Annotated in this window: 45 protein-coding genes, 2 pseudogenes and 1 riboswitch (1 of these 48 only partly in view); of the genes and pseudogenes, 12 read left to right on the top strand and 35 right to left on the bottom strand. The window is 52.3% G+C overall.

All coding sequences use genetic code 11. The features are described 5' to 3' along the window. Positions 1 to 55: 55 nt before the first annotated feature. The 6 genes from B5F07_RS03410 to B5F07_RS03385 all read left to right on the top strand — a co-directional run bounded on the left by B5F07_RS03410 (position 56) and on the right by B5F07_RS03385 (position 7390). Entirely contained in the window at positions 56 to 1366 is a 1311-nt protein-coding gene (locus tag B5F07_RS03410; RefSeq protein WP_087159870.1) for a YgeY family selenium metabolism-linked hydrolase, read from the top strand. Positions 1367 to 1533: 167 nt separating this feature from the next. Then, positions 1534 to 2727 carry a knotted carbamoyltransferase YgeW gene (gene ygeW / locus B5F07_RS03405; protein ID WP_087159869.1) on the top strand — a complete coding sequence of 398 codons (1194 nt, stop codon included), beginning with the start codon at positions 1534 to 1536 and terminating at the stop codon, positions 2725 to 2727. 183 nt (positions 2728 to 2910) lie between these two features. Further along, positions 2911 to 3294, top strand: a complete 384-nt coding sequence (locus B5F07_RS03400) for a RidA family protein (RefSeq protein WP_087159868.1) — start codon at positions 2911 to 2913, stop codon at positions 3292 to 3294. Between the two features lie 16 nt (positions 3295 to 3310). Next, positions 3311 to 4255 carry a carbamate kinase gene (arcC, locus tag B5F07_RS03395; RefSeq protein ID WP_087159867.1) on the top strand — a complete coding sequence of 315 codons (945 nt, stop codon included), beginning with the start codon at positions 3311 to 3313 and terminating at the stop codon, positions 4253 to 4255. 252 nt (positions 4256 to 4507) lie between these two features. After that, complete coding sequence (locus B5F07_RS03390; RefSeq protein ID WP_087159866.1) at positions 4508 to 4822, top strand: metal-sensing transcriptional repressor; 315 nt, start codon at positions 4508 to 4510, stop codon at positions 4820 to 4822. Positions 4823 to 4855: 33 nt separating this feature from the next. Further along, positions 4856 to 7390 (top strand): heavy metal translocating P-type ATPase, encoded by a 2535-nt coding sequence (locus tag B5F07_RS03385; RefSeq protein ID WP_087159865.1) that lies wholly within the window; start codon positions 4856 to 4858, stop codon positions 7388 to 7390. Between the two features lie 114 nt (positions 7391 to 7504). On the opposite strand, the gene B5F07_RS03380 is transcribed toward B5F07_RS03385, so the two are convergent. The 16 genes and pseudogenes from B5F07_RS03380 to B5F07_RS03305 form a co-directional block, all read right to left on the bottom strand. Continuing rightward, positions 7505 to 8977, bottom strand: coding sequence for an FGGY-family carbohydrate kinase (locus B5F07_RS03380; protein WP_087159864.1), 1473 nt, complete (start codon positions 8975 to 8977; stop codon positions 7505 to 7507). Positions 8978 to 8992: 15 nt separating this feature from the next. After that, on the bottom strand, positions 8993 to 10738 hold the full coding sequence (locus B5F07_RS03375; RefSeq protein WP_087159863.1) for a glycoside hydrolase family 3 protein: 1746 nt from the start codon (positions 10736 to 10738) through the stop codon (positions 8993 to 8995). A gap of 28 nt (positions 10739 to 10766) precedes the next feature. Further along, positions 10767 to 13184 (bottom strand): glycoside hydrolase family 3 N-terminal domain-containing protein, encoded by a 2418-nt coding sequence (locus B5F07_RS03370; RefSeq protein ID WP_087159862.1) that lies wholly within the window; start codon positions 13182 to 13184, stop codon positions 10767 to 10769. 13 nt (positions 13185 to 13197) lie between these two features. Beyond that, complete coding sequence (locus tag B5F07_RS03365) at positions 13198 to 14040, bottom strand: carbohydrate ABC transporter permease (RefSeq protein WP_087159861.1); 843 nt, start codon at positions 14038 to 14040, stop codon at positions 13198 to 13200. 34 nt (positions 14041 to 14074) lie between these two features. Further along, on the bottom strand, positions 14075 to 14992 hold the full coding sequence (locus tag B5F07_RS03360) for a carbohydrate ABC transporter permease (RefSeq protein WP_242972419.1): 918 nt from the start codon (positions 14990 to 14992) through the stop codon (positions 14075 to 14077). A 190-nt stretch (positions 14993 to 15182) separates the two neighbouring features. Continuing rightward, positions 15183 to 16469: an ABC transporter substrate-binding protein gene (locus B5F07_RS03355; RefSeq protein WP_087159860.1), complete on the bottom strand. Its 1287-nt coding sequence runs from the start codon at positions 16467 to 16469 to the stop codon at positions 15183 to 15185. Positions 16470 to 16565: 96 nt separating this feature from the next. Next, positions 16566 to 17549, bottom strand: coding sequence for a sugar-binding transcriptional regulator (locus B5F07_RS03350; protein WP_242972418.1), 984 nt, complete (start codon positions 17547 to 17549; stop codon positions 16566 to 16568). A 34-nt stretch (positions 17550 to 17583) separates the two neighbouring features. After that, positions 17584 to 18687 carry an L-ascorbate 6-phosphate lactonase gene (ulaG, locus tag B5F07_RS03345; protein WP_087159859.1) on the bottom strand — a complete coding sequence of 368 codons (1104 nt, stop codon included), beginning with the start codon at positions 18685 to 18687 and terminating at the stop codon, positions 17584 to 17586. A 14-nt stretch (positions 18688 to 18701) separates the two neighbouring features. Further along, on the bottom strand, positions 18702 to 19394 hold the full coding sequence (locus tag B5F07_RS03340) for an L-ribulose-5-phosphate 4-epimerase (protein WP_087159858.1): 693 nt from the start codon (positions 19392 to 19394) through the stop codon (positions 18702 to 18704). 12 nt (positions 19395 to 19406) lie between these two features. Next, positions 19407 to 20444: a hypothetical protein gene (locus B5F07_RS03335; RefSeq protein WP_087159857.1), complete on the bottom strand. Its 1038-nt coding sequence runs from the start codon at positions 20442 to 20444 to the stop codon at positions 19407 to 19409. A gap of 10 nt (positions 20445 to 20454) precedes the next feature. Beyond that, complete coding sequence (locus tag B5F07_RS03330) at positions 20455 to 21321, bottom strand: L-ribulose-5-phosphate 3-epimerase (RefSeq protein WP_087160019.1); 867 nt, start codon at positions 21319 to 21321, stop codon at positions 20455 to 20457. A gap of 202 nt (positions 21322 to 21523) precedes the next feature. Then, entirely contained in the window at positions 21524 to 22024 is a 501-nt protein-coding gene (gene xdhC, locus B5F07_RS23525; protein ID WP_334293366.1) for a xanthine dehydrogenase subunit XdhC, read from the bottom strand. 105 nt (positions 22025 to 22129) lie between these two features. Beyond that, positions 22130 to 23005, bottom strand: a pseudogene (gene xdhB / locus B5F07_RS23520) (xanthine dehydrogenase subunit XdhB); the annotation flags it as partial. Continuing rightward, the gene (xdhA, locus tag B5F07_RS03315; RefSeq protein WP_204248808.1) at positions 22998 to 25319 is read right to left on the bottom strand and encodes a xanthine dehydrogenase subunit XdhA; all 2322 of its coding nucleotides are present in this window, start codon (positions 25317 to 25319) and stop codon (positions 22998 to 23000) included. The pseudogene xdhB and the gene xdhA, both read right to left, overlap by 8 nt. Positions 25320 to 25347: 28 nt before the next feature. Next, complete coding sequence (locus B5F07_RS03310; RefSeq protein ID WP_087160017.1) at positions 25348 to 26631, bottom strand: amidohydrolase family protein; 1284 nt, start codon at positions 26629 to 26631, stop codon at positions 25348 to 25350. A gap of 43 nt (positions 26632 to 26674) precedes the next feature. Next, a riboswitch (purine riboswitch) is annotated at positions 26675 to 26770 on the bottom strand. A 46-nt stretch (positions 26771 to 26816) separates the two neighbouring features. Beyond that, positions 26817 to 27863, bottom strand: a complete 1047-nt coding sequence (locus tag B5F07_RS03305; protein WP_087159855.1) for an XdhC family protein — start codon at positions 27861 to 27863, stop codon at positions 26817 to 26819. 349 nt (positions 27864 to 28212) lie between these two features. On the opposite strand from B5F07_RS03305, the pseudogene B5F07_RS03300 reads away from it, so the two are divergent. After that, a pseudogene (locus tag B5F07_RS03300) lies at positions 28213 to 28338 on the top strand (Uma2 family endonuclease); the annotation flags it as partial. 138 nt (positions 28339 to 28476) lie between these two features. On the opposite strand, the gene B5F07_RS03295 reads toward B5F07_RS03300, so the two are convergent. From B5F07_RS03295 to B5F07_RS03280, 4 genes are read right to left on the bottom strand one after another with little or no spacing between them, the layout of a single operon-like run. Further along, on the bottom strand, positions 28477 to 29493 hold the full coding sequence (locus B5F07_RS03295) for a molybdopterin-binding protein (RefSeq protein ID WP_087159854.1): 1017 nt from the start codon (positions 29491 to 29493) through the stop codon (positions 28477 to 28479). A 19-nt stretch (positions 29494 to 29512) separates the two neighbouring features. Then, positions 29513 to 31438, bottom strand: a complete 1926-nt coding sequence (locus tag B5F07_RS03290) for an NAD(+) synthase (RefSeq protein ID WP_087159853.1) — start codon at positions 31436 to 31438, stop codon at positions 29513 to 29515. 19 nt (positions 31439 to 31457) lie between these two features. Continuing rightward, positions 31458 to 32333: an Hsp33 family molecular chaperone HslO gene (gene hslO / locus B5F07_RS03285; protein WP_087159852.1), complete on the bottom strand. Its 876-nt coding sequence runs from the start codon at positions 32331 to 32333 to the stop codon at positions 31458 to 31460. A gap of 51 nt (positions 32334 to 32384) precedes the next feature. Further along, the gene (locus B5F07_RS03280) at positions 32385 to 33167 is read right to left on the bottom strand and encodes a class I SAM-dependent DNA methyltransferase (RefSeq protein ID WP_087159851.1); all 783 of its coding nucleotides are present in this window, start codon (positions 33165 to 33167) and stop codon (positions 32385 to 32387) included. A gap of 224 nt (positions 33168 to 33391) precedes the next feature. Here B5F07_RS03280 and B5F07_RS03275 point away from each other — a divergent pair, with 224 nt between their 5' ends. Then, entirely contained in the window at positions 33392 to 33547 is a 156-nt protein-coding gene (locus B5F07_RS03275; protein WP_191403767.1) for a DUF4430 domain-containing protein, read from the top strand. Further along, entirely contained in the window at positions 33547 to 33945 is a 399-nt protein-coding gene (locus B5F07_RS03270; RefSeq protein ID WP_087159849.1) for a hypothetical protein, read from the top strand. The genes B5F07_RS03275 and B5F07_RS03270 overlap by 1 nt, the downstream gene beginning before the upstream one ends. On the opposite strand, the gene B5F07_RS03265 is transcribed toward B5F07_RS03270, so the two are convergent. The 7 genes from B5F07_RS03265 to B5F07_RS03225 all read right to left on the bottom strand — a co-directional run bounded on the left by B5F07_RS03265 (position 33872) and on the right by B5F07_RS03225 (position 43844). Next, positions 33872 to 35224 (bottom strand): ATP-binding protein, encoded by a 1353-nt coding sequence (locus tag B5F07_RS03265; protein WP_087159848.1) that lies wholly within the window; start codon positions 35222 to 35224, stop codon positions 33872 to 33874. The genes B5F07_RS03270 and B5F07_RS03265 overlap by 74 nt on opposite strands. 173 nt (positions 35225 to 35397) lie before the next feature. Then, a complete protein-coding gene (locus B5F07_RS03260; protein ID WP_087159847.1) occupies positions 35398 to 36213 on the bottom strand; it encodes an arginase in 816 nt (271 codons plus the stop codon). 4 nt (positions 36214 to 36217) lie between these two features. Beyond that, positions 36218 to 37555, bottom strand: a complete 1338-nt coding sequence (locus tag B5F07_RS03255) for an MATE family efflux transporter (protein WP_087160016.1) — start codon at positions 37553 to 37555, stop codon at positions 36218 to 36220. Between the two features lie 261 nt (positions 37556 to 37816). Continuing rightward, positions 37817 to 38176: a heavy-metal-associated domain-containing protein gene (locus tag B5F07_RS03245; protein ID WP_087159845.1), complete on the bottom strand. Its 360-nt coding sequence runs from the start codon at positions 38174 to 38176 to the stop codon at positions 37817 to 37819. A gap of 236 nt (positions 38177 to 38412) precedes the next feature. Next, the gene (locus B5F07_RS22980; RefSeq protein ID WP_140397977.1) at positions 38413 to 40311 is read right to left on the bottom strand and encodes a hypothetical protein; all 1899 of its coding nucleotides are present in this window, start codon (positions 40309 to 40311) and stop codon (positions 38413 to 38415) included. A gap of 230 nt (positions 40312 to 40541) precedes the next feature. Beyond that, on the bottom strand, positions 40542 to 42575 hold the full coding sequence (locus B5F07_RS03235) for a protein kinase domain-containing protein (protein ID WP_087159844.1): 2034 nt from the start codon (positions 42573 to 42575) through the stop codon (positions 40542 to 40544). A gap of 147 nt (positions 42576 to 42722) precedes the next feature. After that, positions 42723 to 43844, bottom strand: coding sequence for a hypothetical protein (locus B5F07_RS03225; RefSeq protein ID WP_087159842.1), 1122 nt, complete (start codon positions 43842 to 43844; stop codon positions 42723 to 42725). A gap of 189 nt (positions 43845 to 44033) precedes the next feature. Here B5F07_RS03225 and B5F07_RS03220 point away from each other — a divergent pair, with 189 nt between their 5' ends. After that, entirely contained in the window at positions 44034 to 44624 is a 591-nt protein-coding gene (locus B5F07_RS03220) for an AAA family ATPase (RefSeq protein ID WP_087159841.1), read from the top strand. 257 nt (positions 44625 to 44881) lie between these two features. On the opposite strand, the gene B5F07_RS03215 is transcribed toward B5F07_RS03220, so the two are convergent. The 6 genes from B5F07_RS03215 to B5F07_RS03190 are packed head-to-tail and all read right to left on the bottom strand — an operon-like array spanning position 44882 to position 53587. Then, positions 44882 to 46249, bottom strand: coding sequence for a glycoside hydrolase family 30 protein (locus B5F07_RS03215; protein WP_242972417.1), 1368 nt, complete (start codon positions 46247 to 46249; stop codon positions 44882 to 44884). Then, on the bottom strand, positions 46246 to 47892 hold the full coding sequence (locus B5F07_RS03210) for an MFS transporter (protein WP_140397976.1): 1647 nt from the start codon (positions 47890 to 47892) through the stop codon (positions 46246 to 46248). Before B5F07_RS03210 ends, B5F07_RS03215 begins: the two co-directional genes overlap by 4 nt. A 4-nt stretch (positions 47893 to 47896) precedes the next feature. Then, positions 47897 to 49036, bottom strand: a complete 1140-nt coding sequence (locus tag B5F07_RS03205; RefSeq protein ID WP_087159839.1) for a glycoside hydrolase family 5 protein — start codon at positions 49034 to 49036, stop codon at positions 47897 to 47899. A gap of 41 nt (positions 49037 to 49077) precedes the next feature. Further along, the gene (locus B5F07_RS03200; protein WP_087159838.1) at positions 49078 to 49542 is read right to left on the bottom strand and encodes a hypothetical protein; all 465 of its coding nucleotides are present in this window, start codon (positions 49540 to 49542) and stop codon (positions 49078 to 49080) included. 6 nt (positions 49543 to 49548) lie between these two features. Then, positions 49549 to 52605 (bottom strand): glycoside hydrolase family 3 protein, encoded by a 3057-nt coding sequence (locus B5F07_RS03195; protein WP_087159837.1) that lies wholly within the window; start codon positions 52603 to 52605, stop codon positions 49549 to 49551. A gap of 19 nt (positions 52606 to 52624) precedes the next feature. Then, entirely contained in the window at positions 52625 to 53587 is a 963-nt protein-coding gene (locus B5F07_RS03190; protein ID WP_087159836.1) for a hypothetical protein, read from the bottom strand. A gap of 301 nt (positions 53588 to 53888) precedes the next feature. On the opposite strand from B5F07_RS03190, the gene B5F07_RS03185 reads away from it, so the two are divergent. Continuing rightward, on the top strand, positions 53889 to 55148 hold the full coding sequence (locus tag B5F07_RS03185) for a glycoside hydrolase family 5 protein (protein ID WP_242972416.1): 1260 nt from the start codon (positions 53889 to 53891) through the stop codon (positions 55146 to 55148). Here the strand turns inward: B5F07_RS03185 and B5F07_RS23655 are convergent. Together B5F07_RS23655 and B5F07_RS03175 are read right to left on the bottom strand one after the other, a co-directional pair. Then, positions 55093 to 55431, bottom strand: coding sequence for an ATP-binding protein (locus tag B5F07_RS23655; protein WP_442911407.1), 339 nt, complete (start codon positions 55429 to 55431; stop codon positions 55093 to 55095). The genes B5F07_RS03185 and B5F07_RS23655 overlap by 56 nt on opposite strands. A gap of 1075 nt (positions 55432 to 56506) precedes the next feature. Further along, positions 56507 to 57034 (bottom strand): LytR/AlgR family response regulator transcription factor, encoded by a 528-nt coding sequence (locus tag B5F07_RS03175; protein ID WP_087159834.1) that lies wholly within the window; start codon positions 57032 to 57034, stop codon positions 56507 to 56509. A gap of 219 nt (positions 57035 to 57253) precedes the next feature. On the opposite strand from B5F07_RS03175, the gene B5F07_RS03170 reads away from it, so the two are divergent. Beyond that, positions 57254 to 57671, top strand: partial view of an OPT family oligopeptide transporter gene (locus tag B5F07_RS03170; protein ID WP_087159833.1) — the 5' portion only. 1475 nt of this gene lie beyond the right edge of the window; only the first 418 of its 1893 coding nucleotides appear in the window; it begins with the start codon at positions 57254 to 57256; its stop codon lies beyond the right edge, outside the window.

Genomic DNA, 57671 nt, shown 5'->3' with positions numbered 1-57671 from the left:
GCCCGTGTGCGGGAACTTTTCACGTACAGAATACATAAAAGGAGAGAGAAAAACTATGGACTTGAACAAAATCAAAGAGGCCGCTCAGGGCTACGAAAAAGACATGACCGCATTTCTTCGCGCTATCGTAAAGAATCCCGGTGAAAGCTGCGACGAGAAAGCTCACATCGACACCATTGCAGCAGAGATGAAAAAGCTCGACTTCGACGAGGTCGTTATCGATCCCCAGGGAAATGTCATCGGCTACATGGGAACCGGGGACCGGATCATCGCCTACGACGCGCATATCGATACCGTGGGAATCGGAAACATCGACAACTGGACCTTCGATCCCTATGAAGGTTATGAAAACGACACCGAGATCGGCGGGCGCGGCGTGTCCGACCAGTGCGGCGGTCTGGTTTCCGCTGTATACGGCGCAAGGATCATGAAAGATCTGGACCTGATCCCGGAAGGATGCAAAATCATGGTGGTCGGAACAGTTCAGGAGGAAGACTGCGACGGCCTGTGCTGGCAGTACATTATCAACGAGGACAAGATCCGCCCGGAATTCGTCGTATCCACAGAGCCCACAGACGGCGGCATCTACCGCGGCCAGAGGGGACGTATGGAGATCCGCATCGACGTAAAGGGCGTCTCCTGCCACGGCTCCGCACCGGAGCGCGGCGACAACGCGATCTACAAGATGGCGGATATTCTTCAGGACGTCCGCGCCCTCAATGAAAACGACGACGCAGACGGGACCGAGATCAAAGGTCTTGTAAAAATGCTCAACCCGAAATACAACCCGGACTGGGAGGAGGCACGTTTCCTCGGACGCGGCACCGTAACCGTATCCCAGATCTTCTACACCTCCCCGAGCCGCTGTGCGGTAGCGGACTCCTGCGCGGTTTCCCTTGACCGCCGCATGACCTTCGGCGAGACATGGGAGAGCTGCCTGGACGAGATCCGCGCCCTTCCGAGCGTAAAGAAATACGGCGACGATGTGGTTGTCTCCATGTACAACTACGACCGTCCCTCCTACACAGGATGCGTCTACGAGATCGAGTGCTACTTCCCGACCTGGGCGATCCCGAAAGACCACAAAGTTACAAAGGCTCTGGAGAAAGCCTACACCTCTCTCTACGGAGACAAACGGATCGGCGCTGCGGAGACGCTTGAGATGCGCCAGAGCCGCCCGCTGACAGACAAGTGGACCTTCTCCACCAACGGCGTATCCATCATGGGAAGAAACGGCATCCCCTGCATCGGCTTCGGGCCGGGCGCAGAGGCGCAGGCACATGCACCGAATGAGAAGACCTGGAAGCAGGATCTCGTGACCTGTGCGGCAGTCTATGCGGCGCTCCCCGAATGTTACTGGGGATAGATAGGCCGAGCGGAGGCGCTCTCGCCGCTCGGGTCCGCGGACTTAGAGATAAGTGCATTAGCTGAGGTAGAGCGGAGCCTCGGAATGAATGACACAGAAACCAATTTACGTCTGCTTCTGACAACTCGAAAAATTTAATATCACAAATCCAAGGAGGATAAACAATCATGAAAACTTTACAGGATTATATCGACAAGCTGAATTCCCTGAACTTCAAGGACATGTACAACGGTGACTTTTTCCTGACATGGGAGAAGACGGACGACGAGCTTGAGGCGGTCTTTACGGTTGCGGACGCGCTCCGCTACATGCGTGAGAACAACATCTCCACGAAGGTGTTTGAGAGCGGCCTGGGCATCTCCCTTTTCCGCGACAACTCCACCCGCACCCGCTTCTCTTTCGCCTCTGCGTGCAACCTTTTGGGTCTGGAAGTGCAGGATCTGGACGAGGGCAAATCCCAGGTTGCTCACGGCGAGACGGTCCGCGAGACAGCCAACATGATCTCCTTTATGGCGGACGTCATCGGAATCCGCGACGATATGTACATCGGCAAGGGAAACGCCTACATGCATGAAGTTGTGGATGCAGTGACCCAGGGAAAGAAAGACGGCATCCTGGAGCAGAAACCGACTCTTGTGAACCTTCAGTGCGACATTGACCATCCGACCCAGGCGATGGCGGACATGCTCCACATCATCCACGAGTTCGGCGGAGTTGAGAACCTGAAAGGCAAGAAGATCGCCATGTCCTGGGCTTACTCTCCGTCCTACGGAAAACCGCTCTCCGTTCCCCAGGGAATCATCGGACTGATGACCCGTTTCGGAATGGACGTGGTTCTTGCACATCCGGAAGGATACGAGGTGTTCCCGGAGGTTGAGGCCGTTGCAGAAGAGAACGCAAAGAAATCCGGCGGTTCCTTCACAAAGACAAACAGCATGGCGGAAGCATTCAAGGATGCCGACATCGTATATCCGAAGAGCTGGGCTCCGTTCGCAGCCATGGAAAAACGTACCGAGCTGTATGGAAACGGCGACTTTGAGGGGATCAAAGAACTGGAGAAAGAACTTCTGGCACAGAACGCACAGCACAAAGACTGGGCTTGCACCGAGGAACTGATGGCTACCACAAAGAACGGCAAAGCGCTCTACATGCACTGCCTGCCGGCTGATATCTCCGGAGTAAGCTGCGAGGAAGGCGAGGTTGACGCAAGCGTATTCGACCGCTACAGAGATCCGCTGTACAAGGAGGCGAGCTACAAGCCGTACATCATTGCAGCCATGATCTTCCTGGCTAAATTCGCAGATCCGGCTGATATTCTCAGAAAACTTGAGGAGAAAGGCACTCCGAGGATCTTCAAATAAGATCTGTCCGCAGACGGCACTTGAAAATGTACGGAAAAATGTACTTTGAATTTTTCAGATAAGGATTTTCATTCTGCCGGATTTATAATAAAATAAAATCTGGCAGGACCGGGGCGCAGCATGATTTCCTAGCCTGCGTCCCGGGGATATGTTTTCACATTTTATCATCAGGAGGTAGATAATATGCTTAAATATGTAGATACAAAGAACGCACCTGCAGCAATCGGACCGTATTCCCAGGGAATCGTATTAAACGGAATCGCTTTCTTTTCCGGACAGATTCCGCTTTCCCCGGAGACCGGCGAAGTAGTCGGTACAACGATTGAGGAGCAGGCAGAACAGGTAATGAAGAATGTACAGGCTCTTCTTGAGAGCCAGGGCGCATCATTTACAGATGTCGTAAAGACCACATGCTTCCTTGCAGACATGGCTGATTTTGCCGCATTCAACGAAGTATATGCAAAATATTTCACAGGGAAACCGGCACGCTCCTGCGTGGCTGTAAAAGCTCTTCCGAAGGGAGTGCTCTGCGAGGTTGAGGCCATCGCTGCCGTAAGCGAGGCGTAAGCAGGAGGCTCACCATATGGAGAAGAAAAAACGTATCGTTATTGCCCTGGGTGGGAACGCCCTCGGCAATACCCTGCCGGAACAGATGAAAGCGGTTAAAATTACCTCCCGTGCTATCGTGGATCTGATTCAGGAAGGGTGTGAGGTTGTCGTTGCCCACGGCAACGGCCCCCAGGTGGGAATGGTGAATAACGCCATGATCGCACTCACCCACGAAGATCCCCAGCAGCCGAACACTCCGCTGTCTGTCTGTGTCGCCATGAGCCAGGCGTACATCGGATACGATCTGCAGAACGCCCTGCGGGAAGAACTGCTGAACCGGGAGATCACGGATATCCCGGTGGCAACCATGATCACCCAGGTGCGCGTGGATGCGGACGATCCCGCCTTTGAATGTCCGTCCAAACCGATCGGACGTTTTATGACAAAGGAGCAGGCTGACATCATGGCGGAAAAATATGATTATATTATGAAAGAGGACGCAGGCCGCGGCTACCGGCGTGTGGTGGCGTCCCCGAAGCCCCGGGAGATCATCGAGATCGGTACGATCCGGACTATGGTGGACTCCGGCGATCTTGTCATTGCCTGCGGAGGCGGCGGCATTCCCGTCACCCGCCAGGGTAACCACTTAAAAGGCGCCAGTGCAGTGATCGACAAAGATTTCGCAAGCTGTCTTCTGGCGAAAGAACTGGATGCGGATGTTCTCATTATCCTGACCGCTGTGGAGAAAGCGGCGATCAATTACGGAAAGCCCGACCAGAAGTGGCTGGATGACATTACCGTTGAAGAGGCGAAACAGTATATAAAAGAGGGGCACTTTGCTCCCGGTTCCATGCTGCCGAAAGTACAGGCTGCCGTGGAATTTGCAGAATCCAAACCCGGCAGGCAGGCGCTGATCACACTGCTGGAGAAAGCCAGAGACGGCATTCTCGGAAAGACCGGAACAAGGATTCATCTGTAATCATTCTTTGTAAATAAAATTATTTTCATAGAAAACCTTCTGTGCCGATTATCGAGTCTGGACTACGATTCCATTCTCGCGCCGGTACAGGAGGTTTTTCTCTATTAAAAAGTGAACACTTCTTCTCTATCATCCGTATTTTTAAAAAAATTTCTTCAAAGGGGTTGCAAAATACCTCCATAGGGTATATATTATAGGCGTCGGAAATAATACCCCCACGGGGTTTAAGAATGTTATGAAAGGAGACCAGATTTGGAAGAGAAAAAAGAATGTACAGGTTGTAAACACAGGACAAAGGAATGTTCCGAAAAGGAACGGAGGGATATGCTGAACCGGTTAAGCCGGATCGAAGGCCAGGTCAGAGGGATCCGCAAGATGGTGGAGAATGATGTGTACTGTCCGGATATCCTGATCCAGGTCTCCGCCGTATCTGCCGCTCTCAACAGTTTCAATAAAGTACTGCTGGCAGAACATCTCCGATCCTGTGTGGTAGATGACATCAAGGAGGGCAAAGAAGATGAAGCGATTGATGAGCTTGTCAGAGTCCTCCAGAAACTGATGAAATAATTGGCTGAAATTTATTTACCAGGAGGAATGATCATGAAACAATATGATGTAACAGGCATGAGCTGCGCGGCATGCAGCAACCGGATTGAAAAAGCCGTCTCCAAAGTGCCGGGAGTCACTTCCTGCTCCGTCAGCCTGCTGACGAATTCTATGGGAGTGGAAGGCACCGCCTCTCCGGAGGATGTGATCGCCGCTGTTGAAAAAGCCGGGTACGGAGCTTCGGAAAAAGGAGCTCATACGGATCAGGCACATGGAAAAGGCGTCTCGATAGCTGCCGAGGAGGAATCCCTGAAAGACAAAGAGACCCCGAAGATGAAGCGGAGGCTGATCGCCTCCCTGTGTTTCTGGATCCCGCTGATGTATATTTCCATGGGACACATGATGTGGAACTGGCCTCTGCCGTCAGTCCTGGCTGAGAACCACATGGCCATCGGACTGGTGGAGCTTCTGCTGACAACGGCCATTATGGTGATCAACCAGAAATTCTTTGTCAGCGGATTTACCAGCCTGATACACGGCGGACCGAACATGGATACTCTGGTAGCCCTGGGAGCAGGAGCTTCCTACGTATACAGTCTTTACGCCCTGTTCGCCATGTCCGCTGCCCTGACCCGGGGCGATATGGCGGGAGCCATGCCCTATATGCATGAGTTCTATTTTGAATCGGCAGGTACGATCCTGACGCTGATCACAATCGGAAAACTTCTGGAGGCGGTCTCCAAGGGCCGCACCACAGACGCCCTGAAAGGTCTGATGAAGCTTGCCCCGAAGACGGCGACCGTTGTCCGGGACGGAAAGGAAGAAGTCATATCTGTAGATCAGGTACGCAAAGGTGATATCTTTGTTGTAAAACCGGGTGAAAACATCCCGGTAGACGGAATTGTTGTGGAAGGGACCAGCGCGGTCAACGAATCCGCCCTGACCGGCGAGAGCATCCCGGTAGATAAAAACGCGGGCGATGCCGTATCAGCCGCGACCCTGAACCAGTCCGGTTATCTGCGTTGCCAGGCTTCCCGTGTAGGCGAAGATACGACGCTGTCCCAGATCATCCAGATGGTCAGCGACGCGGCGGCCACAAAAGCCCCCATCGCCAAGATCGCAGACAAGGTCTCCGGTATCTTCGTACCGGCAGTAATCGGGATCGCCATCGTAACCCTGATCGTATGGCTGCTGACCGGCCAGACCATCGGATTCTCTCTGTCAAGGGCGATCTCCGTACTGGTGATCAGCTGCCCCTGCGCTCTGGGACTTGCCACACCGGTAGCTATCATGGTCGGCAACGGTATGGGCGCGAAAAACGGAATCCTTTTCAAGACCTCTGTCTCTCTGGAGGAAACGGGAAGGACACAGATCGTTGCGCTGGATAAGACCGGAACTATCACAAGCGGCGAGCCAAAAGTAACGGATATGATTCCCGCAAACGGCGTTTCCGAGCAGGAACTCTTAAGCTATGCTTACGCGCTGGAGCAGAAAAGCGAGCATCCCCTCGCCCGTGCTATCGTCGTAAAAGCTCAGGGAAACGTTTCCCTGACAAAATATAACGCAGATGGATTCCAGGCTGTCCCGGGCAACGGACTGTCCGGTAAGGTAAACGGATCCATGATCTGCGGAGGGAACCTGAAATTCATCAGCGGGAACGCTGAGATCTCAGAAGAGACACAGAAAACTGCGGACCGTCTCGCGGAAGAAGGAAAGACGCCTCTGTTCTTCAGCAGAGACGGGAAGCTGATCGGTATCATCGCTGTGGCGGACGTTGTCAAAGAAGACAGTCCGGAAGCTATCAGACAGCTTCGGAACATGGGGATCCATGTTGTCATGCTGACCGGCGACAACGAGCGCACCGCGAAAGCAATCGGCGCCCAGGCCGGTGTGGATGAAGTGATCGCAGGTGTTCTGCCTGACGGAAAAGAGAGCGTGATCCGTTCTCTGAAGAAGAAGGGCAAAGTCGCCATGGTGGGCGATGGTATCAATGACGCTCCGGCTCTTACAAGAGCCGACATAGGAATTGCCATCGGCGCAGGAACAGACATTGCCATCGACGCCGCGGACGTGGTGCTCATGAAGAGCAGACTGACCGATGTGGCGGCAGCGATCCGTCTGAGCCGTCAGACTCTGCGCAATATCCACGAGAACCTGTTCTGGGCATTCTTCTATAACGTGATCGGCATCCCGCTGGCTGCCGGCGTATGGTACCCGATCTTCGGCTGGCTGTTAAATCCCATGTTCGGAGCTGCGGCCATGAGCCTTTCCAGCTTCTGCGTGGTAAGTAATGCATTGCGTCTTAACTGGTTCAAAATGTATGACACCAGTAAAGATAGAAAAATCAAAACAAAGAAAAACAACAAGGAGGACAAAACCATGACAAAAACAATAAGTATTGAAGGTATGATGTGCGGACACTGCGAGGCTACTGTAAAGAAAGCTCTTGAAGCTCTCAATGGTGTGGAGAATGCGGAAGTCAGCCACACAGCAGGAACTGCAGTGGTAACTCTGGATGCTGACGTCAGCGACGACGCACTCAAAAAAGCTGTAGAGGATCAGGATTACAAAGTTACCAGGATAGCATAAAAAACGGTCCGGAATCTTTATGTTCCCTGCAGGAACCGCAAAGGCGGCGTTTCCTTTTTCCGAACAGGAATCAGAAAACGCCGCCTTTGCAGTTCTCTATTCGATTTTATTTTTTCATGATTTCCACATTTCCCGGTAGAGCTGATTCATCTCTCCCTGCAGTCCCCGGTAGAATTCACTGATTTCCGGACGGAATGTATAGCGCTCCTCATCCGTACCGGAACATGCCGCCCGGTAAGCTTCGTCCAGAGTACAATAGCAGCCCATCGTCCGCGCCGCCACCATCCAGGCTCCCAGTGCGGTTCCCTCTGCGTTCTCCGAACGCCGTACCGTCTTTCCGTAGACGTCCGCCTGCATCTGGTTGAAGGCCCTGCTCTTTGAAAGCCCGCCGCTGATGAGGATCTCGCTGACCGGAACATATTTTTCGAAATTCGTGATGTTGTTCCGGATCTCCATGCAGATGCTCTCCAGAAGTGCTTTGAGCATATCTTCCCGGGTGGTGTTCAGCGTCAGGTTGACAAAAGCAGCCGTTGCCAGGCTGTTCCAGTCCGGCGTGGATCTTCCCTGGAAGTACGGCAGCGCCATACAGCCGTTTGCTCCCGGCGGAAGCTCCTGAAGTGTGCGGTTCATGGTGTTGTAGAAGTCCGCATCCTCCCGGTAAAAATTATTCCGGAACCATTCCATGGCAGAGGTGCATGTCAGCATATTTGCCTCCAGGATATATACACCCGCATCGGAAGAAGCATTGCAGATCACATCCCAGGACAGATTCTCCGGCACTTTATTGCACGTAGTCAGAAGGAATCCTCCTGTTCCCAGGGTGAGGGAGACTTTTCCCTCCCCGGTCACGCCCTGTCCGAGCATGCCGCACTGCTGGTCTCCTCCGCAGGAAATCACGGGAATCCCCGCCCTCAGGCCGGTCTTCGCGGCAAATTCCTCTGTGATTCCTCCCATAATGCTGCCGGGCGCTTTCAGATCACAGAGCTTTTCCCGGTCTACTCCGAAAAGTCCCAGGAGCCGCTCATCCCACGTACAGCTTTTCAGGTCCATGAGAAGGGAACGGCTTCCGTATGTATAATCGGTGAAAAAATTTCCGGTCATATGGTAAACCATATAATCCGGGATCACAATCAGCTTCCAGGCTTTCCCGTAGAGATCCGGCTCATTTTCTTTCAGCCAGCGCATCTTCGTCCCGGAGAATACCGGATTTAAGCGGGAGCCGCTTTTTGAGAAGACTTCCTCATTGTAAACGGACATCTCCTCACAGATCGGCACGGTTCTCTTGTCCTGCCACATCTGGGCATTTGCAAGGGCATTTCCCTCACGGTCCACCGGAATCACCGAAGACCGCTGTGCCGTCAGGGCCACCGCATCGACGGATATGCCGTTTTCTTCCGCGTAAGACGCCGTTTCTGCTGATATCAAAGTCATGTCATTTAGAAAGATGAGCGGATCCTGTTCGATCCGCCCCTCTCCTACAGACAGGATATTATATTTTTTCTGTACCGTATGCAGGATTCTTCCTTCCTCCGAAAAGAGGATGCCCCGCATACTGGATGTCCCCACATCCAGTATAAGAATATTCATATAACACCGTCCTTACTAGACCCTTGTATCCCACCTGTCGCAGAATACCTGGTCTTCATAATGTCCTTCGAAAGGCTCCTCGCCCGCCACTTTCTTAAGCAGGTGCTCCAGGACTTCCTCTGTCGGCGCGTAAGCGTTGATAAATGTCTTTGCCATGGGAATGTCGATCAGATGGTTCGTGTAGTTGAGTCCCACAAAAACAGTCGGCACTTCCTGGACATACCAGGGGATTTCCGTAGAATGTTTTACGGACCACTCCAGGCGGACATTGTTCATCTGTGCATAGCCGCTGACATTGATAAATGTAAATACCACGTCATACTTGCTCTTGAACTCTTCCACGCTGCCGATCAGGACGGACTGAAGCAGTGTTTCTTTTCCAAGTCCCTGTTTCAGAGCCAGGTCATAGTAGCTGTCGTGCATGGTCACGTCATAACCGAACTCGGTAAGCTTTCTCCTCACCAGTTCCTTTGCCGGGTCCTCTTTATTGCCCCGGAAGATGGGCGGATTGCTGACCACAATGGCATAGGCTCTTTTGTGCGTCTTCGGAGAGATCGGGAGCTCGTTTCCGGTATTCTTCACCAGGGTGATGCTCTTTCTCGCCGCCTCGTCAGCCATGGCTTTATGCTCGGCGCAGTGTACGACTTTCAGCCCTTCCTTCGGCGGAATCAGTGTTCCGTTGGCTTTCTTCTCATGAAGTTTGAGTCTCGCCTTCAGGCCGAGGATACGTGTCACCGCATCGTTGAGCCTCTCATCTGTGATCACGCCGTTCTTATATCCGTTCATCATGTATCCGAAGTCTTCCTCGATATCATTGAAGAACAGGAACATATCGCATCCTGCCGCAATCGCCTCCGGCACCTGGCGGTATCTCGGCATAGCGCCGGTCATGCCTCCCATGTGGGATGCGTCGGTCACGATCAGGCCGTTAAATCCGAGTTTTCCGCGAAGCAGGTTCTTGATCAGAGTCGGGGAGAGAGTCGCCGGAAGGATCTCGCTGTCCTTGATTCCCGGGTTGAACTTTCTCTCATAGGCAGGCATCGCGATGTGTCCCACCATGACCGCCTCGATCTCAGCCTCGTCGATCAGAGCTTTGTAGACTCTGCCGAATGTGGCGTCCCATTCCTCGCAGCTTAAATTGTTGGTTCCCATCACAAGATGCTGATCCAGTTCCTCCACGCCGTCGCCCGGGAAATGCTTGGCGCTGACCGCCAGGCCGGATCTCCTCATGCCGCGGATGTAAGCCTTGGAATTCTCAATCACCTTGTCCACATCCGAGCTGTACGCCCTTGTGTTGACCACCGTGTTGCGCCAGTTGAATTTGATATCGCAGATCGGCGCAAAGTTCCAGTTTACGCCCACTGCAGCAGCCTCCACGCCGCTGACATATCCCACGTTCTCCGCGGTCTGTGTATCCGAGGTTGCCCCGCAGGCAGCCGCACTGGCAATGTAGGTTCCGTCTCCGCAGGCGCCGTTTCCGCCGCTCTCGCAGTTGCAGGCGATCAGCACCGGGATCTTCGCGCACTCCTGATAGAACTTGTTCTGCTCGTAGATCTTCTCTGCGCTCTCGTTCTCATAACGGCATCCGCCCAGATGGTAATCCTGAAGCAGATGTCTCTCATCCTCCCGGTCTTTCTTCCGGTCCAGCATGATGAAGAGCTGTCCGATCTTTTCTTCCAGTGTCATGGAGTCTCTTGTCTCCTCCACCCATCTGATATCATCATCACTTAAATAAAATGGTTTTTCTCTTAAATTTACCATACTGTATTCGTTCCTCTTTCTTTCCCTGTCATTCCCCCGTCAGATCCAGTTTTCCCAGATCCAGGCAGGCAAGCTCCCCGAAGAATGACAGAATCGCCTTTTCCTTTTCCTGAGGTTCTGCATACATATTTTCAGGCACCCGCTCCCGGATGGCTTTTCCCACCGGATAGTCCGGCGTGTAGCCCAGAAGATCGCTGTACATGCGCACCGGACATTTTTCCTCAAAATACCGGTTGTAAATCTCCAGGCATCTTTCATCTTTCCAGACCGTGGCGATGCGGGTTGATTCATTGTAGCCGTAAGGATCCGGGCATCTGATTCCGATGCGTGCCTCCGCCATAATATTCCGGCTGGAATTCCCCGCCATGATCTTATAGACTCCCGGCTCCACTGCAAACCGTTTCAGTTTCTCATCGTAGGATGCAAACGCACCTGTCTCAAGTTCAAAAGAAATCTCCGCCGATTCGCCCGGCTCGAGGCTTACTTTCCGGAATGCCTTCAGCTCCTTGTACGGTTTCTGCAGCGTCGGATTCTCATGGTGAACGTAGATCTGTACGACCTCTTTCCCCGCCATGGTTCCTGTATTTTTCACTTCCGCCGTAAACCGGACAGGTTCATTTTCAAAAATCATCTTTTCCGGTTTCAGACCGGTAATCTCAAATTCCGTGTAGGAAAGTCCGTATCCGAACGGATACTTCGGAGCGATTCCTTTCGTGTCATAGTAGCGGTATCCCACGAATATTCCCTCGCCGTACCAGACTTCCCCGTTATATCCGGGGAAATTCAGCCAGGTCGGCGTATCCTCATATTTTTCCGGGAATGTAAGGGCCAGTTTTCCCGACGGATTCACCCTGCCGTAGATAATATCCGCAAGCGCGCGGCTTCCCTGGCATCCGGGGATAAAGACGCAGAGAATGGCGTCCGCATCCTCCTCGTACTCTCTGACATCAACCGGACCGGCCACATTGAGCACCAGCACGGTCTTCTTCCCCGCAGCTTTGGCTTCCCGCAGAATCCGCGTCACTTCCCGCTGGTCCACGGGATCCAGAAGCATGGCCTCCCGGTCCACGCCCTCCTGTCCTTTTGATCTTCCGACAGCGATCACATAATCCGCCTTTTCACAGCCGGACATATCGGAATTATCCTCACCGGGCATGCAGAATCCCACATGCTCCGCTCCCCCGGTCTTCATCATGCATTCGCAGAGATCCGGGGATTTCCTGCGCAGCACTTCCGCGCTGCCGCTGCCGAACTCCAGCAGATGATGCACACCTTCCCCGGCGAGATACACCTGAGCATCTTCCGGAAGAGGCAGGACACCGTTGTTCTTCAGCAGAACCGTGCCCTCGCACACTGCTTCATAAGCCATCTTTTCCGAATATTCCCGGTCGATTGTCTGATACCTGCGTCCTTTCATGCAGGGCATCTTAAGCAGGGCATTCAGGATTCTCCGGACCGACCGGTCCAGGATCTCCATCGGGATTGCTCCGCTCTCGACCTCCCGGATGATCCCGGGAATATCCGGATTCTTCGGCATCTCCAGATCATTGCCCGCCTCCAGGGCAGACCTGGAATCGTAGACTCCGCCCCAGTCGCTGATAACAAGACCGTCGAAGCCCCACTCCCCGCGGAGCAGATCCGTGAGGAGCCAGCCATTTGCCGAACACGCCGTACCGTTCAGCTTATTGTAAGCGCTCATGACCGTCTTTGCCTTTCCACGTTTCACACAGGCCTCAAAGCCCGGGAAATAGATCTCCCGGAGCGCCCGCTGGGATACATGGACATTGATGCCTTTCCGTTCCTTCTCGTGGTTATTCGCCGAGAAGTGTTTCGGATCAGCCAGAAGGCCGGTCTCCTGAATCCCGGCGACAAACGCGCTTCCTGTCATACCGGTCAGGAAAGGATCCTCTGAAAAGCTCTCGAAAAGCCTTCCTCCCAGAGGATCTCTCTGAATGTTCACATTCGGAGTGAGAAGCACGTCCACTCCAAATGTGTCAAATTCTCTTGCCAGTGCCTCCGCACATTTTTCTGTCAATTCCGGATTCCAGGCTGCTCCCATCAGTATCCCCGCAGGGAAACTGGTCACTTCCAGAATCCGGTCCGGGTCCCCCATATGTTTCTGGATCGCCCGGTAACAGACCATTTCATCCTCATTTAACTCTTCCGGATGAATGCAGTGGTCCCGCCGCAGCTGATCAAGAATCTTTTCCCCGCGGCGGAGACTGAAAAGGATATCCTCACCCGTTTCCATGGAACAGTAGTTTGCAAAAAGCTGGCGGAAATTCATGCCCGCCATGGAATCCCCCAGTAGTGCTGCGGGGATTCCCAGTCTCTCGATGGCCTTTGTCCCATAGGGGAGTCCGCCGGTAATCAGCTCGGCCTTTTCTTCCACTGTCATCTCCCTGATTACCTGTTCCACCGTGTCGCGTGCAAGTTTAACTCCCATTGTTCTTTCCTTTCTAACCTTTGACAGCTCCGGATACAAGACCTTCCTGGAAGAAGTTCTGGAAGATACAGTAGATCACAAGGATCGGGATAACCGAGATAACGGATGCCGCCATGATCTGTCCGTACTCTGTCGTATACTGGGACGTCAGGTTTCTGAGTCCGAGCTGGATCGTATAGAGATCCGGATCGCTTAAGTAAATAAGCGGTGCAAGGAAATCGTTCCATGTGGATGTAATTGTCAGGATCGCGGATGTAATCATCGCTGATTTGGACAGCGGGAGCATGATCTTGGAATAGATTCCCCAGTCTCCCAGACCGTCGATTCTCGCAGCTTCGATCAGTTCATCCGGTATTCCGTCAAAGAACTGTTTGATCAGGAACACACCCATGGGGCTGAATGCCTGAATCAGGATCAGTGACCAGTGGCTGTTTACAAGTCCCATCTCCCTGATGATGGAGAACTGCGGGATCATGACTACCTGGTAAGGAACCATCAGGGTTGCCAGGTAGAGCAGGAACAGCTTGTCTCTCTCCGGGAATTTGATCTTACTGAACGCATAAGCCGCCATGGTACTTGTGACAAGCTGCAGGACTGTAATAATCACAGTCAGCTTCACCGTGTTGAAGAACAGTACCGGGTAGTTTGATCTCTCCCAGACATTTGTGTAGTTTTCAAAATGGAACACTTCCGGGATCCACTTGATCGGGAAGGTAAAGATCTCCAGGTTTGTCTTAAAGGATGCGGAAACCATCCAGATGAACGGAACCAGCATGGAAATCGTCAGCAGCAATACTACTGCATACTTTAATATCGTGTATACCACTTTACCGCTCGTTATTTTTTTCTTATTCATATATTTCAGCGCCTCCACTCGCTACCGCTCTGTCCTATGCCGCTACTCTCTTATTGTGATAGAACTGAATCAGAGTAACAATCAGGATCATCAGGAACAGGATCATTGCCTCGGCTGAAGCGTAACCGAACTGATAGTTAACGAATGAATCCTGATAAATCTGCATTACCAGAACGCTTGTTGCACGTCCCGGACCTCCGCCTGTCATAACATAGATCGGAGTGAAGACCTGGAATGAATTGATGATACACATAACGGTTGCATAGAATGTAACCGGGCGCAGATTCGGAATCGTGACGTGGATCAGCTTGTTCCATGCATTTGCGCCGTCCAGCTCTGCCGCCTCGTACTGGTCGGTCGGAATTCCCTTCAGACCTGCCAGATATACGATCATGTAATATCCGATTCCTTTCCAGATAATCATGATCATTACCGCCAGAAGCGCTGTCTTCTGATTGGATAGCCATACCGGCGGATTTTCCACGCCGATTGCGTGGAGCATGGCGTTGATCGGTCCTTCTTTCGCATACATGAACTGCCATACGACCGTTACGGCGATGATAGATGCAATGTGGGGGAACAGCATGATTGCCCGGTAGACAGGCGCCCCCTTCACACCGTTGTTCATCAGAACGGATACAAGCAGTGAAAGTATAATGACAAACGGCACCGTACCGATTGTATAGATAATTGTATTTGTCAGGGCAATCGTAAAGTCGGAATCATGGAAAAGATTAATGTAGTTTTTCAGTCCTACAAAATCCATTGTGTTATTGCCGTCATAGTTGGTAAAGCTGTAAACGATCGCCATAATTACAGGTATCAGCGTAAACACGAAAAATCCGATAAAGTTAGGTGCCATGAAAAGATATGCATGCCTTCGGTTTCTTCTGACGATCGCCGCACTTGTTTTATGTTTGTAACTCTTTTCCTTCATACTCATATTCTCCATAGCCGATATCCGCCTTCCGGCAGATATCTGAAACCACCGTTACTATGTCTCTTATACATTCCGCTATATACAGTAAATGTTCTAAATGTCCGCAAACACTTAGAACATTTACCGCTGTTATTATTCTGTTTTATGTCTGTTCATCATCTGCGGAATGCTCCTGCCTCCCGGGCAGGCTCTTTTCCAATGCCTACTGGGCACTTGAGATCAGTTCTTCTCTCTGGTCGGTCAGATTCTTCACGAAATCATCTGCCGTCTCATTGTCGGTAAGCACAAGCTCAAGCTCCTGCTGTCCTGCTGAGATGATCTGGCTGAAAATCGTATTCGGCTCGCCGAAGTCATGTGTTACATTGTCTGTCAGAGCCTCTACAGAAGAGTCATCAAGTTCTACATGCTCAAGGTAGGACTGAAGAACTGTATCGTTCATATATCCCGGAATCAGATTTGTTGTTGCAAGGATGGAAGCTCCTTCCTCGCCGCACATGAATTTCAGGAATGTGTAAGCTTCGTCTTTATGCTCTGTTGCAGCGCTGATACACAGCGGTGTGGATGTAACGAAGTTAGATTTCTCACAGCCTTCCCAGTACGGGCTCTTTGCAACGCCCCACTCGAATCCGAGGTTGTCCTGGCTGTTTAAGTTCTGTACGAACCAGGAACCGTTCCACATCATAGCCCACTCGCCGTTGAAGAAATAGGTCTGGTCTTTGTTCAGAGATTTGGAATCGGAATACTCTTCCATTGCTCCGCTGTCCATCATATCCATGATCCAGTCAACTGCCGGAACTGTTACGGAAAGATCAGATGTTGTAATATCAAATCCGTCGGAACAGTTGGTCAGGAACGGGAAGATGAAGCCCATCTTCGGCTGGAACTCGAAACCGTAGATTCCGTCATCAGAGTTTGCAACAATCTGTTTTGCTGTGTCAGCAACCTGCTGCCATGTCATATCGTTTGTCGGGTAGGCAACCCCTGCCGCGTCAAACAGGTCCTTATTGTAGAACAGCAGCCAGTCGTTTGTTCTGAACGGAAGTGCATATACATTCCCGTCAAATGTCATCTGCTGCTCAAGTACTGTTCCGTAATTTGTCAGGTCGTATCCGTCGGAGTCAAACAGCTCGGACAGATTCATGCAGTATCCCTTGGAATACAGTCCCGGAAGAGATGTATTGGATTTTGCGAAGAACAGATCCACATCATCGCCGCCTGCAAGCATTGTGGTAAGTTTTGTCTCATAGTCAGCACTCGGAGCGTTGACAACTTCGATCTTGATATCCGGATTTGCCTTCTCGAAAGCCTCGATCATCGGATCGTATGTTGTCGGTCCGTCTACGTCGTAGTCCCAGAGAGCAAGACGCAGAGTTACAGAACCGTCGTCGGAAGCTCCGCCGTCATCCTTGGAGTCGCCGCCGTTACCACAGGCAGTAAGACCAAAGACCATTGCCGCTACCATAAGCATACTTAAAACTTTCTTTTTCATAATAGTCTCCTTTTCTGTTTTTCTTGTTATTCAGTTGTATGTTGCTAATTAGCATTTTTATAAAAGCGCTTTTTTATCAGATTTTAAAAAGATTTATCAGGACATCTTTTGAGACAGTCCGAGAATCTTCGAGGCGCAGTTCTCATCCGTGATCAGCGTATTCAAAAAGCCGCCCCTGAGAGCACCAAGAATCGCATCCGCCTTGCTTTCGCCGTATGCGACACAGATTACTTCCGGACATTTTCTGATGTCGTCCAGGGTAATCCCTATCATCCTTTCCACCAGTGCCGTCTCCAGTTCATTTCCGCGGATATCGTAGAAGTGTCCGCCGATATGTCCGACAGCCCCCTGTTCGGTCAGAGCCTCGAGCGTCTTGGCGCTTAAATAGTCGCTCCAGGACTTGTATACAATGGAACCCACGCTTGTGAGAATCACATCGGAATGTTCCGACAGATCCAGCACTTTCCTGATGTTCTGTTCCTGAATCAGGCTTTCCTTCAGGCTCCGGTCCCGCACAAACAGCGGGGCGTAGATGTAATGATACTTCCCGCCGTATGCGGAGGCCAGGTTTTTCGCCAGTTCCATGGCGTCCTTTTCAGGACTTTTTATGTTCGCTGCCCCCATGATGGGGACAACGGTAATAGGTATGTTCTTTCTGTTATTTGTGTCAATGTTCTTGATGATTCTGTGCAGTGTATTCCCCCAGGAGATTCCCACCACCATGTCCGGCTTTACAATGGAATCAAAGTAGTACGAGGCTGCCTCGGCGATCTTCTGAAAACCGCCGTCTTCACTGCTGTTTCTGGTAGCTATCACACGGATGTTCGTCAGTGAAAACTCTTTTTTCAGCCTTTGCTCAAAATCAAGGTTCCTCTCCCTGGGCTCCCGGATGTAGATTTCCACGATTCCCAGCTCTCTTGCCTTTTTCAGCATCCTGGACACCTTCGATCTTGACGTATACATCCTGTCGGCGATCTGGCTCTGGGTCAGTTCCGAATTGTAGTACAAATTAGCAACTGTCGCCAGGATTGTCCACTGTTCCTGCACGGTCATTGACTCATAATTCTTCATCTCATTCATGGCCGTGTTCATCTCCCATGGTGTTATTCACAGTTTACAGGCAGGAACGGAACGGAATGTTCTGCGGCGCCTCGAAGCAGTCCTCAAAACCGCGTCTGTGGTGGTATGCCTTCTTATCCTTGTCTGTCGGATATACATACTTGCCGCCAACTTCCCAGAAGAACGGATGGAATTTGTAATCCAGACGGTCCTTCTTCATATCGTAGAGCACTCTGATCTCGTTGACATCCGCCATGAAGTTTGTCCATACATCGTAGTGGATCGGGATGACAACTTTACACTTTAATGCCTCTGCCATACGCAGGATATCGCAGGAAGTCATCTTGTCCGCAATTCCCACCGGGTTCTCGCCATAGGAGCCGAACGCCACATCCACATCATAGTCTTTGCCGTGTTTTGCAAAGTAGATGGAATAATGGGAGTCACCGCTGTGGTAAATATTTCCGCCCGGAGTCTTGATCAGGTAGTTGACTGCCTTATCATCCATATCGGTCGGGCAGATGCCTGTCAGCTCTTCTCTGTTTTCTGATGTGTCATCAGTCGTAACCAGACAGGTTCTGTCAAAGGAATCCAGGGCAACGATCTCGATGTCTTTGATCTTGATTGTATCGCCCGGTTTCACGGTAATGCATCTGTCTGCCGGAACTCCCCATTTCTGCCAGAGCTCCACAGATTTCTTCGGTCCGATGAACGGAACCGGAATCTCTTTGCCGTTCTCATCCACGGTTGTCATGCCGCTCTTGATTACATGAGATGCATACTCCGCACTCATATGATCCTGATGATAATGAGTTGCAAGAACCGCGTCCACCTGCTTGATGGCAAACGGATCAATCACAAACGGAACTGCTCTTAAGTTCGGCTGCATCGCCCTGACACCGGCCATATTCGCCATCTGGTGTCCCGGAGCCATCTTGCCGTTTCCATGGGTTCTCTTTCCGTTGCCGCACCACAGGTCAATGGTGATATTGCAGCCGCCCGGCGTCTTGAACCAGATTCCCGTACATCCGAGCCACCACATGGCAACGGTTCCAGGTTTCACTTCCTCAGCTTCAATCTCCTCGTTGAGCCATGTGCCCCACTCCGGAAATGTACTCATGATCCAGCTTTCTCTGGTGATATCTTCAATTTTACTCATTCAACTATTCTCCTTTATTCTTTCTGTCCGTAGTACGCATTCGCACCGTGCTTCCGGTAATAATGCTTGTCCATCAGTTCCTGAGGCGCCGTCTTCACACGGGGATTGATCATCTCGGTGCGGGCCGCCATCTTTGCAACCTCCTCAAGCACAACCGCATTGTGCACCGCCTCTGCTCCGTCTTTGCCCCACGTAAAAGGTCCGTGGTTCTTGCAGAGCACTGCCGGCATTCCCACATAATCCTTATCCCGGAAATACTCGACAATCAGCACACCCGTATTCTTCTCATATGCCTCATCGATCTCCTCTTTCGTCAGGTTTCTGACACAGGGGATCTCCCCGTACATATAATCCGCATGGGTGGTGCCGTAGCAGGGAATTCCTCTTCCCGCCTGTGCCCAGCTCGTCGCCCAGGGCGAATGGGTATGTACGATGCCGCCGATCTTCGGAAATGCCTTGTACAGCTCCAGATGTGTCGGCGTATCAGAAGACGGGTTATACTTTCCCTCTACCTTGTTTCCGTCCAGATCCATCAGAACCATGTCTTCCGGAGTCAGCTTCTCGTAGTCCACACCGCTCGGCTTGATGGCGAAGATCCCGGATTCTCTGTCGATCTCACTGACATTGCCCCAGGTGAACGTCACCAGCCCGTGTTTGGGAAGCTGCATATTTGCCTCATAGACACGCTGTTTTAATTCTTCAAGCATAATTGGTCTCCTTTAAAAAGTGTACATCGCGATCTCGTTGATCTCACGGTTTGTCGCGATCAGAATGTCCTTTCCATCTGCATGGTACCCGAACACATTCGCCGGTCCGCAGTCGTCATCCAGAGTATGGAAGGCAAAATCGCCTTTCTCCTCATCCCAGGTGAACGCCATCAGACGCCTTGCGCCTTTCCGGTGTCCAAGAATCGTCGTCGGCTTTCCGTTGATTGTACAGCTCCAGATTGCATGAAGGAACTCTGCCTTCTCCGGATAGTGATAAGCCGGCTCATATCCGTTCTCGCCGAGTCTGTAAATGGTGATATCATCGCCGTGGAACGGAGAGATCACAGTCATCTCATCTTTTCCGTCCCCATCCAGATCGATCATCGTCGCATCGCTTGCCGGTGTATCCAGAAGCTGCTCCACGGTCCACTCGCCGCCTCTTTCCTTCGGCGGACAGCAGCGGAACACGCCGTCTGCACTGCACACGAGAGAAGCTTCCGCTCCGTCCGCGTGGATCTTGCAGTATCCGTGGTTCTTAAGCATTCCGTCCTTGAGGACATCCAGTTTCAACTGGTGATCCTCATCGAATCCCGAGAGATCCTCCGGCAGCTCTGCAACATAAATCTTGCCGGGATTGGACCAGTCATCCTTGAACTCATGTCCTGACTTGAGCGTGCAGGCAATCAGGTAATATGTCTCCCCGCTCCTCAGAATATCAAACCGGTGAACGAACGGAAGTTCCACCAGGGTTCTGATATCCCACTTTCCTTTCCCGTCAGGCGTTGCGATGATAATCTTCGCTTCCTTCGAATCATTCGGTGAATAAAACTTGTGTGTTGCCAGAAACTGTCCGTCTGTTCCCGGGACCTGAACCATCGTCATGACTCCTCCGGGCCCCTCCCAGACAGTAGTCTCCTCATTTCCTTTTTCGTCAAAGAGGATACATCTGTCCGTCTTTTCCGCGGCCACCAGGATATGTCTTTTTCCCTGGTACTCAAGCGGGGCAATCGAGTAACATTTCTCCAGTCTGGCCATTACTTTCTTTTCCATACCGACCTCCCTACAAATCCATGCCTGCGAGTTTCATCTTTTCTGTCACAAACCGGTACGCGTCCGCGATCTTCTCCGTTGCCTGTTCCACAGTCTGGTCAGCGCTGTTGTCCGCCCACATCTCGATCAGGAACATTCCGTGATAGTTGAGCTCATTGAGCTTTCTGAAGATTCCCTCGAAATCGACCTGGCCTTCTCCGAACGGAACTTCTTTGAAGACGCCCGGCTTTGTCTCCTTTACATGGATGGCAACGGTCTGGGAAAGTCCCAGTTCCAGTTCCTCCGCCGGATCTTTGCTGAAGTTGCTCAAGTTGCCCATGTCCGGATAGATCTTGAAATACGGAGACGGAATCTCTTTGAGATAGTGATAAGCTCTCACGATGGTTCCGACAAACTGCGTATCCATGATCTCCATCGCCAGGATAACTCCCGCTCTTGACGCCATGGCGACCGCTTCCTTCATGCCTTCCAGGAACAGACGCTTCGTCTCATCGTCCGAAGGTTCGTAATAGACGTCGTAAGTTGCGAGCTGAATGCAGCGCACTCCCAGTTTGACGGCCAGATTGATCGCTTTTTCCATGATCTCCATGGCGCGCGCTCTGATCTGCGGGTCCTTGCTTCCGAAAGGATATCTGCGGTGGCCGCTCAAACACATGGTCTGGAGATTCATTCCCGTGCGGCGCATAACGGCGCGGAGTTCCTCAATCTCATCGTCGGTCCAGTCCAGTCTTGCCAGCCTCTCGTCCGACTCATCAACGGATATCTCCATATAGTCGAACCCGGCCTTCTTTGCCGCCGTGAATTTCTCTTCCCAGGTAAATGCATTTGGTAAAGCTTTCTCGTAAATCCCGATCGGATTTTTGTGGATACTATACATCTTTCCTCCCCTTTCTGTTCCCATTTTGTGAAACATGACTTGTTTGCTTGAGTTAAGACTAGCACAGCAACATTGCATTTTCAATAATTTCCAAAATTCTGCACATTTGTGCAAACTATTTGCAAAAACTCAGTTTTAACAGAAAGAAGGAGGGAGTTCTTCTGTCGCAACTCTCTCCTTCTTCTCTCTATTCCACCGTTTTTCAGGACTTTCCCAGACGCTTCCTCATAGTCTTTTCCACGGCATTTAAAATATTTTCATATCCGGTGCATCTGCACAAATGTCCGGAGAGGAGCTTACGCAGCTCATCACGGGTATATTCCTTCCCGCTCTCCAGGATCTCCACAGCGCTCATGATCACTCCCGGCGTGCAGAATCCGCACTGGACCGCCGCCTCAACGGTGAACGCCTGCTGGATATCCGACAGCTCCCCGTCCGGTCCCATCAGGCCCTCCAGGGTACGGATCTCCTTTCCGTCCGCCCACACAGCCAGATAGATACAGGAGTTATAGCACTCTCCGTCAATCATCACATTGCAGGCGCCGCACTCTCCGACTTCACAGCCTTTCTTCACACTGGTCAGGGAATAGTTGCCCCGCAGCATATCCGTAAGGGATGCCCTCACATCCACCATGGTCTCCCGCATCTCGCCGTTGATCCGGCAGCGCACAAGCTTGTACTGCCTGCCGTCTGCGCCCTCGATAAGCGGGTGCTGTCCTGTCGGGAAGGCCGGTTCTGCCGGATTCTGTGCCGCGCCATCCGGTTCCCTGTTTGCGTTTCCTTTTTCACGTTCGTCCGGTTTGCCGTCCTCTTCTTCCGCGCGCCGGATTGCCTCCTCCAGGGCGCGTTTGCACAGAACAGTCGAGATATGCTCCCGGAAGGCTTTGCTGGCTCTCCAGCTGTCCCTCGGCGTCACGTCCTGCAGCACAGCGTCTCCGATCTCTTCAACGCTCTCCCCGCTGGCCGGAAGTCCCCGTCCAAGCTCCTCCGCGTGTACCGCCCGCATGGGAACCGGTCCTGCCACGCCGTAGGCGATCCGCACATCTTCGATGGTTTTCCGGTCATCAGAAAGCTTCACACTGACAGAGCACCCCAGAGTGGCGATATCCATGGCGTTGCGCATGGCATACTTAATATAATATCCCTTATATCCTTCGTAAGAGGCTTTCGGGATCAGAATAGCGGTCTGGATCTCCCCCGGATGCAGATCTACCCTGCCTGCACTGATATAGAAATCCCTGATGGGGATCCGGCGCACGCCCTCCGGCCCGGTCAGCTCGATCACCGCATCCCAGGCAAAAAGAGTGGAGGCGGAATCCGCAGAGGTCACCCCGTTGCATGTATTGCCGCCAATAGTGCCGATATTGCGGATCTGGGGGCCGCCTACCATATCCACAGCCTCCCCGAGGACGCCGATATACTTCCGGATCAGCGGATCCTTCGTAATGTGGGAGAAGCTGGTGAGGGAACCGATGCGCAGCGTCCCGTCCTCTTCCATGGAGACTCCGCGGAGTTCATCCAGTCCGTAGATGCTCACCAGGACCGCCCCGGCTCTCTTTCCCTCACGCATCTGGACAAGGACATCGCTTCCGCCGGCAATGATCTGCGCCTCCGGATGTTCTTTCAGAAGTTCAATGGCATGGGGCACGCTCTGTGCCTCATACAGTCCGTTCATATCATACATTGTGCTTTCCCTCCTCTCCCGGAATCAGCCCTGCTTTCCGGAACTCTTCAAACAGGACATGCGGTCTCAGCGGAATCTCGTTCACCGCCACGCCTGTAGCTGCAAGCACTGCGTTGCGGATCGCCGGCGCCGGGGAGCATGTGGGCGGTTCTCCCAGGGCTTTTGTGCCGTAGGCGCTGGTGGGCTCGTAGTTCTCGATAAATGACACACGCAGATCCGGATGGTCCATGAACGTTGACAGCTTGTAATCCAGCAGGTTGTTGTTCAGAGGCCGGCCGGTCTTCTCATCATAGAGAAGCTTTTCAGAAAGCGCATATCCGATTCCCATGCTCATGCCCCCATGTACCTGGGCGCGCGCCAGTTCCGGGTTGATCAGCCTGCCGCAGTCATGGACGTTCAGAATATCCACCACACGGGCTTTGCAGGCCGGGATATCCACTTCCACCTCCGCGAAAGTACACCCGAAGGAATAGGCATTATTCTTGATCTGGTAACTGCTCTCCGCCGTCAGATGCCCGTTGTCTGTCAGGCTGTAAAGCTTTTCCGTGGCCAGTTCTCCCAGGCTCATAAGGATTTCTCCATTCGTTGTCCTGACAATATATCCGTTTACAATATCCAGATTTTCTTTCATTTGTCTGGTTAAATCATGCGCGGTCTCGATGATCTTTTCCTTCAGGAGCTCCGCTGTCTGACGGATGGAAAACCCGGCCATGTAGGTCTGTCTGGAGGCATATGCACCGGTTCCGAAAGGAGTGATATCCGTATCCTGCACCGTCATGACATGGACATCTTCCACCGGAATGCTTAAGGTCTCTGCCGCCATCTGTGCAAAGGCAGTATCCGCCCCCTGTCCGATCTCCGTCTCCCCCACCTGGAGCTGGATGCTGCCGTCCTGGTTGAGCACCATCCGGCATGCCGAAGTCTCAAGAGAGATGGGCCATACGCCTGTATTGTACCAGAACACGGCCATCCCCACGCCCCGCCGGATCTCGCCGGTCTGGTGGGCGTATTTTTCCAGCTTCCTGTCGTAGTCGAATTCCTTTCTTCCCTTCTCCATACATTCCCGGAAAGTATCATAGTAGTTTACATTTTTGGAAAATCCGTCGGTAAATCCCTTCGGCATCACATTCTTCATGCGGAATTCATAGGGCGGGATTCCCATGGCGCGCGCCACGTCCTCCGTGTGGCTCTCCATGGCGAACATGGCCTGAGGGATGCCGTAGCCCCGCATGGCGCCTGACACAGACTTGTTGGTAAACACCGTATATGTATCCGCCTCGATATTGGGGCAGGGATAGAGCTGCGGAAAACATCCCATCCCTTTTGCCGCGATGCTGTGCCCGTGGGAGGCGTAAGCTCCCTGATCGGAAAAACTCTCGAATTTCCGCGCCGCATAGGTGCCGTCAGGTCTGACATAGGAGATGATGTGAAAGCGGATCGCATGGCGGACCCGGTTGGAGACGAAGGTCTCTTCCCTCGACACATCCAGCTTCACCGTCCTGCCTCCCACCACTGTGCTCAGGTATGCGCAGAGGGGCTCATAGAGGATATCCTGCTTGTTCCCGAATCCTCCGCCGATATAAGGCTTGATCACCCGGACTTTTCCCCACGGAATTCCCAGTGCCTGACCGACCACGCGGCGGCAGATATGGGGAATCTGGGTGGAGGTGACCACCACGATGCGCCCCTGCTCCATATAGGCATAGCAGATGAAGTTCTCAATGTGGCAGTGCTGTACCGTGGGCGTCTCATACCATCCTTCCACCTTTGTAAGCCCCGGCTCCTTCCGGGCATTCTCGTAGTCTCCGTTGCGGATGGATGTATGCGCCAGAACATTTCCCGGATATTTCTCATGGATCTGCGGAGCGCCCTCTTCCATGGCTTTCTGTACATCCAGGACAAAAGGCAGTTCCTCGTACTCCACCCGGATGGCGCGTACAGCCCGGGCTGCAGCCACCTCGTTTTCCGCCACTACAGCCGCCACATCGTCCCCGTAGAAACGGACATGGTCTGTGAGCAGCAGCCGGTCCGCCACATCCTGATGCGCAGCTTCCGTAGACCAGGGATGCCCTGCGGTGGGAAAATAATTCTTCGGCACATCAAAACATGTCACAATCTTCACCACGCCCGGGATCTTCTCTGCTTCCGATGTATCCACCTTCCGCACATATCCGTGGGCCACCGTAGAGTGCAGCACCTTCGCCACATAAGCGTTTCTGTCACAGAGGTCATCGGTGTACTTCGCCCTGCCTGTCACCTTCTCGAAGGCATCGACCCGCTTTACGCTTTTCCCTACTGCATGTTCCTTTTCCATCAATGCAATCACCTCCAGCTTGAATCTGTCAGTCAGTATCGATCTGGCGTCCCCGGACGTATTTCGCCCGGATCTCCCGGTCATCCGAGAAATAGACCATCCGCTCCAGCCGGCTCTTCACATCCAGCGGCTGGGGATGTTTCAGCCTGCTGTCATCCAGGACAACCGCATCAAACTCATAGCCCGGCTCGAAACTTCCCACTTTTCCGAAGAACGCGCCGCCTCCTTTGGTTCCCATGTAGAACACCTCTTCCACAGAAAGCGGATCCAGAGACTGGTCCTCAAGGCGCCACCGGAGCTTGGAAGACTGCACCGCATGAGCCATGGCTGCGAACAGATTTTCCGTGGAACCTCCCGCCACATCGCTTCCCAGACCCACATGCAGCCCTTCTTCCAGGAACCGTCTCACCGGCGCAATGCCGGAGGACACGTTCATATTGGACTCCGGACAGTGGGCGATGAACACACCGTTCTCCTTCATCCGTTCGATCTCCTTCTCCCCGCTGTAAACACAGTGCGCCATAACCGTCGGGCAGTCCGCGCCGAACAGGCCGAAATGATCATAGACATCACCGTAGAACTCCGACCACGGGCAAAGCTCCTTCACCCAGTCAATCTCACTCAAATTCTCCGAGAGATGGGACTGAAGAGGCAGGGAGTAGCGGAGCTGGATCTTCTTCAGATCCTCCATCAGGGCGTCCGTGCAGCTCGGCACAAAGCGGGGCGTCAGAATCGGAAGGGTATTCCGGTATTTCTTATGGAGCACATCCTTGATCCACTCCACCGTCTCGTCTGCGGACTCCTGCGTTTCCTCGCACAGAAAATCCGGCGCATTCCGGTCCATGTTCACTTTTCCCACAAAGGTACACAGCCCGCTCTTCTCCATCATATCCATGAGAAGCAGTGTCGCCTCCCTGTGTACGGTAGCGAAAATGCAGGCTCTCGTTGTGGCGCTGCGGCGCATATTGTCCGCAAAAATCTGATACGACTTCTCCGCGTAATCCAGATATTCAAACTTTGCCTCCTCCGGGAAGGTATTGACCTCAAGCCACTCCAGAAGCTCCAGGTCCATCCCCAGTCCCCGGTAGGAATACTGGGGCGCATGGATGTGCAGATCCACAAGCCCCGGGATAATCAGGCAGTCCCCGTAATCCGTAACCGGATATCCGCCGTATTTGAACGGCAGCGTCTGGTACACTCCCTGCACTTTTCCGTCCTCACAGACCAGATATCCGCGCTCGCATATTTCAAACGCATCCGGCTGCTTCGTGTAAATAATATTCCCCTTTAAAATAAAAACAGATTCACTCATCGCCATGCTCCTCTCTTTTTCCATAAATACAACGGCGGAACCTACCGTCCGCCGCGATACTTATAGTCAGCCGTTCCGGCGGCTGGTAGAGACGTTCAACCGATTATGAACCTATATAAGTATTCTGTATTCATTTTTATAAAATCAGTTTACCACAAAAAGCGGCTGCGGTAAAGAAAAAAACATCACTGCACCCGCTCCAGCATCACTTCCACCGTTCCGCCGCATACCATGCCCTCATCCTCCGCCGCATCCATCGTCATATCCACCCGGCATACGGCAAAATCCGGCCGGTCCTCCCGCATCATCAGGAGAGCTTTCTGAATGATCTCACTTTCCACACAGCCTCCGCCGATGGTGTCCGCCGTGCTCCCGTCTTCGAGGATGAGCATCTTTGTTCCCACATCTCTGGGCGCAGAACCTTTTCTGGAGATAATCGTTGCCATCACCATCTTCCGCTCCGTTTCTTCTAGGACAGCCCGGAGCAGTTCTTCCGAATATCCTCCCGACTTCTGATGGCTGTTCTTCACCTGGATGATCTCCGCCATCACGGACACTGCGATCTCCTCCGGCGTCTGTGCCCCGATCTTCAGACCGATGGGCGTGTGAACGCCTTCAAGCACTTCCCGGCTGATGCCCTTCTGTGCAAGCTGGTCCTTCACAATGGCAGTCCGCCGTCTGCTCCCCATCATCCCCACATAGGCATATTTCTTCGCCAGAATGTTCTCCAGGCATATGGTATCGTACCGGTGTCCCCTTGTGACAATCACAAACCAGGAGTCCGAGTCCCCCGGAATCCCGGCAAGGGATTCCTCAAAGGGCAGGCAGATCACCCGATCCGCCCCCGCCGCTCTGGCGTGATCCGCAAATTTCGGGCGATCCTCCAGTACCGTCACGGAAAATCCGAGCATTTTCCCCATGTGGATGATGGGAATGGAGACATGCCCGCCGCCGCAGATGACAAGCTTCGGAGTGCGCCCGATTCGCTCCCGGAAAATCCCGCCGTCTTCCCCGCCCGGCGCCATTTTCTGTTCAGCCGTTTCCTGCTCCGGGGTTTTTTCTGCATTTTCTTCCAACGCTTTCTCTGTATTTTCTGACGAGATCAGATATTTCATCCCCGCATCCTCGCCCGTCAGAACCGTTTCCGACCAGATGTCCCCGTCCGGTTTCCGAAGAAGTTCCTCCAAACGGATATAATATTCTTTTCCTTTCAGACCTGTCAATTTTCTCATTATCTTTTCCCTTGAAATACAAGTGTTCAGTATGCTATAGTATAAATGAAAAAAGAACAACCGCCCACAAGGGGGTTGACCAGTTATAGTTAGTAATAGCATTGCCACCCGTAACCGCTCAAAGTATCAGGGTGGTTTTGCTATGTCTGGCTAATCACAAAATGAAAATACAAATGTAAGCAATGCCAGAATGAACATTCCAAAGGTCATCAGATCTTTAAAATCAAATGGTTTCTTGTTCATTAGCATCACCCCCATTCTATGTAGAATAGAGGTCATCCACCCTGTAACACGGTTGTTCCTTTCTCTATATTATCATAATTCTGCATTATACGCAATGTTCATTTAAACAAATAAAGGCTGTAACGGCGCGCCGGACTGGATCATCGAGATCGTCTCCCCGGGGAGCAGGCGGATGGACTACTACACGAAGCTGTTCAAATACCGCACTGCAGGGGTCCGCGAATACTGGATCGGTCAGAGCCGGAATCTGTGATGATCTTGAGATTGATTTCCGTTCAATCGATATCTGAACCGCCAGTTTAGATTTCGAACAACCGCCAAAGTGGTTGACCTCATTAAAACATTCACGGAAACGTAAATGCGAAGCTTTCTACTTTCCGAACCCGCAGTTCGGGAACGTACACTGCGCGCAGTTCAGGCACAGTCCGCCCTCGCCCAGCTTTGTGAAATCCTCTGCGCACAGCCGCTCTCCCGCTGCAATTCTGGGGAGTACCAGGTCGAAGATCGTGCGCTTCGAGTACATCACACATCCCGGGAGTCCCATCACCGGGACGTTTTCCGCATATGCGAGCATGAACATGGCTCCGGGAAGTACAGGGGCGCCGTATGTGACTACCGTATCTGTAGCGTTGCGGATAGCAAGCGGCGTCCGGTCATCCGGGTCCACGCTCATCCCGCCTGTACACACGACCACATCAGCACCTTTTGCCAGCCACTCTTTCACCGCATCTGTCACCATGTCTGCATCATCATTGCACAGAGTATTTCCAAGCACTTCCATACCGGCTTCCTCAAGTTTCCCCTGTACTACCGGAGTAAACTGATCTTTTATCCTGCCGTAATAGACCTCGCTTCCCGTAGTCACAATTCCCGCTTTCATGGGGCCAAACGGGAGCAGACGGAAGATCGGCTCATCCCCGCAGATCTCCTTTACCCGGTTCATCTTCTCCTCTTCGATCACCAGGGGAACGACTCGCATACCCACGATTTTGTCCCCCTTTTTCACCGGAAAGTCCCCGTGCCTTGAAGCCAGGATAATCTGACCCATTGCATTGACGGCGTTCAGTTTTTCCCGGTCGATCTTCAGAAGCCCGTCCCGCTCTGCGGACAGTTCGATCTTACCTTCTTTTGCTTCGGAAGCCTTCATATACTCTCCCTGGCAGACCTGCCGCAGCACTTCCGCCGCATCGTTCTCGTGGAGCATCCCCTCCTGTTTCTCCCAGACGTAGAGATGTTCCTTTCCAACCGAGAGAAGGACCGGGATATCTTCTTCCGTCACAACATGGCCTTTCCGGAACACCGCATCCTTTGTCACTCCCGGAATAATTTGTGTGATGTCATGGCAGAGCACGCTGCCGACCGCATCTTCTGTTCTGATCAGTTTCATTGCTGCATCCAACTCCTTTTCATTCGTCCATGAGAGATATATTTCCCAGGTCTTTGAGCCACACTGCCACGCAGGCGTCGCTCGGCATCCTCCAGTCTCCGCGCGGAGAAAGCGCCACCGTACCGACTTTCGGGCCGTCCGGCAGGCAGGAACGCTTGAACTGCTGGGAGAAAAATCTGCGGCAGAATGTTTCAAGCCATTTCAGAATCGTTACATTTTCATAGTCATCCCGGAAAGCTTCCTCGGCGATCCGGAAGATCTTGCTCGGCTCATATCCGAACCGGAGCATATAGTAGAGGAAAAAGTCATGAAGCTCGTAAGGTCCTACCAGATCCTCCGTGCGCTGTGCGATATCTCCGTCCTTTGGCGGAAGAAGCTCCGGGCTTACCGGGGTATCCAGCACGTCGTAAAGCACACTTTTCAGTTCTTCATCCGCCGTCTCATCCGCCGCGTATTTCACCAGATGCCTCACCAGAGTCTTCGGCACGGACGCATTGACCCCGTACATGGACATATGGTCGCCGTTGTATGTCGCCCATCCGAGAGCCAGTTCGGACATGTCCCCGGTTCCGATCACCATTCCCCAGGTCCGGTTGGCGATATCCATCAGCACCTGTGTGCGCTCCCTTGCCTGGGAATTTTCATAGGTCACATCGTGTTTCTCCGGATCCTGTCCGATATCCCGGAAATGAATGTTCACCGCTTCCGCAATGGGCACCTCCATGAGAGTCGCCCCCACTTTTCTTGACATCTCGCAGGCATTCTGGTAAGTCCGGTCCGTAGTTCCAAAGCATGGCATGGTCACTGCAATGATGTCCTTTTTATCCTTGCCAAGCATGTCGAAAGCACGGGCGGTCACCAGCAGGGCAAGGGTGGAATCCAGTCCGCCGGAAATCCCCACCACCGCCGTTTTCGCATTGGTATGGGCAAGGCGCTTTTTCAGCCCCATGGCCTGAATTGTCAGGATCTCCTCGCAGCGGCGCGCACGGGTATTCTCATCATCCGGGACAAAGGGGCGCTTCGGGAACGTCCTGGTGAGCTGTGTCTTTTCTTCCTCAATATAAAACGGAACTTTCACAAGGGTGCGAAGCTCCTCCGTCTGAAATGTGGTATTCTTCCTTCGCTCGCTCACGATGCGGAACACATCGATCTCCGAGTAAATGATCTCATTGCGGTAACGGCAGGACTCCTGCAGGATCGTCCCGTTCTCGGCAATGATATTGTGCCCGCCGAACACCATATCGGTCGTGGACTCTCCCTCTCCGGCGTTGGCATAGATATAGCCGCAGATCAATCGCGCCGACTGTCCGGAAATCAGTTCCCTGCGGTAGCTGTCCTTGCCGATGGTCTCATTGCTCGCCGAACAGTTGGCAATCACCGTAGCCCCTTCCAGCGCCGCTTCGATGCTGGGCGGAATAGGCGACCAGACATCCTCGCAGATCTCCGCGGATACGATCAGTTCCTCCATGGCAGACGCCTGGAAGAGAATCTGAGGTCCAAAAGGCACCTGCTCCCCGCCGAAACAGATCATTCTCGTCTCGGACGGTCCCGGCGTAAACTGCCGCATCTCATAGAATTCCCCGTAATTCGGAAGAAATGTCTTTGTCACAAGGCCGATCACCTTTCCTGCATTGAGGGCAGCCGCAACATTATAGAGTTTTCCGTCAATGCACAGCGGCACGCCGACGAAAGCCAGAAGATTCTTTCCGGCAGTAAATGCAGCGATCTTTTCCAGGGCCCGGGAAGCCTGTTTTAGCAGAACGTCCTGGGTAAACAGGTCTCCGCAGGTATATCCGGTTACACAAAGTTCGGGAAATACGAGGATCTTCGCACGGTTGTCGTCCGCCTCCTCGATCGCCTCGCATATTTTCCCGGTATTATATTCCACATCCGCCACCCGGATATCCGGAGTCGCAGCCGCAACTTTCACAAATCCATGCTTCATCTCTTCATCCGCCTTTCTCTTATCTGCTCTTCTTCAGCAGCTCCTTCAGTTCATCCACCGAATATTTGTACGCCGTATTGCAGAAATGACATTTCACCTCAATATCCTCCCCGTCATCAATCATGGACTGGATCTCCTTTTTCCCGATGCTGATGATGGCCTTCTCGATCCGTTCTTTGGAGCAGTTGCAGTAAAACTCTGCCGGAAGGGTATCCGTGATTTCCAGATCAAGCCCTTCCAGAACATGTCCGAGCATCTCCTCCGGCGTATGTCCGTTGTCCAGCATGGAGGTCACAGACTGGATCTTCTGTATATTCTCCTCCAGCTTATTCAGGACGCTGTCCTCGATAAACGGCATCACCTGCACGATAAATCCGCCCGCGCAGCGCACCGTATTGTCCTTCTCCATGAGAACTCCCAGTCCCACGGAGGACGGCACCTGCTCCGATGTGGCGAAATAATAGGTCAGATCTTCCGCGATCTCCCCGGTCTGAAGAATCGTCTGCCCGGAATAAGGCTCTTTGAGTCCCATATCTTTGATCACCGTGAGCACGCCCTGTCCGAGCGCCCCGCCCACATCCAGCTTTCCGTTTTTCGGGGGCAGCATCACATCCGGATTGTGTACATATCCCTTCACTCTTCCCTGACTGTCTGCAGTAACCGTCAGACCGCCGATAGGACCGGAGCACTGAATCTGAAGAGTCAGGACATCCTCCGGATTCTTCATCATGCTCCCCATCATCACGCCTCCCGTGAGCAGCCTTCCGAGTGCGGCTGTGGCAACCGGGCTTGTCCCGTGCCTCTGCCTCGCCTCCTCCACAAGTTCTGTCGTCACCGCGGCAAACGCGCGGATCTGTGTGTTCGCCGCCGCTGCCCTTACAATATAGTCTTTCATCGTTCTGTCTCCTTCATTTTAAATAGTATGCAATATATTTTTCGCTGTATTTTACAGCTGATTTTTCTTTCCGCACTCTCTTGCGACAATATAGATTCTTTCGCTTTCTTCCGCAGGGCTGTCCTTCGTGAATGCATCGTAGGCCGCCAGAAATTCCAGCCCGCTTCTGTCAAGCAGCTCTCTCATCTCCTCCAGGGTATACCCTCTCTGATAGTGGGTCTCCTGAAACTTCCGGTAGAGAGCGCCGTGCTCCCCCGAATGCTCTGCATCCCGGATAAAGAGCGTCAGGTCGTACTCATTGATCTTCTCTTCCTCATAATAATAGTTGTCCCAGATAAAACTGCACTCGCCGCGTTCTTCCGCGATCGTCGTCTCCCCCAGGATCTCCCGGTATTTATACTCTGTATTGAAATCAAAGATAAATACGCCTCCCGGATCAAGATAGTTATTGACAAGCCGGAACACCTCCGCCAGTTCTTCCGGATCCGTGATATAGTTCACGGAATCGCAGACACTGACTGCCGCGCGCACAGTTCCGTACAGCTCGAACTCCCTCATATCCTGCATCAGATAGAGAATGTCATGTCCGGACTTTTCTTTTTTCTCCGCCGCCAGTTCCAGCATATCCGCAGAGTTGTCCACACCGATCATATCATAGCCGTATCCGGCAAGAATCTCTGTCATGCTTCCCGTGCCGCAGCCCAGATCCAGGACAAGGCCTTCTTCGACGCCGTTCTCCCTCAGCAGCTCATGAAGATAGACTCCCCATTCCTCATAAGGGACATTGTCCATAAACGTATCGTAAACAAGCGCGAAACTCGTATATGCCTCCATTGCTTCTTTTCCTCCTCAAACGCAGTTTCATTTTACAACATTTGAAAAAGAGAAGCAACACAAGCCTTGAATTTGGAATTTTTTCAGGTTTTCTGTAAATATTACGCGACTTTCCGCAGATATGGGCGATTTTATTGACAAAACTCAGGTTGCCGTCGTGCTGGTGGTGATCTGTGCTGCGGCTCTGCTGCTCTACCGGCAGTTCGGTCCCAGACCCGTGGAAGGTGAAAATCACAGAAGTGGACGGAGAAGCTGCGGATGACGCAAGCCAGCAGTGGTGGTGTATTACCAGGGGCGGCGGCATGGTAAATACCTCTGCGGACCAGACGCCGATTGAAGATAACGATGCATTTGAACTGACACTGAAAGAAGGATATTGATGCCAAAAGCGAAGATGGGAATAAAAACACAGGAGCTTGTTATCATGGGGATACTTACGGCAGTCCTGTTCATGGGACAGGTGCTGCTTGCCTTTCTTCCGAATGTTGAAATCGTGACCCTGCTGATCCTGCTGTATACGCTGATATTCGGAAGAAAGGTTTTTTTCATAATCTATTCCTTTGTGCTGCTGGAGGGGATTTTCTACGGGTTCAGGCTGTGGTGGATCAACTCTCTGTATGTCTGGAGCATCCTGGCTGTCGTTGTGCTGATTTTCCGCAGACAGCGCAGCCCCGTTTTTTGGAGCCTGACAGCCGGATATCTTCTCAGACCATCATGGTCATATAGGCGGGAATATACAGGATGCCGTCCTGATATTTCAGGTCTTTCGTATAGATGATATACCGCTCTTCCATTTTCATCTGATATTTTTCAATCAGATAATCAAAGGATTTGTGCGACATATAATTCGATGATTTTACTTCTATAGGACATATTTTCTTCTTTCTGACAAGAAGAAAATCAATCTCGTACTTCTTTTCTGCCACAGAGTCTCCTGCCCGAAACAGGTATTCATGGAAATAAAGATCATGCCCGGCTGCTTTCAGCATCTGGGCTACCATGTTTTCCAATATCATCCCCTGATTGATTCCCAGCCGGTCAATAATCAGCGCCTTATACAGATCTTCATCTGTCTCATCGCTGTTCTGCATGATCCGGGATACCAGAAGCCCGGTGTCCCCCATATACAGTTTGAAATTGCTCCGGTCTGCAAAAAGTTCCAACGCCACTTCCGGCTTTGTCACATTAATACACTCATTGCCAATCATAGACTCTGCAATAAAACTGACTGCATCTATATAGTTCTGATACCTTGCCGCTTTGTTTACAAGAGAAAACCTGAAATGGGAATTTTTATTTTCCAGCTGCTCCGGAATCGTCCGGTATATGATGGAAGCCTTCTCTTTATTATCCTCATCGTATTTTGCCAGATCTTCCTCGTAAAGGTTCAGAATGTTCCGCTTCACAAAATCAATCTGCGCAAAAGTTTTTCCATCCACAAACGCCTCTACCGCCTGCGGCATGCCGCCTACTGCCATGTAAGTGCGGAAATTTTTCATTATCTTTCTGTGCAGGGCATCTCCCAGAGGATTTCTTTTCTCAAAGGCTTCTCTGATGACAGGAACCGTAACCGTATCACCAAGCGCCCAGAGATATTCTTCAAAATCCATGGGATACATTTTAATCCGGTATTCCTCTGACGGGATCAGAATATCTTTTATATTTTTCCGGATGGAAATCAGCGAGCCTGTCTCAATATAATCATATCTGCCGTCTGCAACCAGATATTTTATTGCCTGTCTCGCCTTTGGGAACATCTGGATTTCATCGAAAATCAGGACACAGTTCCTCCCCTGAAGCGCTTTTCCCTTCAGCAGAAACAGATTTCGGAAAAATGTATCCAGATCATTCATATTCTCAATGAAATTATTGCGGACGTCCTCATTTTCTCTTGCAAAATCAAGTATCATGTAATCATCATATTCATTTTTTGCAAATTCTTCGACAATGGTTGTTTTTCCGATACGTCTCGCACCTTCCAACAGCACTGCCGAGGAGCCGGCCGAGAGTTCTTTCCATTTTAAAAGTTTGTCATACACTTTCCTTCTGAAAATCATGCTGTTTCCTCCGATCCGTTCTTTATAAAACCATTTTATCACGAATTTGCAAAAAGTATACCCGATATTTTAACGAATTTGAGAAATATTTTCCCCGGTTTTTAACGAATTTAAGAAATGTTTGTTCCGGTTTTTTAACGAATTTAAAAAATGTTTTCCGGTTTTCGGAAATTTCAGTCCGCAAACTCCCGGAAAAGCCGCGTCAGAAAATGATGGAGCCGCTCATTTGTCAGCCGGTTGATCCTCTCATCTTCCATCAGCTCCTGCAGGGGCTCCAGGAGACTGCACTCCCCGCAGATATCCACACCGATCACCTGCTGGTGAACAAACACCTCAAGGAGAAGTTTTTCCATCACTGCCAGGGGCATCTCCCCCTGATCCCAGTTGGTTCTTGCCCCGCTGCGGTCGAGGACGTCCTTGTCAATGGAGATATAGACGGGGACTGTCATATCGATCCGGGAAATCTTCCCGTCCATCGCCTTATTCTTGATCTCTTCCCGGCTGATATATACCAACTTTTCTCGTGCCTGTTTTCCCGGTTCTCCCGGCTGTTCCCCCGGTTCCGTCAGCAGTTCTTCCAATTCTTCCGGCAGTTCCTCCATGCTCTTCCGCTCCGGTCCGGCGAGGATCATCTGCCTGAGGTACGGGTGATGGAGCAGCAGTTCTCCCGCCCAGCTTCCGCAGCTTGTCATCCCGGGAAAGAGGGGCTTCTGCATGTCGCTGTGATGGTCGTAAAGCACAAGGGAAAAAGGCTCCCGGATCTTCCCGGCAAAGAATTTTGTGACATAGTGGTAATTGCCGTTGTCCAGGAAGTGAATCCCCCTGGGGCCGTAAGGGGACAGCCGCCGGCGGATCTCTTCCTCTGCCTCCCTTGTACAGTACATATCCGTACCGGGGATATCACTTAAGTCAATCCTTTTCAGCCCCGGAGCCTGCTTTTCAACATCTTCGGGATAAATATGGGAAAAATCAAGTATCATATTCTGCATCGTTTCACGCTGCCTTTGCTTTCAGGTTCCGGATACACTGTCTGCGCACAAACCAGAAGCATACCGCCTGCATAAGGATCGTAGCGATCCATGACCCCGGATAGGATATAAAGAGGAAATGCAGGGATCTGTGCTGCGGGAAGAACACGTAGATCCAGAGGATTCGCGTTCCCACGGTTCCGATTACAGAGAGCACCATCGGCACCGCCGAGTGACCCATTCCCCGCAGGGCGCCCGGGATCAGATCCATGATGCCGCAGAGGAAATAGGGAACCGTCGTGATCGAAAGGATCTCCAGCCCGCACTGGATCACGTCTGCATCCGACGTATAGATCTGCAGGATCCGGTCGCCGAATATATAGGCTCCCACGCCCAGCACAGCCGCAGCTCCCGCCGAGAGGATCAGGCAGTCCAGAAACACACGGTCCATTCTCTTCTGTTTGCCCACACTGTAATTCTGGCTGGTAAAGCTCATGCACGCCTGGGTCACGGCATTGACTGAGACATAAAGGAACCCGAGAATATTATTTGCCGCTGTGTAGCCCGCCATGGCGGTGTATCCGAAGGAATTGACCGAGGACTGCAGAAGCGCGTTGGAGAAGTTGATCACCGTACTCTGGATGCCCGCCGGTATTCCCACCTGGAAAATCCGTTTCAGATAAATCCACTGGATCTTCAGCTTTGAAAAGCGGAGCTGATAGCTGCTCTCTGTCTTCCAGAGGCAGCGGATCACCAGAATACCGGAAACGCACTGGGACGCCACCGTACCGATGGCAACGCCTGCCACGCCCCAGGGAATGACAACCACAAAAAGCAAATCCAGCACCACATTGGCAAGTCCTGCCACAATAAGGAACACCAGAGGTCTCTTCGTGTCGCCTACTGCCCTTAAAACAGCGGCGCCATAGTTGTACAGCATGAAAAACGGCATTCCGCAGAAATAAATCCTCATGTAAAGCACGGAAAGATCGATCACATCATCAGGAGTAGCCATCAGTTCCAGTGCAAATCTGGATGCTCCCGCTCCCACAAATACCATAACCACGCCGCTGATCAGCGCCAGAGTAATGGCGGTATGTACCGATTCGGACATCTCCTTTTCCTGGCCCGCAGCATAATATCTCGCCGCCAGCACGTTTGCTCCCATGGAAATCCCGATGAACAGATTGGTGAATATGCTGATCAGCGCAGTAGTGGAGCCCACTGCCGCAAGCGCCTGGCTAGTGGAAAACCGCCCGATTACAATGATATCCACCGCGTTGAACATCAGCTGCAGGATACTTGAGAGCATCAGCGGAAGCGAGAACGAGATCAGTTTGTCCATGATCGAGCCATTGCACATATCGATTTCGTATTTATTTCTTTTCAATTGTATTCCCCTCCATCTGTATGTATGTCAGAGGCTGCATCCCTGTGCACCTTCTCATACTCTGTCGCAGCCGCTGATAAAGTCCATAGCAATTTTAGCACATTCCCATATTTTTGCAATAGTTCCGCCTGTGCACCTCGCCATCCGCCGAAATAAATCCGCACAAAAGCGCTCAGCCGTTTTCCCGGCTGAGCGCACTCTAATTGTTTCTTTGATTCTGAACTTCCCCGCTTATTACCGGATACCGACCACATGATAACCGGCATGCTCTACCGCATATTTCAGATCAGCGTCGTCCACCGGGCGGTCGCAGGACACCACGGCTGTACCGGCTTTCAAATCCACCTTCGCAGCAGCTCCGTCGATCTCATTCAGGGCGTTTGCCACACTGTTCGCGCAGTTCTGGCAGTGCATCCCGGATATTTCTATGATGTGTTTTTCCACAGCCGGACCGCTCAGTTTCTTTCTTTTTTTCTTCACCGTGCCGGAGCCGCCTCCGCAGCAGGCGCCCTCCCCCTTAAAATGCTTGATCGAGCCTTTCAGTGCGAAAATAAGTATCACTACTATGACCAGAACAATGATCCCGTCAGCCATAAAATCCCTCCGTCCTTCTCTTATCAGACAGTGCTGTCTGCACTTTTATTTCCCTACTGTTAATATAGACTTACTTTTGTTAGATGTCAATAACATAGCCAGATATTCCTGCTGACTTTACGTGCACCGCCATACGCATCAAAAGCGGAGCACACTCCGCCTGATATTTCTCAGAGTGCGCTCCGCGCAAAAGCTTTGCAATATATTTTCAAAATTCTGCCATTTCCCCGGCTTTCTTATCGTGCCACCTTCTTTTTCAGCACCACGAGCACTGCCGCCATGGAAACTGCTGCGGCTGCTGCCGCCGGAAACAGCGGGGCGGAATCCCCTGTCTTCACAGCCCCACCGGTCTGCGGTTTTTCATCAGCCGGCTTTTTCGTATCATCCGGATTCTTCGTATCATCCGGATTCTTCGTATCATCCTTATTTTCCGTGCTGTCCGGGTTCTCCGGATCTGCCGGATTATCGGAATCTGACGGGTCTGTCGGGTCTGCCGGATCGGTTGGTTCTGACGGTTTTACCGGATCGGTCGGATTCTCCGGTTCGGATGGATCTGACGGATTTGACGGATCCACCGGATCGGTTGGTGTGGTCGGGTCTGACGGATCGGTTGGTTCTTCCGGATCAGTCGGGTCTTCCGGTATGACAACATTATCCCCGGTCAGCTCCTGGGCTGTCACAAGATAATAGGAACAGTGCGTCATGCCGGATATGGTAAGCGTCCCGAAAGATTCATTTTCTCTTTCCCATGAAGTTCTGCCGACATACTCGAACGTTCCGTTCTCCTGATTTACATAATAGAGCCAGCCGCTCTGCATATCTTCTGATGTGGTCAGACTGACAGACGTTCCCGCAGGCACCAGTCCGCTGTGGGCGAAATCAAGCAGTATCGTGCGGAATCCCTGGGGCATCGTGACCCCTTCAATCGCCTCTTCCCCGGGAGAATAATAGAACTGTATATGCAGATCAACGTCCGCAGTATCGGTGATCTGTGATCCGTCAAAGTGCCAGGAATATGTAGGCTGCGATTCTACGCCCGGGGAGGTCAGGGAAAGTGTCTTTCCGCTGTCCTTAAGCTTGTCCAGCATCCCGGCGGGAGCTACATACTGGTTGTCAAGATAGCATGCCCCCATCTGGACATCCACAGCAGGGACGCTGTCGTCTGCAATCTGTGCTTCGATCTCCTCGACCGGGAGGAAATTGTGTTCATCGCTTAACACTGCATAATTCGTGCCCCATGCCGGATTATTGATCCGGACTGTGTGCCAGACAATGGAGTCCGATACCACCGCGTTGTCGCCGCGGACAGCATATCTACTGCTTCTAAACAGGCTGCCGTTCTCTTCGTCATACGTATAAAGCGGCATCTCCTCCATCCCGTCAAATTCACCCCAGTGCGCGATCTCTACGTAAAAGCCGGGGATCGTATAGCCTGCCTGGCCGTCCTCGCCCTCTGCGGTGGGGACACTGTAAACCGACCATTCCACTGCTTCTCCCGACACTCCTCTTATCACATCGCTGATGGGATTTGAAGCCGCATCCGGATGAGAGGAATGGTACGGCGCATCCGGATCTACCGCAACGCCGAGGGGATATGACTCCAGATCCGGAGTCCAGTATACGGTTGACGGATCATAGACCCATCTGCTGTTAAACATGGCAGCGTCGTTTCCCGGCTGAAAGATCTCGATGATCAGCTTTTTTTCCTGCTCCCTCGCCTGATTCAGCGCACTCGCCGGAATGCTGAGCCCGGACTGCATCATCTGAATCTTCACATCACCGTCCGCGTTTCTGATCATATCGATCAGCTCATTTTCATAAAGCTGCCCGCCGTCATAACGGAGTCCGACAAGCGCCCCTGTAACTTCTGACTGTGCCGCAGCTGTGTCAGCCTGAACTGTTGCCGGCTCCGCCTGTGCTGCTGTGTCAGCCTGAACTGTTGCCGGCTCCGCCTGTGCTGCTGTGTCAGCCTGCACTGTTGCCGGCTCCGCCTGTGCTGCTGTGTCAGCCTGCACAATCGCAGAATCTGTCACCGTATTTTCATCAGTTTCTGCAGCCATTGCGCCAAAACACGGAACTACCGCCAGGGCTGACGCAAGAATAAGTGCCGCGGTTTTCATTTTTCTGTTTCTCATTCTTTTTTACTTTCCACCTTTCCTTTCCGCGGCAGCGCAGAATTTTCCTGCCGCAGGTTATACGGCAAGGATAACATATTCATTTTTTCAAATTTGCAACTTTTTTCCGCCCCCGTGCACAGACGCCCGTTCCGGGGCCGCCTCAGGGAACAACATCACATACCTGAAGCATCGTATACCTGGAGCATCGCATACATGGAACACTGCATACACGGGACACCGCATCCTGTTTATAGCTTGGAGATCACATTTACGATCATCTGGGTGCTCCGCTCCTCTCCGGTATTCTTATCCCGCACGGTGGCTGTCAGCGTCGCAGTCCCCTGGCTCAGCCCCTTCACTCTTCCCCGCTCGTCCACCGTGGCGATCTCCGGCTTGTCACTGGTCCAGGCCACTTCCAGGACCGGCTCCAGATAACACACCTGGGCGTCCACGATCAGTCTGCCGCCCCGGATGTCGTCAAAGGTTTCCACATACTCCCGGTTCTCTGTGGTGATCATATTCTGCTGCCAGCGCTCCTCGTCGAAAAAGAGCAGATGGCTTCCCAGAAGCTCTGTCATCTCATATTCATTTCCCTCTCCGTCGATGAGCGTACATCGGGTAATATCCAGGATCAGTTCACTTTCGTCATAATTGAAGTTCTGGAAGATCACCCCTACATAGTCCAGATTGAAATGGTTCGGATCCTGAAAGGGAAGCTCCATGTGGAGCGTGTTGTCCTCCGTATAGAAAAAGTCATAAGTCAGATCCGCGTTCTGCCATCCCCGTTTGTCCCCTTCTCCTGTGTAAAAGGTAAACAGGGAATACGTATCGATCACTTCCGTGGTATCCCGGATGTGGCTGTAATCTTTCAGCATAATGCGGACCGCCGTGGACGTCTGCACCTGCACATCCATGCGGTTGTCCACCAGAGGATATCGGACATCCTGTTGGGTGAGGACCACCGAATCATCCGTTTCAAGGGGAAACTGATAGAGATCGAGCACTGTATTCTCTGTTGTCACCGGCTCGATGCTTTCTGCCCCGGTGTTTTCTCCGCCGGTATTGTCTGCCGTAAGACTCATCCTCCCGCCCAGGAAAGCGGCGCTTACAAGGAGGAGCACCCCCGCCGTCCACGCTCCTGCCCGCAGAGGACGTGCACACCAGAGCCTTCCCGCTTTTTTCATTCCGGCGTTTTTCATTCCGTCTTTTCTCGTTCCGGCGCTTCCACCATTCCCCGAACCTTCGCCGATTCCGTTTTCTGCTCCCGGAACTGCAATCCGGGAAACAGGGATTCTCACTGCCCCGGTCAGGATATCGCTCAGCTCCTGAATATCCTCCAGCATCTCTGCAGTAGAAGAATATCTGTCTGTGGGCATCGTCCGCAGTCCCCGGCGCAGGATCCGGTTTACCTGTTCCGCCGCCACTTCTTTTTCATGGAGCAGGAGACGGGAATAAGGGGAAACCAGTTCCTCTTCGCCGGTAATCTCCATATCCTCCGGAACCATCCCGTCACAGAGCAGGGTATACCAGACCGCTGCCGCAGAATAAAGATCTGTCCAGGCTCCAAGTTCCTCCGTTCTGGACAGAACAGCCTCCGGGGCCATATATCCCGGCTTGCCCGGATAGTAATCACCAAGATACGTGGTCCGGTCATCCATGGAATAGACGCTGTTGAAGTCAAGCAGCAGCAGTTCCGTGGGAAAAGCGCCCTTCTCCCGGGGCTCCAGCATAAAAATATTATCCGGGCTCACATCCAGATGGAGCAGCCGGTGTTCGTGAAAGAGTTCCAGGATATTCAGAAGACCGCGGATACAGGCCACCGTATCCTCCAATGTTGGGAAATACTGCTTCTCCTCCAGCATTTCCGCAAGCACCTTTCCTTTTCTGGCGGTCAGAACCGTATAGACTGTCCCGTTCTCCTCAAAAGAATCCAGATTCTCCGCGATTCCTCCCCGCCCCTCCTGGGCAAGCGTAAGATGTACCCGGTTTCCCAGAAGATAACTCTTCTTGTGGTCGCTGTAAAGTTTTTCCGCGCCATTCCTGATCTCCAGACACATATCCTCCCGCCGCGTGATCCGGCCCATGGGGTCATAGGGATAAAGCTCTTTGACCAGAACCTGATGGGTCTTCTCGGGCATCAGACTGTCCTGGTACCACGCCTGATACACAATGGAATTGCCGCCTGCGCTCACATATCTTCTGATGGTATAATTTCTTCCTCCGTGGGAGATCCGATACCCTTCCGGAAGTCCGGTCCTGTTATCCATGTCATCCCTTTTCATTCCTTCTCATCCTCCGCTCGTTCTCCTCTGTCCGCGCTTTTCTGTCTGCACTTTTCTGTCCGCACTTTTCTGTCCGCGTCTTTCCGTCCACACTTTTACATCCGCGCTTTTCCGTCCGCATTTTTCCCGGTGTTTTCCGCGCTTCTCTCATTCTTCCGTAGCCGGACATATTTCTGCTTCTCTGCCGGCAAATATTTTCCGGATCATCCGTTCCATCTTAAGACCGATAAAGTCGTCCTCATCCTCCCCGCTGACCGCCTGAAGCACAAGATAATCAAAAGGACAGTGTGCATTGAGCAGGGGCATCCCGCATTCGGAAAGCATCATATCCATTCTCCGGTGATGCTCCTCCACCGGTCTGGTCTCTTCCGTCTGCAGCTCATTTTCTCCCTCTGTGGCAAGATATAAGAGGAGGAGAGTCTTTCTGTCCACGTCTGTCTTCCGGGCGCACATCTCATAGATCGATTTTGCCGACGGCCAGTGCTGCTTGATCTCCCGCTGAACCCGCGTATAACCGCCAAGACGTCTCTCGTAGGGGATTCCCATGCGGAGATACTCTTCTACCGCTTTACGTATGCTGTAACTCTGGTCTTCCGGCAGACCGCCCTCGGAGCTTTCCGGACGGATCAGGCAGTCCAGCATCCGGCGGAATTTCCGGTAAGCCGTATTGTGATAACGGCCGAACCGTTCCCGGGACGACTCCAGAAACCGCCTCAGCTCCTCTTCCGTCGTAACCCGCTGAAACCTCTGTCTTACATATCCGGTAAGATTCAAAAACTGAAAAGACCGGGCGTCCGGTCCGGAAATCTCTTCACAGGGAATGCCCCCGGGGAAAATCTCTCCGCAAAGCTGTTCCTTCATCCTGACTGCCTGAACGTAACCGACTCTTTTACGCAGGCAGAATGCATAGATGAGTTCGCCCGGGTCGCGGTAATGGATCCCGCTCTCCTCAGTCATGCCGAGGACCTGCTCCGCCCGCTCTTCATCCAGTTCCAGGGCAAAACAGATCCGGAAGACCTCCTCCCTGTTTTTCGGAAGATTGCGGTCGTGCATCCAGTTGCGCACCTTCCTCGCCGTCTTCTCCCGGTCTTTTCCGCCTTCATATTCCGTAAGACGTTCTGTTAGACGCGCCGCCAGGGGCTCTTCTCCCTGCCAGACCTCACGGAGCAGACAGGAAAAACTTGCAAGCAGGGCCTTCCCTGTCAGAAGATCCTCCACTGCAGCCGTCTCCTGCCGTTTTTTCTGCTCTTTTCTTTGCTTTTTTTTCACTACTCTCCCTCCCAGAAAACATATAGATCTACTATATCTTATTTCTTTTCAGAATTGTTCAACTTTTTTCCGTTTTACCTTACCGCTAATATAATCTTACTTCCGTTAGTTGTCAATAACTCCGCTTGACAATCTTATTTTCCGGAACTATACTTAGCAAAAAAGGAACAAAGGAGGCGTCTGTACACAATGAAAAAAATGATACTGGTTACCTCTCCCCCGGCCTGCGGGAAGACTTACATATCCAAACAGCTTGCGCGGAATCTGAAGCATGTAGTCTATCTGGACAAAGATACACTGATCCCCCTTTCCAACCGGGTGTTTCTGGCTGCCGGCGAGGAGATCAACCGGAGTTCTGACTTTTTTGAGAAAAATATCCGGGATTATGAATATGAAACAATTGTAGATATCGGCGTGGAAGCTCTCGAGTACGATGATATTGTTCTGATCAACGCGCCTTTCACCAAAGAGGTACACAATGAAGAGACTCTTGAGCGGTTCCGCACAAAACTGCGCACCAAAGGAGCGAAACTGGTCATCCTATGGGTGTTTACTGCCCCGGAGATCTGCCATCAGCGGATGATCGAGCGGAATTCCGACAGGGACACCTGGAAGCTGAAGCACTGGGATGAGTATATCTGCACCGTGGATTTCTCCATTCCGGAGCCCCTGGAGCGTCTGGATGCAGGACATGACCTGATTCTCTTCCACAATTCTTCTGATGAGGAGTTTGAAGAATCCATGCGGACGATTCTGCCGCTGCTCGAGGAAGACGACTGAAAACCAGACTGCAGGGAAGGCGGCCGCACGGATGGCAGCCGCCGCGCGGGAACTGTCCTCGACGCAGCCTGCGCCATCTCATCCAGTGTGTGGAATGTGTGCACCTGTTCTTTCTGTACGTCAAGACTGTAGGAAATCATTCCGTAAAGTCTCTCTCTTTATTCCAGAATAAATATTTTCATAACGCATACCTTCTGTAAACTCTGCGCAAAAACAGAGTGCACTCTGTTAAATAATTATCAGAGTACACTCCGCGCTTATCCGTTTTTCTGCTTTTCTTTCACCACTCCGGTCACAATGGACTCTCCTCTGATCCGGATCTCCGCGATCTCATCCTCCAGGCGGATCACTGCCGGGATCTCCTCTTCTGTCCGGTTCAGAATGACAAAGACGATCTTTCCGTCCGGATTTTTCAGGGCTGTCACATCCAGCCGGTCCGTGTATCTGCTGAACCCGATCCGCACGGCTCCCCGGTCAATAAAATGTGTGAAATGCCGGAAATGTTCGCCGATCAGCTGGGGCATCAGCCTGCGCTTCTTCGTGTCGTAGAGAAACGGCGCATGGCAGAGGTTTCCCACATGGTTAGGCCCGCCCGTCTCGTCCAGAAGGATATTCCAGTCGTAGAAAGCACACATGCCGCCGTTGATATCCCCGATGATCTCGTGGGAGAGCCTGGAAGCGTTCTTCCAGTGGTCTTCGGCGCCGTATTTGGTATACTCGATACAGCTTTCCGACACGATCAGCTTTAAGTCCGGGAACTTTCTGCGCACCAGATCCAGTGCCTCAAAGTGGTCCCCGCTGTACCAGTGGAAGGCAATGCCTGCCGCCATACCTTTCGTGGTGCTGTCAATGATCCGGCATGCCCGGTCGTAGACCCGCTCCTTGTTGTGGTCCCAGATAAAGACCTCCACATCGTCCAGCCCGTGCTTTTTCAGGGCGGGTGCCATATAGTCCCGGAGGAATTCTTTTTCCTGGGCCGGCGTGTAGACACAGGAATCCCAGGTCTGCACTGCCTTTGCCTCATTCTGCAGGGAGATCCGCCGGACAAGATACCCTCTCTTCCTGAATTCTTCGATATAGCGGCAGATATAATCCGCCCAGAATCCCCGGTACTCCTCCTTTAAGCTGCCGCCGTTCTTCCTCTCGCCGTTTGTCTTCATAAACGCCGGCGGGGACCATGGGGAGAGCATAAGTTCGAGCGGTCTTCCCGCCGCCCGCTGGGCGTCCTCCAACATGGGGATAATATACTTTTCCGTGCGCGCAAAGGAGAAGCTCTTCATCTCCCGGTCCGTCTCATCCGACATGGCCTCGTACATCTCTGTGGAAAAATCACAGCTGTCCATGTGGATGCGCACAAGACGGTACTTCATCTCTTCCGGAGAAAAATAGGTTTCCATCAGTTTCTTTTTCTCCTCCGGTCCCATCAGGGAGTATACATATCCCGCCGCGTCCGTTATGGCGCCGCCAAATCCCTCGATGGTCTGGAACGCGGCGTCCGGATAGAGGTTGATCACCTCTTTTTCCACGCCTTCCTTATCAGCACAGAAGGCAAGAACCTTCTGTTCCTGCCTTTCTGCGCCGCCTTCCCCGTATGTAGTATATAGTTTCAGCTTTATTTCTTTCATTTCTTTCCTTTTTTCCTTACTTTTTTCTCCTGATATTTTCTCTCCTCTTCCTCAAAGGAAAGTCCTTTCTTTCTGCAGTATTCCTGCAGTTCTCTCTTCCGGGCTTCCTCAGCCTCCCGGTCGGCTTTCTCCTGTTCCAGACGTTCCCTCTCCTCCGGCTCGATCCACACGCCGCCGGAAGCAATGACCGCCGCTTTCTGCCGCTCCAGGATCTGTTTCTGCTCCTCGCCGATATTCTTCTCCACATTGAGGAAGAGCAGAAGGATGATCAGCGCCGCGTGGGCGAAGATCTCAAATCCCACAAAGAAGAATTCCGCCACGCCTGCCGGGTTCATTCCGCTGTTGTCATAGAAGAACAGGAAGAACGCCACTGCCAGTCCGTTGACCACGGTGAGCACCGCGGTGTACACCGACATGGACACTCCGTCGCAGCGGAAACCGAAGCGGGCTTCCAGATGATCCAGCACATCGGCAAAGAGAGCCATCATGATGTAGGCTCCCGGGATGCTTCCGATCCCCTTGAAGGTCTGTCCCACGAGCACCACCCAGAAGGATGCGGGACTGCTCACACAGATGATGCTTCCGATAATGGAGGATACCAGACCGGCGATGACCATATTCCTCTTCCCGAACCGGTTGGCAAGGGGCCAGATAAAGAGCATCCCCGCCGCAAGGGGAATCCCGCTGATCAGAGCCAGTACAGACTGCACCATCTCGCCGTTCATCTCCATGCCCAGCACATTGACCCGGGAGAAGAACTCATTGCAGTATATATTGAAGATAAACCCGCCCTTGAACATGACGCCCGACTGATAGAGGGCGTAGAAGATCATGATGATCCACCAGTACTTATCCTTCATCGCAGCTTTCAGCTGTTTTGCCGCGGGGATGGTCTCCTCTTTGATGTCAAGCTTCGTGCTCTCTTCTGTGATACGTTCTCTTGTAAAGAAGTATTCCAGAAGGCAGGCAAAGAATGCAATGACGGAAAATCCTGCCATGACCGTCTGCCATCTGCCCTGCTGCCCTGCCGCGCTTCCCGCCGCCTTGATCCAGCTTAAAATCAGGGGCATGACAATACTGCTGATAAATCCGTTTGCCGCCACAGCCGGAATGTTTGACACCACGGAAAGAGTTCCTCTCTGCTTCAGGTTCCGTGTGGACAGCGACACCATCAGGTAGTGGGGCGACGAGTACATGGGGCTTGCGATGGCGGCGAACAGGTTGTAGGTGACTGCCATCCACACCATCCGCGGTCCCAGGGGCAGATCCGGTATGAAAAACACCAGGATGCCGGAGACCAGAAGAAGCGGAGCCGCCGTAATCAGGTAAGGCCTTGCCTTTCCCTGTGAGGTCTTCGTCCTTCCGATCAGGATTCCGATGATGATGTTGGAGAGCACCATCGGAATCACTGAGATCAGGGGAAGAAGCGTCAGGAAGCTGCCCTGATTCACAATATCGTCGTAAGTCCTGTAAAAGGTCAGATAATAGGTGCTCACCACAGTAGTCATGATCAGCACGCCCAGGGGACCGACGAAATAGCCGAACAGCATCTCTGTGAATTTTACGTTTGCAGAACGGATACGGGTTGACAAGAGAGGAAGATCCCATATGCTCTTTGCTTTACTGTTTTCTCTGCTGTTCAAAATATCACTTCCTTCCGCTTCTTCTGTCAAGACGCTCCGGCATCCATCCGTTTTTCCAACACCGGCTTAAGTCCCAGGCATTTTTCCACTCCTCGTCCAGAGGCTTGTCTTTGTCTCTTGAGAGCTGGTAATTCCAGTAGAAATATCCGGCTCCCTCTTCCCAGACATCCAGCTGTAATTCTGCGACTCTGCGGTAGGCGCGGACTACTTCCGAGTCAGGCGCCCCCTTCTTTTTCAGATGCTCCGCCTCTTTGTTGCAGATACACCACTCCCCGACGATCACGGGGATATGCTTCTCCACTTTTTTCAGCATCCACCGGTTGAAGCCGATGTACATTTTATAGACCCACTCTTTATGCACGGGGACGAAATTCTCCATGGCAAAAATGTAAATGTGGGTGTCCAGCATGACATTCTTCATGCCGCTCTTCTCAAAGAAATCTCCCCATCTCATGAGCCGGAAACCGTCGTGAAAGACAATGACCTTGTCTTCCGGGAGAATCTTCCGCAGCCGCCGGTATGCGTCGGTATAAAATTTCTTCAGGAAACTCATGGGGACAAAGGAAGAGCCTTCCGCTTCTTTTTTATCCACGTATTTGTTATGCGTGGGCGACGTCATATACACGCTGAAACTGATGGGCTCGTTGACCACTTCGATCCCGAAGAGCCCTTTCCGGTGAGCGTAGCGCTCCGCCAGTTTTTCCAGAACCCGGGTGACAAACTCCACTTCTTCCGGTTTCTTCCGCCAGTTGCATACGCCGCAGATCCCTCCGTTGTCGTATCCGTTCTGGCTTCCCGGCGTGGTGTGCATGTCGATCAGAATTTTCAGACCGTACTTTTCCGCCCAGTCGAAGGCTTTATCGAGATACTCGATGCAGCCGATAAAGGGCGGACGGTCGCCGAAGATGAAGTAGGGAACCGGGATGCGCACGGTGTTCATGCCGTGGCTCTTTATGATTTTAAAATCTTCCTCCGTCACATAGGTATCCCGGTGCGTCTTCATCCGCTCCTGGAGTTTCTCCTGGCCGAGCGTTCTGCTCAGCCAGGTCTCATCCTCCGTATTGGTTCCGGAGAACATCTCCGGCTCCATCCATTTCTCAAGCACCAGCCAGTTTCCCAGGTTGGTTCCTATGATTTTTTCCATGTCTTAACTCCTCGTATTATAAGCCCTCATATGATAAGCCGTTATGCCTGCACTTTGTCCTTTTTCACGAAGCCCCGGACGAATGCCGTCACCATATTGCTGATGATTCCCATGGTCAGAAGTCCTGCCGCCCCGATGGATGTGTACAGCGCATAGTATCCTTCCAGATTGTCTCTCTCAAGGTCGGAGAGGATCAGCACAGCAAAGGAATAGACCCTGGCGCTTAAGATCATCATCAGGCTGACCGTCAGGAGGACCGACGCCGCGATCGTCAGAAGGGAGGGCACCGTATTTTTCCCGGTCCGGTCGATCAGCACGGCGGACGCCATGCAAAGGACAGCCCCTGCCGCGATCAGAAGGACAATTCCCAGATTCAGATCGTCATAATATCCGAAATAGGAAGTGCCGACGATATAGGCGATCACTGCCAGTACGGCAAACACACAGGTTACAATACTTGAAAGGAAACGGAAACCGTGTTTCTTCTCTGCTTTGTTCTTACTCATCGCCCTTTAAGCTCCTTTCTTGCCGTTTTTGTTTTTCACTGACCGGAAGATCCACAGGCCGCCGCTTACCGCGGTTCCTGCCGCTCCCACTGCGATCAGGCTGATAATGATAAGCTCCCAGTACGGATAGAGCCGCTCAACCCGGGTATCCTCGCTCATGCCGTTGAGCCATACGGAATCCGCAAATGCATAGAGCACATGGTGTACGCTCTCATATACGGTTTCCGTCATCCGGGCATCGCCGCTGATGTATTTTGCCTGGCAGGTCTCCCATGCCTTTCCGTCCTCGTTGACCGGGGATGTGTTGAGCATGATATCTGTTCCTGCAAGGATGGACTCTTCCCATGTCTCATACTCCGGCGCCTTAACCATATCTGTGGTGACGATTCCCTTGAAATCCCACTCGCCGCGGAGCAGCCCGGTGATCAGGCCCTCGTCTGCGCTGGAGAAGGTGCATCCCACACGGTTGAAGGAGGTCATGACTTCCTTGGAGCCGCCTGCCTCGAATGCCATCTGGAAGCCCCGCAGCTCGTTTTCACGGGCGCCCTGCTCGTCAAAGAAGGTTGCGACGCCTTCCCGGTTGGTCTCCATGTTGTTGAAAGCAAAGTGTTTTATCGTCGTCACAACGCCTCTGCTCTGGGCGCCGATGATCGTATCGCTTGCCATATATCCGGTGAGGACAGGATCCTCGGAATAATACTCGTTGTTTCTTCCGTTGTAGGGAAGTCTGTGCAGGTTCATGGCCGGTGCGAACCACCAGGACGTCTGAGTCCAGATGGAATCATTTCCGATCAGCTTTCCTTCCTCTTCCGCCAGCTTGTGGCTGAATGTGGACGCCACCACGGGCTCGCTCACAAAGGTGTTCAGGCTGAAGTTATAGTTCGGATCCGACTCATCCATGGCGTAGATTCCCTTTGCACTCGTTCCGAGGGTCAGCAGAAGTCCCACCGGACCGTCCATGCAGGCTGCATTTCCCGCTGCCATCTCTGTAAAGCTGCTCATCTCGGAATACTCCATGGCAATCTGCGTTGCAATGGTCTCAAGGGGCATATTTGCGATCACTTTTGCAAATGTGGGGTCATCGTAGTCGGTGATTCCCTTCAGTTCGCATGCCCTTGTGCCGTCGCTGTGTCCCAGGGTTCCGAATGCAAACTCCGAGGTATCCTCGCCCTCCGCCATAGTATAAGTATCGTTGCGGAGCTGTGTGATCATCTCTTCTGTTGCTGTCAGGGATTCCACAGTCTCCGGGAACGTCCCCGCCCAGTCGCTTCTGGACAGATAGGTTGTAGTATCCGGAATCAGGCTGTTGATGTCGCTGTCCGTAAACTGATTGGAGATCGCCGCGCCCTCTTTTGTCTCGTCGATGATCTGTTTTTCCGCAAGGTCTGCGGAAACTACTGCGGCAGTATTTCCTTCGGAGAGATATCCCTGCGCTGTCATCACATTCTGAAGAGCATCATGCGCGCCGTCACCCACTGCGAAATAATAGGTTCCCGCATCCAGGACATATGCGCCGTCCCCTTCTGCCTCGTCGTAGCTTGCATAGTAGTCGCGCTCCACCGTGATGGTCACTTCTTCCGACTCACCCGGCTGCAGATACACTACATTTTCATAGCCTTCGCCTTCCGCCGCCTCGCCGGTCTTGGCATATCCTACCAGCTGGATGGCGGATTTCTCCACCTGTCCGTCCGCATAGGGCAGTGCAAGGTAGAGCTGTACATTGTCCTTTCCTGCCACATCGCCGGTATTTGTCACTCTCACGGTGATGGTGGAAGTGCCGTCGATCTGGATCTCGGACTTCTCCGGTACGATCTCCTCCGAGAAGGTCGTATAGCTCAACCCGTAACCAAAGGGATAGGAGACTTCATTCTCGTAATCCCATCCGCCGGAGATGCTGGATCCCACGGAAGAGGTCGCCCCGGACGCCGGATTTACAATGCTGTCATAGTAACGTGTCTCATAATATTTATAGCCGTCATAGATCCCCTCGTTCTCCACCAGGTACCATGCTGCACGCAGGGCATAGGAGGAACTGGAATCGATGTCCGCCGCATTGTTCCACATATACACGCCGAAATTCTGCGCTGCCGGAGAGTTGGCCGTGTTCACCGCGTAGGTATCCACAAGGGATCCTGACGGGGATACGCCGCTGGCTGCGTTCATCAGATCCGCGATTCCATAGAAGCCGTAGCATCCCGGATTGCCGATCCACATGATGGAATCAATCTCCGGATCATCTTTCAGGCTCTCGATCTCCATGGTTGACGTGGTATTCAGCAGAACGATGATCTTCTCAAAACATCCCTGGTCCTTTACATACTGCACCAGTGCTTTCTCGTCCCGGGAAAGTCCCAGGATATTGGAACCTTCATCAAACTCATCGGGATTGGCGATTCCGGTTTCACCCGGGAAGTAATCACAACTCTCGCCGCTGTCTCTTCCCAGAACGATGATCGCCGCATCCGCATAGGAGGCGTATGTATCTGCCGGAGCCGCCGCGTACTCGGACTGGGGCACTTCATTTACCGTTGCTCCCACTGCCTCCGTGGAGACCGCGGAGGAGCTTGCCCGCCCGGGTGTGTAGGTATCTTCCAGTCCCTGGTAGAACGCCACCATGTCCGGATTCACTTCAAACCCTCTCGCGTTGAAGGCGTCTGCCATCTTCACGTTCTGCGCCGTCGCCGTGGTCGCTCCGATACTTCCGGAGAACTGGGTCAGGTCGGAATGCATGCCGAAAAGTGTTACTTTAATATTTCCGTCAGAGGAAAGCGGAAGGGCATTGTTCTCGTTTTTCAGGAGCACCGCTCCCTCTTCCTCCAGGCGCTCGTTCAGGTCCATATGGGCCGCAACAAGTTCTTCTGCTGTCTCATAATCTGACAGATAGTCGTACAGGTCTGTCTCGTCCCCGTCGTTGATCGTCACGCTGCTTTGGGTTCCCAGATATCCGTCCAGCGTGATGCGGTAGGAATCCGCAATGCCGTATGCCATGATGGCCGCCACGAGGATCACCGCAAAAATATTCATAAGACCTGCGTAAAGATTCGATCCACGTTTTTCTTTCATGTTCCCGTTACCTCACATTTTATTGAAAGAAGTCAGCCCAGTCTGTGCTCTCAAAGTTGCCGATCATCTGTCCCGGAGCTGTCACAGAATCGTAGGAAAGCTTCATGGTGTCCCCGTCCATCTCGGAAACTGCTGTCGTTCCGTCGGATTTCGTCACTGTCAGGACTCCGTCTGCGAATGTCCATGTACACTCCTCTGTGATGCCGTACTCTGCCATGTTAAATGCGCATGTTCCGTCTGTATTAAATGTCATGGTCACGGCATCCCACTCGGGAGAAGTCATGGTAAACGCAGCCTCTGCTGTCTGTCCTGCCGCATCTGTCCCTGCTGCAGCATCGGTGCCTGCCGCGTCTGTTCCTTCTGTGCTGTCTTCTGCTGCAGCGTCTGCATCCGCATTATCTTTCGGGTTTCCTGTCGCGTCGCCTGCTGCCTCCCATGTGGAGATGGCGCCGTCATCGGTCACAGTGAACACCGTCTCCGGCACGCAGTCCAGAATCTCCGGCACTTCATCGCTGGTCCACTCACCAGTGGATCCGTCCTCCGCATAGCTGAACGGAAGGAACATTCCCTGCTCAGTGATGTAAGCGCCGCCGCCGTATGTGGCTGTGGCAGAATCCGGAACAGAGATTGTAATCATGTCATCCTCCTGTGTGTATGTACCGGTTGCCTCCATCTGGATATTGCAGTAAGTCGGATCTCCCTCTTCCGGTTCATTCTGTGTGTAATACCTGGATGTCAGTGTGTAGTTTCCGTCTGCTGTCACATCCAGCGTCACGTCAAGATTCAGTCCGTTGGGAATCATCCAGCTCAGGTCGGACGGCAGGAACTGGTAATCCGGGATGGCGTCCAACACATCCGATCCCAGGCTGTTGTCGTAAGTAACGGTGTAAGTCTCATCCTTTGCCCCGCCACCGCAGGCTGTCATAGCCGCTGCTGTACAAACGGTAAGTCCAACTGCCAAAAGTTTCTTTGCATTTTTCATAGTAATCTTCCTCCTTCGCTTATCGCGTATCTTTTTGTCGCATTTAGTATATATCCCGTCCGTTTTCCATACAATATGCGTGGCACGAATGAAGGATTTCTGGCACAAACGACTTTTCGCCGTGCTTTACACGTCCTTTACAGAGGGTTTACATGGTGTTTGGGACGCACCTGTGCTGTTCGTGCCAGAGCTCTTGTCCGGAGAGATCTCTTCTATTTATAATAGAGAGAATTTCAGACTGCAAAAAAGCAGGACTGTCAGTATCCGGTTTCCGGATAATAAACAGAATGGAGCAGTGTATATGGAAAAGAATACGGTAAAGAAGAAAAGACATTCCCCCCTCAGATGGTTTCTGACCGCGGCAGGCGCCCTTCTGCTGCTGATTGCCCTCCTCGCCCTGGGATTTACAGTCTTTACCCGCATCATGCGGGACGACAGCCTGTCGGATATCCGAGGGGTGAACCTGGGGAGCTGGCTTGTCCTGGAGCGGTGGATGACGCCGGAAGTATTCGAAGGGACAGACGCGGCAGATGAGTACACACTCGCCCGCGCCATCCCGGCAGAAGACTATGCAGCGCGGATTGAAAAACACCGGAGTACTTTTATAACGGAAGAGGATTTTGCCTTTCTGGCTGATCAGGACGTGAATCTGGTGCGGATTCCCATTCCCTACTACATATTCGGCGACCGGACAGATGAGCCCTACATCGCCTGCATCGATGAACTGGACCGGGCCTTTGACTGGGCGGAAAAATACGGGATGCAGATCCTCATCGACATGCACATGGTGCCGGGAAGCCAGAACGGCTTTGACAACGGGGGCATAAGCGGCGTCTGCGTCTGGGCGCAGCACCCGGAAGAAGTGGACTATGTGCTGGATGTACTGGAACGTCTTGCCGTTCGCTACGGAGAACGCCCCGGGCTGTTCGGCATCCAGCCTCTCAACGAGCCCCTGGTCAGCAGCCAGGAATGGGAGGATATGGATGTGATGGAGCGCTATCCTCCGGTGGATAAAGAACTGGCAGAACAGTCCGCTCCCCTTTCCATGGATTTCCTGAAAAGCTATTATCTGAAGGCTTACGATCGTCTCCGCCCGCTTCTTCCGGATGACAAATGGATCGTCTACCACGATGCCTTTCAGATGTGGAGCTGGCTTACCTTTATGAATGACGGGGAATATCAGGGCGTTGCCTTCGACACCCACGTCTATCTCTTTAACGTGGAGTCCGTGGGGCTCAAAAGTCCTTTCTGGCACCGGGCTTTCGTCTGGGGCAACGGTCTTCTCATGGAGGCGCTGCAGACACGCTTCCCGGTGATCTGCGGGGAGTGGAGCCTGTTCAACAACTATTCCTATGAAGTGGATGATTCCGGGGAGCTGTCGGATTACTATTCAGACATCGCTCAGTACCAGCTTGAGACATGGGAAAAGAAAGGAGCCGGTTCCATCTACTGGAATTACCGGCTCGGGGACGGGCAGACAGGGAAAAACATGGAGGCGTGGGATTTCAGGAAATGCGTCGAATCCGGCTGGCTTGATTTCCGGAAGCCGTCGGAAGGATAATCTGCAGGAGGAAAATGTGGTGGGCCGTACTCACACGGATATCACCGCCGTACCTCCTGGCGATGAGCTGAATACTCTTTACGCCGAATCCATGGTTTTCCTTATCCTTTTTATGAGTAACCGGATAACCGCCCCGGATCACAATCTCGCCCTCATAATAGTTTTCTACAGAAACATAGAGCATCTTGCCCTGATCCTTGATGGAGAGGCTGATGGTCTTTTTCTCCGCATCGCTGATCCGGTCAACACTCTCGATGGCGTTGTCGATGGCATTGCCGAGCATGGTGTACAGATCCACCACGCGGAAGGAATCCAGCTGATTCGTATTGACCATGCAGGAGAGACGGATATTCCGGTTCACGCAGTAGACGCTCTTCTCGGTGAGAAGCGTGTCCAGGGCTTCATTTCCGGTCTTCACCACCGCATCGTAGAAATCCACTGCCTTCTTTGTCTCTTTGAGCATCTGGCTGCGCTCATCCTCTCCGGCGAATTCCAGAGCCCGGAGCTGATGCTTCAGATCGTGGCATTTCCGGTTGATCATCTCAATATTTTCCCTGGAGAACTCGTACTGCGCTTCCTTCTCCTGGAGAAGCTGGTTGAACATCTTCCTCTCGTTCTGGAGCACAACCGCCTCATAGACATAGTACAGAATAATCATCATGCTCAGGCTGATCAGCAGCATGACAAGCACACAGAAATGGCGGACGATAAAAAAGATGTTCGCGTAAATATCCTCCGTCTGCAGAGGGAGGACGATAAACTCACAGACCACCTTGGCAGCGGAAGTAATCACCGTATGAAAAAGATAGATCAGGAAAAAGATCAGCGTTGTCCGTCCTTTTTTCTGATAAAGTCCGCTGTCATCCCTCTGCATCCTGACAGCAGCCAGCCGGTACCCGATAAAATAGAGCGGAACGTATATCGCCAGCGCAATCAGAATATAGAGCGCCGTGTGACGCTCCGGCAGATCCGGATACAGGTTCATGACTACATGATAGCGGAGAATCGTCGTCACAACCGACTCCAGAGCGGCCCCGAGCAGTCCGTGGAACAGGGCGCTGCACAGATTCATTTCAAAGCAGAACATGAGTACCAGCGCCGGCACGAAGCTCATAATCCCCCAGTAAGGGGCTGTCGTGTACCAGGTCATCCCGTGTTCGGCCAGATAAGTCTGGATCGGCAGAAACAGAAGCGCCGCTCCAAGGCAGACCACATAGCTTCCCGCCACACGGAGCGCAAAGTGACTCCGCTTCGGCGCCGCGTGGATGCCGAACAAAAACACACTGACCAGAGCTCCCGTAATGTAGCGGAACTGGTCGAGTACTGACAAAAAATCCATGATTCCCTCACTCCTGACTCTATCCTCTGATGTATCTCAGATATTCCTGCATAAATTTCTCTTTATAGCTCCTGCCGACAGGAAGCACGTCCCCGCCGACTTCCGCCTCCCCGGTACGGATCTCCTCCACATATGCCATATTCACCAGATAGGACTTGTGAATCCGGCAGAAATCATAGGGGGCAAGCTCCGCCTCGTGAACCTTCATGCTCCCCCTCACTTTAAAGCAGCCTTCCTTTGTGTGGTACATCAGATAATGAGAGAGCACTTCCACGTACCAGATATCCGAGACCCTGACCTTCCTCGTCCCATCCACCGTCTCAAGGGCAAATGTCCGGTCTCTTCGCTGGGCCGCCTTGCTGACCGCCTTCTGGAACTTCATGGAAAAATCATAGTAGCCCACAGGCTTGATGATATAGTCCACCGCCTCCACCTCGTAGCCGTTGATGGCATACTGCGCCATATTGGTCACGAACAGAATCACCACATTCTCATCCTTTTTCCGGATCTCCCTGGCAGTGTCCAGCCCGCTCCTCCCTCTCGTCATCGATCACTGCAACCCGCATCTTTTTCTCCCTGTCCTGGAAAATATTTTCTCTGAATTTCCTGTATTTTTCTCTGATTTTTCACTATTTATAAACGATTATACCTGACCCGCCACTTTATTGCAAATTATTCTTCCCTTTAGCATGACAGCGTGGTATAATAGCAAAGCTTGTGTTAAAAAGTTGTTAAAAAAATATGATTGAAAGGAATGAAAAGGAAAATGAACAACAACAAAAACGAATTCAAGCCGTATATTCCGGCGGACAGAATCGTCCCGGAATTTACAGTCACATCCATCCTGATCGGAATCATTCTCGCGGTCGTATTCGGTGCAGCCAACGCCTACATCGGACTGATCGTCGGTATGACGATCTCGGCATCCATCCCGGCTGCCGTTATCTCCATGGGCATCATCCGTGTCCTGCTCCGCAGAGATTCCATTCTGGAAAACAACATGGTGCAGACCATCGGTTCCGCCGGTGAATCTGTTGCCGCAGGAGCGATCTTCACGCTCCCGGCCCTGTTTATCTGGGCAGAAGAGGGAAAGATTGATTTCCCGAGTATCATGACAATCTTCCTTGTAGCTCTCTTCGGAGGTATCCTGGGCGTATGCTTCATGGTTCCTCTCCGTCAGGCAC

This window comes from Lachnoclostridium sp. An169, assembly GCF_002160525.1.
Lineage (GTDB): Bacteria > Bacillota > Clostridia > Lachnospirales > Lachnospiraceae > Mediterraneibacter > Mediterraneibacter cottocaccae.
Note: the sequence above shows the minus strand (reverse complement) of the source record. Positions and strands in the feature narration are given on the sequence as shown.

What these genes read in the sequence shown, in the direction of transcription:
- B5F07_RS03410 (WP_087159870.1), top strand. Translation starts at nt 56, where the DNA reads ATGGACTTGAACAAAATCAAAGAGGCCGCTCAGGGCTACGAAAAAGAC.
- ygeW (WP_087159869.1), top strand. Translation starts at nt 1,534, where the DNA reads ATGAAAACTTTACAGGATTATATCGACAAGCTGAATTCCCTGAACTTC.
- B5F07_RS03400 (WP_087159868.1), top strand. Translation starts at nt 2,911, where the DNA reads ATGCTTAAATATGTAGATACAAAGAACGCACCTGCAGCAATCGGACCG.
- arcC (WP_087159867.1), top strand. Translation starts at nt 3,311, where the DNA reads ATGGAGAAGAAAAAACGTATCGTTATTGCCCTGGGTGGGAACGCCCTC.
- B5F07_RS03385 (WP_087159865.1), top strand. Translation starts at nt 4,856, where the DNA reads ATGAAACAATATGATGTAACAGGCATGAGCTGCGCGGCATGCAGCAAC.
- B5F07_RS03380 (WP_087159864.1), bottom strand. Translation starts at nt 8,977, where the DNA reads ATGAATATTCTTATACTGGATGTGGGGACATCCAGTATGCGGGGCATC.
- B5F07_RS03375 (WP_087159863.1), bottom strand. Translation starts at nt 10,738, where the DNA reads ATGGTAAATTTAAGAGAAAAACCATTTTATTTAAGTGATGATGATATC.
- B5F07_RS03370 (WP_087159862.1), bottom strand. Translation starts at nt 13,184, where the DNA reads ATGGGAGTTAAACTTGCACGCGACACGGTGGAACAGGTAATCAGGGAG.
- B5F07_RS03365 (WP_087159861.1), bottom strand. Translation starts at nt 14,040, where the DNA reads ATGAATAAGAAAAAAATAACGAGCGGTAAAGTGGTATACACGATATTA.
- B5F07_RS03360 (WP_242972419.1), bottom strand. Translation starts at nt 14,992, where the DNA reads ATGGAGAATATGAGTATGAAGGAAAAGAGTTACAAACATAAAACAAGT.
- B5F07_RS03355 (WP_087159860.1), bottom strand. Translation starts at nt 16,469, where the DNA reads ATGAAAAAGAAAGTTTTAAGTATGCTTATGGTAGCGGCAATGGTCTTT.
- B5F07_RS03350 (WP_242972418.1), bottom strand. Translation starts at nt 17,549, where the DNA reads ATGAATGAGATGAAGAATTATGAGTCAATGACCGTGCAGGAACAGTGG.
- ulaG (WP_087159859.1), bottom strand. Translation starts at nt 18,687, where the DNA reads ATGAGTAAAATTGAAGATATCACCAGAGAAAGCTGGATCATGAGTACA.
- B5F07_RS03340 (WP_087159858.1), bottom strand. Translation starts at nt 19,394, where the DNA reads ATGCTTGAAGAATTAAAACAGCGTGTCTATGAGGCAAATATGCAGCTT.
- B5F07_RS03335 (WP_087159857.1), bottom strand. Translation starts at nt 20,444, where the DNA reads ATGGAAAAGAAAGTAATGGCCAGACTGGAGAAATGTTACTCGATTGCC.
- B5F07_RS03330 (WP_087160019.1), bottom strand. Translation starts at nt 21,321, where the DNA reads ATGTATAGTATCCACAAAAATCCGATCGGGATTTACGAGAAAGCTTTA.
- xdhA (WP_204248808.1), bottom strand. Translation starts at nt 25,319, where the DNA reads ATGGAAAAGGAACATGCAGTAGGGAAAAGCGTAAAGCGGGTCGATGCC.
- B5F07_RS03310 (WP_087160017.1), bottom strand. Translation starts at nt 26,631, where the DNA reads ATGAGTGAATCTGTTTTTATTTTAAAGGGGAATATTATTTACACGAAG.
- B5F07_RS03305 (WP_087159855.1), bottom strand. Translation starts at nt 27,863, where the DNA reads ATGAGAAAATTGACAGGTCTGAAAGGAAAAGAATATTATATCCGTTTG.
- B5F07_RS03295 (WP_087159854.1), bottom strand. Translation starts at nt 29,493, where the DNA reads ATGAAACTGATCAGAACAGAAGATGCGGTCGGCAGCGTGCTCTGCCAT.
- B5F07_RS03290 (WP_087159853.1), bottom strand. Translation starts at nt 31,438, where the DNA reads ATGAAGCATGGATTTGTGAAAGTTGCGGCTGCGACTCCGGATATCCGG.
- hslO (WP_087159852.1), bottom strand. Translation starts at nt 32,333, where the DNA reads ATGAAAGACTATATTGTAAGGGCAGCGGCGGCGAACACACAGATCCGC.
- B5F07_RS03280 (WP_087159851.1), bottom strand. Translation starts at nt 33,167, where the DNA reads ATGGAGGCATATACGAGTTTCGCGCTTGTTTACGATACGTTTATGGAC.
- B5F07_RS03270 (WP_087159849.1), top strand. Translation starts at nt 33,547, where the DNA reads ATGCCAAAAGCGAAGATGGGAATAAAAACACAGGAGCTTGTTATCATG.
- B5F07_RS03265 (WP_087159848.1), bottom strand. Translation starts at nt 35,224, where the DNA reads ATGATTTTCAGAAGGAAAGTGTATGACAAACTTTTAAAATGGAAAGAA.
- B5F07_RS03260 (WP_087159847.1), bottom strand. Translation starts at nt 36,213, where the DNA reads ATGCAGAATATGATACTTGATTTTTCCCATATTTATCCCGAAGATGTT.
- B5F07_RS03255 (WP_087160016.1), bottom strand. Translation starts at nt 37,555, where the DNA reads ATGTGCAATGGCTCGATCATGGACAAACTGATCTCGTTCTCGCTTCCG.
- B5F07_RS03245 (WP_087159845.1), bottom strand. Translation starts at nt 38,176, where the DNA reads ATGGCTGACGGGATCATTGTTCTGGTCATAGTAGTGATACTTATTTTC.
- B5F07_RS22980 (WP_140397977.1), bottom strand. Translation starts at nt 40,311, where the DNA reads ATGAGAAACAGAAAAATGAAAACCGCGGCACTTATTCTTGCGTCAGCC.
- B5F07_RS03235 (WP_087159844.1), bottom strand. Translation starts at nt 42,575, where the DNA reads ATGAAAAGGGATGACATGGATAACAGGACCGGACTTCCGGAAGGGTAT.
- B5F07_RS03220 (WP_087159841.1), top strand. Translation starts at nt 44,034, where the DNA reads ATGAAAAAAATGATACTGGTTACCTCTCCCCCGGCCTGCGGGAAGACT.
- B5F07_RS03215 (WP_242972417.1), bottom strand. Translation starts at nt 46,249, where the DNA reads ATGAAAGAAATAAAGCTGAAACTATATACTACATACGGGGAAGGCGGC.
- B5F07_RS03205 (WP_087159839.1), bottom strand. Translation starts at nt 49,036, where the DNA reads ATGGAAAAAATCATAGGAACCAACCTGGGAAACTGGCTGGTGCTTGAG.
- B5F07_RS03200 (WP_087159838.1), bottom strand. Translation starts at nt 49,542, where the DNA reads ATGAGTAAGAACAAAGCAGAGAAGAAACACGGTTTCCGTTTCCTTTCA.
- B5F07_RS03195 (WP_087159837.1), bottom strand. Translation starts at nt 52,605, where the DNA reads ATGAAAGAAAAACGTGGATCGAATCTTTACGCAGGTCTTATGAATATT.
- B5F07_RS03190 (WP_087159836.1), bottom strand. Translation starts at nt 53,587, where the DNA reads ATGAAAAATGCAAAGAAACTTTTGGCAGTTGGACTTACCGTTTGTACA.
- B5F07_RS03185 (WP_242972416.1), top strand. Translation starts at nt 53,889, where the DNA reads ATGGAAAAGAATACGGTAAAGAAGAAAAGACATTCCCCCCTCAGATGG.
- B5F07_RS23655 (WP_442911407.1), bottom strand. Translation starts at nt 55,431, where the DNA reads ATGCTCGGCAATGCCATCGACAACGCCATCGAGAGTGTTGACCGGATC.
- B5F07_RS03175 (WP_087159834.1), bottom strand. Translation starts at nt 57,034, where the DNA reads ATGACGAGAGGGAGGAGCGGGCTGGACACTGCCAGGGAGATCCGGAAA.